The organism is Planococcus sp. BI3 (assembly GCF_056680115.1).
This window is the reverse complement of sequence record NZ_CM155266.1, coordinates 3,481,254-3,538,924: the sequence shown is the minus strand read 5'-3', so window position 1 is coordinate 3,538,924 and position 57,671 is coordinate 3,481,254. Positions and strand designations below refer to the sequence as shown.

The 57,671-nt window shown below is 48.7% G+C and carries 31 protein-coding genes (2 of these 31 cut by a window edge); 4 read left to right on the top strand and 27 right to left on the bottom strand.

Annotated features, from left to right (window positions below; genetic code table 11):
• Nucleotides 1–709, bottom strand: the 5' portion of a protein-coding gene (locus AC1MEO_RS17580) for a patatin-like phospholipase family protein (protein WP_480332896.1). It extends 254 nt beyond the left edge of the window; the window shows 709 of its 963 coding nt (coding positions 1–709); its start codon is at nucleotides 707–709; its stop codon lies beyond the left edge, outside the window.
• Between the two features lie 527 nt (nucleotides 710–1,236).
• Between AC1MEO_RS17580 and AC1MEO_RS17575 the strand changes: the two genes are divergently transcribed.
• Nucleotides 1,237–1,980 (top strand): C40 family peptidase, encoded by a 744-nt coding sequence (locus AC1MEO_RS17575; RefSeq protein ID WP_480332894.1) that lies wholly within the window; start codon nucleotides 1,237–1,239, stop codon nucleotides 1,978–1,980.
• Nucleotides 1,981–3,736: 1,756 nt separating this feature from the next.
• Here the strand turns inward: AC1MEO_RS17575 and AC1MEO_RS17570 are convergent.
• The 7 genes from AC1MEO_RS17570 to AC1MEO_RS17540 all read right to left on the bottom strand — a co-directional run bounded on the left by AC1MEO_RS17570 (nucleotide 3,737) and on the right by AC1MEO_RS17540 (nucleotide 24,356).
• The gene (locus AC1MEO_RS17570; RefSeq protein WP_480332892.1) at nucleotides 3,737–4,900 is read right to left on the bottom strand and encodes a S1C family serine protease; all 1,164 of its coding nucleotides are present in this window, start codon (nucleotides 4,898–4,900) and stop codon (nucleotides 3,737–3,739) included.
• A gap of 85 nt (nucleotides 4,901–4,985) precedes the next feature.
• Entirely contained in the window at nucleotides 4,986–6,011 is a 1,026-nt protein-coding gene (locus AC1MEO_RS17565; protein ID WP_480332890.1) for a hypothetical protein, read from the bottom strand.
• A 57-nt stretch (nucleotides 6,012–6,068) separates the two neighbouring features.
• On the bottom strand, nucleotides 6,069–7,151 hold the full coding sequence (locus AC1MEO_RS17560) for a hypothetical protein (protein ID WP_480332888.1): 1,083 nt from the start codon (nucleotides 7,149–7,151) through the stop codon (nucleotides 6,069–6,071).
• 71 nt (nucleotides 7,152–7,222) lie between these two features.
• Nucleotides 7,223–10,870: a S8 family serine peptidase gene (locus tag AC1MEO_RS17555; protein WP_480332886.1), complete on the bottom strand. Its 3,648-nt coding sequence runs from the start codon at nucleotides 10,868–10,870 to the stop codon at nucleotides 7,223–7,225.
• A 1,516-nt stretch (nucleotides 10,871–12,386) separates the two neighbouring features.
• Entirely contained in the window at nucleotides 12,387–16,649 is a 4,263-nt protein-coding gene (locus tag AC1MEO_RS17550) for a S8 family serine peptidase (RefSeq protein ID WP_480332884.1), read from the bottom strand.
• A 1,788-nt stretch (nucleotides 16,650–18,437) separates the two neighbouring features.
• Nucleotides 18,438–21,989, bottom strand: coding sequence for a DUF6359 domain-containing protein (locus AC1MEO_RS17545; protein WP_480332882.1), 3,552 nt, complete (start codon nucleotides 21,987–21,989; stop codon nucleotides 18,438–18,440).
• 195 nt (nucleotides 21,990–22,184) lie between these two features.
• Nucleotides 22,185–24,356, bottom strand: a complete 2,172-nt coding sequence (locus AC1MEO_RS17540; RefSeq protein WP_480332880.1) for a 5'-nucleotidase C-terminal domain-containing protein — start codon at nucleotides 24,354–24,356, stop codon at nucleotides 22,185–22,187.
• Between the two features lie 318 nt (nucleotides 24,357–24,674).
• Between AC1MEO_RS17540 and AC1MEO_RS17535 the strand changes: the two genes are divergently transcribed.
• The gene (locus AC1MEO_RS17535) at nucleotides 24,675–25,829 is read left to right on the top strand and encodes an acyltransferase (RefSeq protein ID WP_480332877.1); all 1,155 of its coding nucleotides are present in this window, start codon (nucleotides 24,675–24,677) and stop codon (nucleotides 25,827–25,829) included.
• A gap of 1,251 nt (nucleotides 25,830–27,080) precedes the next feature.
• Here AC1MEO_RS17535 and csaB read toward each other — a convergent pair.
• From csaB to AC1MEO_RS17510, 5 genes are all read right to left on the bottom strand, one after another.
• Nucleotides 27,081–28,208 carry a polysaccharide pyruvyl transferase CsaB gene (csaB, locus tag AC1MEO_RS17530; protein WP_480332875.1) on the bottom strand — a complete coding sequence of 376 codons (1,128 nt, stop codon included), beginning with the start codon at nucleotides 28,206–28,208 and terminating at the stop codon, nucleotides 27,081–27,083.
• Nucleotides 28,205–30,073 carry a DUF5693 family protein gene (locus AC1MEO_RS17525; RefSeq protein WP_480332873.1) on the bottom strand — a complete coding sequence of 623 codons (1,869 nt, stop codon included), beginning with the start codon at nucleotides 30,071–30,073 and terminating at the stop codon, nucleotides 28,205–28,207. Before AC1MEO_RS17525 ends, csaB begins: the two co-directional genes overlap by 4 nt.
• 48 nt (nucleotides 30,074–30,121) lie before the next feature.
• Entirely contained in the window at nucleotides 30,122–31,681 is a 1,560-nt protein-coding gene (locus AC1MEO_RS17520) for a putative polysaccharide biosynthesis protein (RefSeq protein WP_480332871.1), read from the bottom strand.
• On the bottom strand, nucleotides 31,681–32,415 hold the full coding sequence (locus AC1MEO_RS17515; RefSeq protein WP_480332869.1) for a WecB/TagA/CpsF family glycosyltransferase: 735 nt from the start codon (nucleotides 32,413–32,415) through the stop codon (nucleotides 31,681–31,683). The genes AC1MEO_RS17520 and AC1MEO_RS17515 overlap by 1 nt, the downstream gene beginning before the upstream one ends.
• Before the next feature lie 117 nt (nucleotides 32,416–32,532).
• Nucleotides 32,533–34,500, bottom strand: coding sequence for an S-layer homology domain-containing protein (locus AC1MEO_RS17510; protein ID WP_480332867.1), 1,968 nt, complete (start codon nucleotides 34,498–34,500; stop codon nucleotides 32,533–32,535).
• A gap of 427 nt (nucleotides 34,501–34,927) precedes the next feature.
• Here AC1MEO_RS17510 and AC1MEO_RS17505 point away from each other — a divergent pair, with 427 nt between their 5' ends.
• Both AC1MEO_RS17505 and AC1MEO_RS17500 read left to right on the top strand, forming a co-directional pair.
• On the top strand, nucleotides 34,928–36,322 hold the full coding sequence (locus tag AC1MEO_RS17505; protein WP_480332865.1) for an N-acetylmuramoyl-L-alanine amidase: 1,395 nt from the start codon (nucleotides 34,928–34,930) through the stop codon (nucleotides 36,320–36,322).
• A 77-nt stretch (nucleotides 36,323–36,399) separates the two neighbouring features.
• On the top strand, nucleotides 36,400–38,052 hold the full coding sequence (locus AC1MEO_RS17500; RefSeq protein WP_480332863.1) for a S8 family peptidase: 1,653 nt from the start codon (nucleotides 36,400–36,402) through the stop codon (nucleotides 38,050–38,052).
• A 921-nt stretch (nucleotides 38,053–38,973) separates the two neighbouring features.
• On the opposite strand, the gene AC1MEO_RS17495 is transcribed toward AC1MEO_RS17500, so the two are convergent.
• From AC1MEO_RS17495 to AC1MEO_RS17430, 14 genes are all read right to left on the bottom strand, one after another.
• Nucleotides 38,974–39,996 carry a C40 family peptidase gene (locus AC1MEO_RS17495; protein ID WP_480332861.1) on the bottom strand — a complete coding sequence of 341 codons (1,023 nt, stop codon included), beginning with the start codon at nucleotides 39,994–39,996 and terminating at the stop codon, nucleotides 38,974–38,976.
• Between the two features lie 340 nt (nucleotides 39,997–40,336).
• Complete coding sequence (locus tag AC1MEO_RS17490; protein ID WP_480332859.1) at nucleotides 40,337–41,749, bottom strand: alanine/glycine:cation symporter family protein; 1,413 nt, start codon at nucleotides 41,747–41,749, stop codon at nucleotides 40,337–40,339.
• Between the two features lie 337 nt (nucleotides 41,750–42,086).
• Nucleotides 42,087–43,178 (bottom strand): amidohydrolase, encoded by a 1,092-nt coding sequence (locus AC1MEO_RS17485; RefSeq protein ID WP_480332857.1) that lies wholly within the window; start codon nucleotides 43,176–43,178, stop codon nucleotides 42,087–42,089.
• 835 nt (nucleotides 43,179–44,013) lie between these two features.
• Nucleotides 44,014–44,970: a nuclease-related domain-containing protein gene (locus AC1MEO_RS17480; protein ID WP_480332855.1), complete on the bottom strand. Its 957-nt coding sequence runs from the start codon at nucleotides 44,968–44,970 to the stop codon at nucleotides 44,014–44,016.
• Nucleotides 44,971–45,731: 761 nt separating this feature from the next.
• The gene (locus AC1MEO_RS17475; RefSeq protein ID WP_480332853.1) at nucleotides 45,732–47,345 is read right to left on the bottom strand and encodes a M20/M25/M40 family metallo-hydrolase; all 1,614 of its coding nucleotides are present in this window, start codon (nucleotides 47,343–47,345) and stop codon (nucleotides 45,732–45,734) included.
• A 146-nt stretch (nucleotides 47,346–47,491) separates the two neighbouring features.
• Nucleotides 47,492–48,406, bottom strand: coding sequence for a DMT family transporter (locus tag AC1MEO_RS17470; protein ID WP_480332851.1), 915 nt, complete (start codon nucleotides 48,404–48,406; stop codon nucleotides 47,492–47,494).
• 413 nt (nucleotides 48,407–48,819) lie between these two features.
• A complete protein-coding gene (panF, locus tag AC1MEO_RS17465; RefSeq protein ID WP_480332849.1) occupies nucleotides 48,820–50,271 on the bottom strand; it encodes a sodium/pantothenate symporter in 1,452 nt (483 codons plus the stop codon).
• The gene (locus tag AC1MEO_RS17460; RefSeq protein WP_480332847.1) at nucleotides 50,268–50,537 is read right to left on the bottom strand and encodes a YhdT family protein; all 270 of its coding nucleotides are present in this window, start codon (nucleotides 50,535–50,537) and stop codon (nucleotides 50,268–50,270) included. The genes panF and AC1MEO_RS17460 overlap by 4 nt, the downstream gene beginning before the upstream one ends.
• 179 nt (nucleotides 50,538–50,716) lie before the next feature.
• Nucleotides 50,717–52,015: an efflux RND transporter periplasmic adaptor subunit gene (locus AC1MEO_RS17455; protein ID WP_480332845.1), complete on the bottom strand. Its 1,299-nt coding sequence runs from the start codon at nucleotides 52,013–52,015 to the stop codon at nucleotides 50,717–50,719.
• Nucleotides 52,008–52,700, bottom strand: coding sequence for a hypothetical protein (locus tag AC1MEO_RS17450; protein ID WP_480332843.1), 693 nt, complete (start codon nucleotides 52,698–52,700; stop codon nucleotides 52,008–52,010). The genes AC1MEO_RS17455 and AC1MEO_RS17450 overlap by 8 nt, the downstream gene beginning before the upstream one ends.
• A gap of 1,630 nt (nucleotides 52,701–54,330) precedes the next feature.
• A complete protein-coding gene (locus tag AC1MEO_RS17445; RefSeq protein WP_223634790.1) occupies nucleotides 54,331–54,561 on the bottom strand; it encodes a DUF2187 family protein in 231 nt (76 codons plus the stop codon).
• 254 nt (nucleotides 54,562–54,815) lie between these two features.
• Complete coding sequence (locus AC1MEO_RS17440) at nucleotides 54,816–55,739, bottom strand: S66 peptidase family protein (RefSeq protein WP_480332840.1); 924 nt, start codon at nucleotides 55,737–55,739, stop codon at nucleotides 54,816–54,818.
• Nucleotides 55,740–56,534: 795 nt separating this feature from the next.
• Nucleotides 56,535–57,005 (bottom strand): transcriptional regulator, encoded by a 471-nt coding sequence (locus AC1MEO_RS17435; protein ID WP_480332838.1) that lies wholly within the window; start codon nucleotides 57,003–57,005, stop codon nucleotides 56,535–56,537.
• A gap of 341 nt (nucleotides 57,006–57,346) precedes the next feature.
• A protein-coding gene (locus AC1MEO_RS17430; RefSeq protein WP_480332836.1) for a hypothetical protein crosses the window boundary here: on the bottom strand, nucleotides 57,347–57,671 show its 3' portion. It continues 50 nt past the right edge of the window; 325 of the gene's 375 nt are visible here — the last part of the coding sequence; the start codon falls outside the window, past its right edge — the gene reads right to left on this strand; its stop codon occupies nucleotides 57,347–57,349.

The window sequence follows — 57,671 nt, the reverse complement described above, 5'->3', positions numbered from 1 at the left end:
AACCGAGCAAGCCCCATTTTCTGACGTCGCCGAATTCGATGGTCAGCTGTGGGTTTCCGGTGCCGAGCGATACGACCAGCAGATCTTCGTCATCCGGAAAAATCTCTTTTGCTTCGGCATAGGCGCACATGGCCGGGTTGTTGGCGAAGACGCCGCCGTCGATAAACGTCGCATCCGGATAGGCTTGGATCTTTTTCGGTATAAAATACGTTGGTGCTGCCGAGCCTGCGCGGGCGACATCGCTCATTAATACATCCTTTTCGATCCTCTTGATGGTCACGTCCCGGCTTTTGAAAAAGGCCGTAAAGCGCCCATGAATTTCATAGCTGGGCACCACGACATTCGTCAGGGCTTCAGAAAGCATCGTCTGGCCGAAATATTTCTGCAAGGATTTTTCAAGTGTCCGGGCATGGTAACGCCGCGCGAAAAGGCCTCGCGTTATTTTGAAAAACAGCGATTTGTCGAAAATTTCATGGGATTCCTCTAAATAAAACCCAAGAAATTGTTGGGCTGCATAGCGCGGCTCTGTGGCCGCTTGCCTGTCCGGCGCAACCAGTCCGAGCGCCAGAATCCCCCCAGTCGATGCCCCGACCACCAGATCAAACAGCTCGGAAATCGGCTTTCCAGTCTGCGCTTCGATTTCTGCAAGGACCATTGCCGGGATGATGCCGCGTACGCCTCCGCCATCGATAGACAGAATCTTCTTCATCCTTCCACCTCTTTTCTGAACTTTCCGATTTATTTTATTGTAAGAAGTTAATGGTTTTCTGTCAAAATTGGTGAGTAAATGTTATTGCAATCTAAGTATTCTTATTATTGAGATAGTATATTATTTTTTTAATAAAAAATTGAGCACCCAGCATCTTATACCCGATATAAAAATGGAGTCTACCATTAATTTGTCATTTCCATCTTTTGTACAGCTAAAATAAAGCTGGCAGGATTTTTAAATTTGTATTTATTAGGAGATTAACTAGAACAAACAAACTATTTTGGATGAAAAAAACCTACTTTTCACAGAAATAAACCTTTTTCTCATATTTTATCGGCCGCTAAAAGCCTTGTTACCAAAGGGTTTTGGAGCTCGTTTTTTCTTTGTTATACAACTGTAATATAACTGCAATTGAATTGACGTTGTTTTTAATCTGTTCTCTCTATATAGTAAATGGCAGAGCAAAATATTATTAATTCATATACTTGGATAATAAAAAAACTTACTTGGAGGAACCAACAACAATGAAAAAACTAGTCTTTACTTTACTTGCAGCCGGATCATTGCTATTTGCTAACTCAACCACGGACGTACAAGCAGCACAACCTACTCAAAACAACGTATCTTCATCATATGAAACTTCCGAATCTACTGTGGAGCAAGTTGCCGCAAGCAAAGCAACTGCGAAATCAGGTACCTTCAAAATGAAATACAACACAAATGTCCGCGCAGATGCCGGCACAAAATACAAAGTTGTGACAATGGCTAAAAAAGGTTCAATCGCAACAGCAACCCACCAAAAGAAAGTCGGCAAATCGACTTGGTACAAAGTGAAAGTCAACGGCAAATCAGGATGGGTATTAAGCACATTGCTTTCTACTGCAACTGTTAAGAAAGCTTCTGTTAAAACTGCATCATCTTCATCAGTCGTTTCAGCAGCATTAGCACTTAAAGGCATCCCGTACAAATTTGGCGGCACGACTCCTTCTGGATTCGACTGCAGCGGATTTGTTCAATACGCTTTCAAAAAAGCAGGCAAAAATGTTTCACGCACAACTGCTTCACAATTCGCTGAAACATACACGGTCAGCAGCCCACAGCCAGGCGACTTGGTCTTCTTCGCCAACACGTACAAGCCTGGAATCTCACACGTTGGGATTTACATCGGCAACAATCAGTTCGTCCATTCTGGCGGAGCGAAAGCTGAAGTCAAGAGCATGAACGATCCATACTGGGGCAAGAAATTCCACAGCTTCAAGCGCTTCTAATCAAATAGGTATTTCCAAAGGGTGACCCGAAGTCCTGCTAATAGCAGCCCTTCGCTGGTCCCCTTTTTTATTTGGAGAATTTTGAGGTAACTTTTAGTGGGGGAAAGAATTCGCTCCAGGTGGACGCTTTCGGGCCCGCAGGATGCGGGTCATGCAGCTGGCCCGACAGGACGTCGCGGTGCCAGCTGCCGGGGGTGAAGCCAGCGAAGCGGGTCAGGACAGGAGCGGTGCAGTGGTTTCAGGGAAAAGAATTCGCTCCAGGTGGACGCTTTCCAGGGGGCTTGCGCCGAACTAACTCGGGCTTGGCGCCCGAGTGGATTTCGGCACTTCGCTGATCCCCAAGGAGTCGCCACCTTCCGCTCATTCTTTAGGTTTCTTCTTATTTATATAGAGTGTGTGGGAGTGAAAGCGTCGCTGTTGTATGGAAGCGAGAAGATAATAAGAAAGCGAGTGGTACTTAGTGCTTTTCGCAGGCGAAAAGCGGGCATCTTGGAGGAGCGAAGCGGATCGCTCTTTGGTTTTGGGTTTGTGGGTGCGAGTGAGCGAGAGGGGGATTGCTTTTACACGAACGTTTCGTGGTTCTAGCTTGATGAAATGGGTTTCTACATGAACTCTTCGAACGGCTACTTGAACGTTCCAGATCTATAGCTGAACCTCTCGCTCCTTTACATGAACCTCTTCCACTTCTACCCCAATCCCAGCTGTTTCACCAAAATTCAAGCCCCGAATGGAAGCTGTTCGCGCGGCGAACAGCCAAGAATAGGGAGCGGCACTTTCTGATCAGGCCTCCCGCACACACAAGCTGTGATTTTTTTCTCTGGAATTCGTGTAAGGAGTCGAAACTTTCATGTAGAAAAGCGCAGCAGTGAGGTAGCCTCGTCAACTTCTATGGTAGAAACCTCGACGGGTCTTGTAGAACCCCGAAAAGATGATTCTTCAATCCTCCTCTCCAAGCGAAGGCGCGTGCACCACCGCTGCCGAGCGTCTCCAGAACCACCCGCTCCCTTCTCCCCACACAAAAAAAGTTTTTTGCTGCATATCCCCCAACGCCCAGCGGCAGGCGCGTCCCCGGAGTGGGTGGAGCAAGAAGACGAGCAGCGCACTCCAGCTGCCTGGCTTCTTGTGGGAACCCACTCCACAGCGCCAAAGCGACTTATAGAATCAGACAAAAACTATTCCCGCATCTTACCCAGCGAAGGCGCGTGCACCACCGCTGCCGAGCGTTTCCAGAACCACTCACTCCCTTCTCCCCACACAAAAAAAATTTCGCAGCGTATCCCCCAACACCCAGCGGCAGGCGCCCCCCAGGAGTGGGTGGAGCCAAGAAGACTGGCAGCGTTCTCCAGCTGCCTGGCTTCTTGTGGGAACCCACTCCAAAGCGCCGAAGCGAACTATAGAACCACACAAAAACTATTCCCGCATCTCACCCAGCGAAGGCGCGTGCACCACCGCTGCCGAGCGTCTCCAGAACCACACGCTCCCTTTCCCCCACACAAAAAAAGTTTTTTGCTGCATATCCCCCAACACCCAGCGGCAGGCGCGTCCCGGAGTGGGTGGAGCAAGAAGACGGGTAGCGTTCTCCAGCTGCCTGGCTTCTTGTGGGAACCCACTCCACAGCGCCGAAGCGAACTATAGAACCCCGTAAAAACTACTGCTTCATCTCTTTATTCCCAGTGAACCCACTCCAAAGCGCCAGAGCGAACTATAGAACCCACTAAAACACATAAAAAAGCAGGCTCACATGGGAGCCTGCTCTTTATTCATTCACAATATCCTCGATCTGGTAATCGCCGTACTCATCAATAACCACCGTATAGACGCCTTCGTGGGACACCGTTGACGCTTCTCCACCCGCGCTTTCACGGTAGATAAAATCGGCTTCAGCCTCGACGATTGCGCTGTCTTCATTGATGTCGATGCTCATGATGGTCGGCTGGACCGTGTCATAGACGCGGCCAGGTGCTGCGAACTCTTCAACCAGCTCCGTTGCTTCCTGCTCCGCTTCGCTGCCTGGCAGGATATAGGACAGGTAGTAGGCGGATTCGGCGTCGTTCAGCGAATAAGGGATTAATTCGTAATAGGCTTCGATAAAGTCTTCCAGCAGGTCATCGGCAAAATAGGCGTCTTTGACATCCTGCAGCACGACTTCTTCCTCTTCGGTGACGATTGGGTTTTCGATCCATTCGGCCAGCTGGTCCCAGACGGTGTAGATGGGGATGGTGTAGCCGGAGCCTGGTTTTTCCTCTAGGATGATCGAGTTGATGCCGATGATCCTCCCGGTGTCGGCCGCGATGAGCGGTCCGCCGCTGGAGCCCTGGGCGATTTCTGCGTTCATTTCGTAAAGGCCTGTGTATTCATATTGGTCCATAAAGTCGAGGCCAGTTGAGGTGATTTCACCGGTTGTCGCCGTATTGCTTTGGTCGCCCGGGCTGCCGATGGCGACGACGGGTGTGCCGATAGCGACAGGCTCCATTTCAATGTCCAGCGGCTCTTTGCCAGCCAGCTCGTCGACGCGGACGATGGCCAGGTCCTGGGTTTCGGACATGCCGATGATGTTGCCGTTGAATTCCTGGCCGTCGCTGTTTTTGACGGTGATGTAGGACGCGTCCAAAACGACATGGGCATTGGTCAGGATGTCGCCTTGCGTGTTGATCAGAAAGCCTGAACCTTGCTCGAGGTCGGTGTACAGCGTGTAGACATGGGTTTTGGCGTTGGCGATCATGGAGGACAGTTCGGTTTCGGCCGCCCCCTCACTTGTCCCAACCGCTGTGGTCGGCTGTGCCGGTTGCGTTTCGGGTATCGGCTCTTCTGAACCCAGCAGCCAATAGGCGCCAAAGCCGATCACCAACAGCAATAGGATCGACAGTGCGGCTATGATTTTATTGGTATTTTTTATTTTCGATGATGATTTTCGGTTCATTGCAATCAACTCACTTTTCGGGTCTGGTTTCCATTATAGACGGAGAACTCGGCCAATAGTTTCACCCGTTGCCGGCTGGCTCCTGTTAATCTTTCACCAGGTCATCGATCAATTGCTCAGTCGAAGCGTAGTTTTTGCGTTCCCTTAAAAAGAAACGAACCGGGTTTCCTTCACGTTCAGGGTCGACCATGACCAGATCGACGGCGATCAGTTTGGGCTCGATGCTGTCAAAGAAATTAAAGATGGCGTCCAGGTCTTCTTCAAGATGAGGATTCTGCTGGCTAAGCTCCCCGGCTTCAAAGGTGACGCTGGCCAACAGGTTGATGCAATCGCCTTGGTCATTGACTTGTTGGCAGCTGATCCACTGGTCAACCCATTTGTCGTAAAAACGGAAGCGTTCTGTTTCGGCTTGCGTAGCGGCATCCTGCCATTTGGCTTGCATCCGTTCGCCTGCCAGCCTGAGGTCACCCCCGACAACATGCGCTTCCAATTCTTCGACGCTATGAACCTCGCCCATTTCACGCAGATCCAATGTAATCATATGCACTCCCTGTTTATTGCCGATATTTATTTTTTGGATATCCACGCCGTGTTCCCGCTGCAAATCCAACAGGTTTTTCATCTCCTGGATTTCTTCCCTTTCAATGGTGGTGTAGTTGCTGCTGGTCGTCAGTTCTATCCAGTGGACCGCTTCACCCGTTCTCATATCCTTCACGATATGCTGGACCAGCTCTCCGTCCGAAGGTGCACTAAATCCGATCGCTTCAACTTCTGGCATCAGCTGTTCCATTTGTTGCTCGAGCCTGTCCTGCTTCCGCACTGCCTCATAATCGTCGCGATAGATGGTGGAATAATTCTCCACATCAACGGTGACGGTGAACACCACGTCCTCCTGTTCGGCAAAAGCCATTTGATAGCTATGTCCATCTACAAAATTCGCATTGGTTTCGTCGACGATTTTGGCGTCCATTCCGTATTTTTCTTCGATAAATTCTCTCGCTTTTCGGTCTTCAATCTGTGAATTGATCAAATGATTGACGAGCAGCCAAGTAATGGCGACGGTAATGAGCACAATAAATACAGCCATAGTCCACAGGAAGATCTTTTTCATCAGCTTTACCCCTTTTTCTACTATTATATACATCGGCTGCCGGTGATCTGGCCCGTTTTATTCAAACATATCTGGGTGGTTTTCCAGCAGCGCATCAAACCATTGCTCAGTGGAGGCATAGTTTTCGCGTTCTTTTGACTGGAGGGTCATCTCATAATCAGCTTTTTCCGGATCGGCCAGCATGATTTCAACTACCGCCGGTTGCGGTTGGATGCTGTCAAAAAAGTCGAAAATCGCTGTCAAATCCGCTTCCAGGTGCGGGTTCTGCCGGCTCATTTCTCCTGCATTAAAGGTGATGCTCGCCCCCAGCTTGATGCAATCGCCAGTTTCATTGGCCTCATAGCAGTCAATCCATTGCTCGCTGCCTTTTTTATGAAAGCGGAAGCTCCCTGTTTCCGCTCCAGCGGCTGCCTCTTGCAAGTTGGCTTGCATCGTTTCAGCTGCCCGGTTGCGATCGCTGAGATTTCTGCGGGTGACGTAAGCATCCACTTCTTCGGCACTGTGGATCCTTTTCATTTGGAGCAAGTTCAGGTTCACACCATACGGTTCCCCTCTATTAGAAAGTCTGATCGTCTGGACATCCATGTTGTTTTCCCTCACGAGTTCCAGCAGCTTGGTGATGTCTTGTATGGCGGGCATTTCGACGGTCTTGTAACTGTCCTCGGTCTCCAACACCAGTTCACGGACCGTTTCGCCCGTTTTCACATCTTTTATGTTTTTCAATTTGTGCTTGATCGTTTTCCCGCTTGAAGGCTTGGTAAAACCAAGCTCCTCGATTTGCGGCATCAACTTTTCCACTTGCTGCTGGGCTTCGTAAGTCGCCAGCATCGACAGATAGTTGTCACGGTAAACGGTAGCATAGTTCTCTATATCGACTGTGACAATGAACACAACATCTTCCTGTTCTTCAAAAGCCATTTGGTAGCTATGCCCGTCCACAAAGTTGGCTTTAGTTTCACCGACGATGATGGCTTCCATGCCGTATTTTTCTCCGATATAGTCTGTCGCTTTCTGGTCTTCAGCTTGAGAAGCGTTGGAGTGATTGATGAACAGGGCAACCAGAACTCCGATAATTGTCAGAACACCCAGCGCCAGTGCCAGCACACATGCAGCTATGATCATCGGGAGATTTTTTTTCATCCGATTACCCCCCTTTTCTCCTATTATAACCAGAGGCGAAGAAAAAAGCCGAGAGATTTTCTCTCGGCTCCTTATTGTTTCGTGATGGTGAAGTTTTCTTCTGTGATATGGCCTGCGGCGTCGACGACTTTCAAGGTGAATTCATTGTCGCCTGGATTGGCGACAGGCACCGTGATGGTGATGTCTTCATCGAAATCATTTTCCCCGTATGGCTCGGTCATGTCTTGGCTGTATACTTCACTGTCGGTCAAGTAGACTTTGATGGCGTCCATATTGTCTGTGACATTGAACGTCACTTCGGCACTGTCCGCTTCCACGGTCTCGGGCACGTCCAGCAGTCCGAGCACTGCCGGCTGGGTGTCGACCAGCACCTGGCTGCGCACTTCGAGCTCGTTGCCCGGCTCGTCGATGGCTTTGGCGAAGATGTCGTGGCGGCCATCAGCCAATGTCAGCGTATGCTGGAAGTAGATGCCGTCAAAGCGGTCCGCTTTTTCGCCGTTGACCGTTACAGAGACGATGCGTGATTTGTCTTCCACACTGCCGAATACACCCACCCGCTTGGTGCCGAGTACTTCAAACAGCCCCGGTGCAATGATGGAGACTGCCGGTTTTTCCGTGTCGGCTACTGCACCGGTCAACGGAACTTCAGTTTTATTGCCGGCGGTGTCATGGAATACCGCTTTCAGCACATCGCCCGCTTTGATGTCGACCGGCACGACGTAGCTGGTGGTGCTCGGTGCCAGCGACTCGTCTTCAAAGGTTTCCAGATTTTCGGTCAGTTCCACACCATTCAGGAACACTTCCCAACGGTCCGGCCCGCCGCCTCCCGCGTTATCCGCAAAGTTCGCGACTGTCACCGTTTTGGTTTGCGCATCCAGTGCGGCGCTGGCCGTTGGTGACACAGTATCGACCAGAATTGGAATGGTCAGTGACTGCCATTCGGCATCCGGATAATCAATGACGGCGCGCATCTGAAGCTGGTACTGGCCGTCTTCAACCATTTTGCCGAGCACTTCCCCGTTCCATTCGTTGAGCGGGTTGTAATAATAAGAAAACGTACTGGAGAAATTCTTCACCAGATTTTTTGCGGTCTGCAGGGTCCGCAGTTTATTGCCAGCTGCATCCAGCACATTGACTTCCAGCCCTTTGGCGTTCCGCAGCAGCGAAAACACCGGAACGACCGATTCCCGTGTGCCATCGCCGTTCGGTGAAAAGGCGAAACGTTCAGGAGCAAAGCCCTGCTGGTGGCTGCCCCCTTTGATGATTATCCCGAAGTCATCGGCCAGGAAAGTCGAAGCGAAAACCGTGCCCGGATCCCAAGCCACATCATCAAAAATCGGTGCATCATCCCATTCGCCGTTAAAGCCGAAATAGGGAACGGCGAGCGGCGTGTTGCCGGACACTTCTTGATTGCTATCGGTCAGTGTAATAAACCCGTCAAGAAAGTAGCCGTTGGTGAACGCCGCAAATTCCGGGCGTCCCTGCAAAGCCGTGGCATCAATCGTCACCTGGATTTCTGCCGTTCCGTTTGCCGGCACCGTCACCGTGTCGGGTGCGGTGATGTTGACGAGGTCTGTCACGACATTGGCTCCGGCCCGGTTCGGATCCGTGATGTCGATCTGCCGCTCCGGATGCTTGGTAACATAATCGGTTTGGGCATTGACCGCCACTGTGTATGTTGCGGCTTGATCTGAGAAGTTCTCAGCCTGCAGCGTCATGGTCATCTGGTTGTTGTCGATTTCCTTCAAAGCCACTTTGGCATCGCCGCTGGCCTGATCGGTCAGCATGACATCCGTCGACAGCGCATCATGCAATTTCATCAGCCCAGCCCCTTGCCGGCGCGGAGAAACATACTGGCCCGCCACCAACTCGACTGGATTGGCGGTGTTCATCAGCAGGTTTTTTGCGAATTCCACGCGGTCACGGCCGTTGAGCCCCAACTCTTCAATGCGCTGGAACATCAAGGCTGTTCCACCCGCAACATGCGGTGCCGCCATCGATGTTCCGCTCATCAGGCCGTATTCATTGTCATTTAATGTCGAGAAGATATTGCCGCCAGGAGCCGTGATTTCAGGCTTGAAGTCCAGGTTCGGCGTTGGCCCCCAGGAAGTGAAATCGCTCATCTTGCCGGCATTCGGGTTCGGCGTCTCCAGCTTTTGTCCGTCAAAGACGACCGTCACGGCTTTGCCGGCATCCAGCGCCGCTTTCATTGCCAGTCCATCCGCCTGTAATGTCGACATGAACGGAATGGTGATAGACGGATCGGATTCCATATTGATCGGCCCTGTGGTGTTGTTGTAGATGATGACGCCAGCCGCACCCGCACTCTGTGCCGCAAACGCTTTTTCCGTGAACGGAATCGTGCCGCGCGCAATCAAGGCGAATTTGCCGGTAACGTCTTTTCCTACAAAATCCGCCGGCTGCCCGAGCCCAACTTCCACTACTCCATAGGAATCGGCAGGCAAGTTCTCCGGTTCTACTTCATTCGCCAACAGGTACAGCGCACGCCCCGCCTGCGCGCCGTCTATCTGATAGAGGAAACTGTCGGTCGTGATGATGGTGTTTTCAAAAGACGCTACGCCCAGTGAATCAACCGCCAGACCCGGCGAGCCGATCAGCCCGTAATCCTGGTTTTCTGCAAACGGCGCCAGGAAGCCGGAACCGCGCAGGTCTGAGTTGCCCGCTGAAATGGCCACTAAAATGCCGTTGTTCGTCGCGCGTTCCACCGCCTGCTGCTCCGGGCTCGAGGTGTCCACAAAGCCGGCCGTTGCCCCAAGCGACATATTGATGACGTCCGCACCCAATTTGATAGAGTCGTCAATTGCCTTGATATAGATATCCCCGAAAGTCGACGCATAATTGGCATCGTTGCCGAAGACCTTCAGCGCCAACAATTGCGTTTCCGGAGCGACGCCTTTGATGCCGCCGTTTTCTTCATTGCCATTGGCGCCGACCGTTCCCGCAACATGCATGCCGTGCATCGAAGCACTCGGCGCGATATCACGGATTTCCGTATTGGCATCCATGTAGTTATAGCCGAACGGCACTTTCGGTGTGAAAAACTTCCCTTCTTCAATTTCACTGTTTGAAACGAACGCCTCGACTTCCGCCTGCGTCAGCGCAGCCGTCGTATTATTCGTCAGCACCATATCCTGATGAGTCGGGTCGATGCCCGTATCGATGACGCCGACAATCATGCCTTCGCCTTTAAAGCCGTAATCGGTCCAGGCCTGCTGCGCCTGGACGAGCTCTTTGGAGTATTTCATGGTTGGCTCGATATCCGGCCGTTTGTATTCGGTCGCTTCGTAGACCGCCTTGACGGTCGGCAGCTCAGCGATTTTCGCTACTTGCCCCGCCTCGACTTCTGCCGAGAAGCCATTAAAGACGGTCGTGAAGGTTTGCAGGTAAGCGATTTCCGGCGCCACACCGGTGATCGCGGTTTGCACCGTTTCCTGCTTCGCTATCGCTGCCGTTTCAATCTTCTCTTTCTGGCTGTCTGGCAACTCTTTATAAAGAACGCCTTTTGCTGTCGCCGCTTCGATGGTCGGCTCTTCCAACAGTTCGATAATGACCCGCACTTTTTCTTTCGGCGATTCGGGCTTGAGCAGCGTCTGCGCCAGCTTGAACTCCGGATCAGCCGCAGCCTGTGCGTTGTTGAATACACCCAGGCTGCTCACTGCCAATAATAGTATTGCCAGGATTGCTAATAGTTTCTTCATGCTTTTTCCCCCTATTTCTAAAATCCTTATTTTAATTATCAAATTATTAAGTCAACTTCATTTTTCCAGTTAAGCGATCAAAAGTCTATGGTTCCAAAGCTATCTTATTTGTTAGTTTTCTTCGAATTATTTAGGTATTTCGGATTTTGAGGGCTCTTCTTTTTTCCTTTTTTTAGGGTTGGTGGATAATGGTTTTTTATAGATTGTGCTTGTTCTATAAGTCGCTCGGCAGCGGTGGTGCACGCGCCTTCGCTTGGAGAGTGAAGCTGTTAGTGAAGGTTCTCTAAGTAGCTTCGGCGCTTTGGAGTGGGTTCCCACAAGAAGCCAGGCAGCTGGAGTGCGCTGCCAGTCTTCTTGCTCCACCCACTCCGGGGACGCGCCTGCCGCTGGGGGTTGGGGGATATGCGGCGAACTTTTTTTGTGTGAGGAATATAGTAAGCTTGTGGTTTTGGAGACGCTCGGCAGCGGTGGTGCACGCGCCTTCGCTGGGTGAGGAGAAAAGGATTGGAGAGTCATCTTTTCGGGGGTTCTACAAGACCCGTCGAGGTTTCTACCTCACCACTCGGCTGCTCTACATGAAAGTTTCGACTCCTTACACGAATTCCATGAGAAAAATCACAGCTTGTGTGTGAGCGAGGCCTGATCAGAAAGTGCCGCTCCCTATCCTTGGCTGTTCGCCGCGCGAACAGCTTCCATTCCCGGGCTTGAACTTATGGTGAAACAGGTGGGATTCAGGTAGAAGTGGAAGAGGTTCAGGTAAAGGAGCGAGAGGTTCAGCTATAGATCTGGAGCGTTCACGTAGCCGCTCGAAGAGTTCAGGTAGAGCCACGAAACGTTCAGGTAAGAGCATTCCACCTCTCGCTCACTCGCTCCCACAAACCAAAACCAACAGCGATCCGCTTCGCTCCTCCAATTTCCGGCTGTTCGCCGCGCGAACAGCTTCCATTCGGGGGCTTGAATTATCGTGAAACAGCTGGGATTCAGGTAGAAGTGGAAGAGGTTCAGGTAAAGGAGCGAGAGGTTCAGCTATAGATCTGGAGCGTTCACGTAGCCGCTCGAAGAGTTCAGGTAGAGCCACGAAACGTTCAGGTAAGAGCATTCCACCTCTCGCTCACTCGCTCCCACAAACCAAAACCAACAGCGATCCGCTTCGCTCCTCCAAGATGCCCGCTTTTCGCCTGCGAAAAGCATTAAGTGCCACTCGCCTCCATCTAGCAGCGGCATTTTCACTCTTACCCTCTATTAATAAGAAGAAACCTAGCAGAATGAGCGGAAGGTGGCGACTCCTTGGGGATCAGCGAAGTGCCGAAATCCACTCGGGCGCCAAGCCCGAGTTAGTTCGGGGCAAGCCCCCTGGAAAGCGTCCACCTGGAGCGAATTCTTCACCCCTCCCTCCCCCGCTGGGCCCCCTGCAGCGATTTCTCCACCCCACACTATTTTTCCATACCAGTTTTTAATTCAAAAAAAAGCAAGCAATCAACGTTCTGATTGCTTGCTTGTTTGTTTGGCTAGTTGGTTAGTCCAGCAGCTCCATCTTTTCGAGAGCGCGGTATAGGACCGCCGCTGTTTCTGCTCGGTTGATTTTTGCCTGTGGGTCGAAGACGTTGCCGTCGCGGCCAGTGATTAGGCCGAGTCCATAGGCTTGTGACACGGATTTATTTGCGTATTTCGAGATTTTGGCTTTGTCTTCAAATTTGTGAGTGGTATCCAGGCCTTCTAGTAATGAGGCTTCCTGGTATTCGACTGCACGCATGATCATGACCGCTGTGTCCTGACGGGAGATGGGCGCTTTCGGATCGAAACGGCTGTTCGGCAATCCGAGAACGATGCCAGCACGGGCAGCTGCTTCAATTTCTTTTGCAGCCCATGTTTTGCTTGGGCCCGCATCTTTGAATGTGCCTTGGTAATCTTTCAAAGGCAATTCGAGTGTGCGGACCAGCAAGGCTGCGAATTCAGCGCGTGTCAAATCGGCTGTTGGAGCATACAAGGCATCAGTTTTTCCTTTGATGATGCCTTGTGAAGCCAATGCTTCGATTTGAGTTTTTGCCCAATGTTTCTGGATGTCGGTAAATGTTACGTTTGATGCTTTGGTGATGGTGAATGTTTTTTTCGTGATATGGCCTGCTGCATCCACAACTGACACTGTGTATTTATTTGCGCCGATTCGTTTGACCGGCACTTTGGTTTTGATGTTTTGGTTAAAGCTTGCTTTGCCGTATGGCTCGGACTTGTCTTTTCTAAAGACTTCGCTGCCGTTTACGGAAGCATAGATTTCGTCCATATTGTCTTTGACATTGAATGTCACTTCGACTTCAGTCGTGTTGGCGCCTACCGTTTTCGGTACATTCACTACTGTAATGACCGCCGGCTTGGTATCGACCAGGATCTGGCGGCGAAGCTGCATTTCATTGCCGAACTCATCTACCGCTTTGACGGTCACGTGCTGAGAGCCGTCTTTCAATGTTAGCGTATGCTCAAAGCTTTCTCCGTCAAATTCATCCGCTTCGACACCGTTCACCGTCAAGGAAACGACGTTGGAATCGTCTTCTACATTGCCGTAAACTTCGATTTCTTTTTCACCATAAACTTCCAGTGTTTCCGGTGATGCGATGTAGATGACCGGTGGGGTTGTTTCATTTTTTGATGAAGCGGCAAGGTTTACTTCTGTCGTGTTGCCAGCGATATCATAGAAGACCGCGATCACTTCGTCACCGGTTTTCACGGGTGTCTCCACTTTATAGGCAGTGGTTGTTGGTGCAAGGGATTCGTCTTCTTCGTCAGTCTTTTCGTCTTCTGTCACTTCTTCGCCGTTGACGAATACTTCCCAACGGTCTGCGCCAACGCCTGATGCGTTATCCGCAAATTTCGTAACGTTGACTGTTTTCGTTGCAGCGTCATAGCTGGCTGCGGCTTTTGGAGCCACCGTATCAATGATGACCGGGAAATTGATCGACTGCCATTGTGCATTCGGGTAATCAATGACTGCGCGAAGCTGGATCTGGTAGCTTCCGTCTTTCGCCGGTTTGCCATCAATCAACCCATCCCAGCCGTTAAGCGGGTTGAAAGTGATCGGATCAGTTGACGTGTAATGCTTTGTCAGATCTGAAGCTGTACGGATCGTGCGCAGTTTTTTGCCTGCAATATCCAGCACATTGACTTCAAATGCCTTGGCGTTTCTCATCAATGTATAGACCGGCACGGCCATGTCCTGCAAGTCGTCGCCATTTGGTGAAAAGGCAAAGCGTTCAGGAATGAATTTACCGGCATGCGTGCCGCCAGTGATTTCGATTTCATCATCATCCGTCAGTTTTGTCTCTCCATAATAAGTGTCTGCATCCCAGGCAAAATCGTCGAAGATGCTGGCATCGTCCCATCCGCCGTTAAAGCCGAAATAAGGAACGACTACTTGCGTGTTGCCTGTCACGTCTTCATTCGCGTCGGTCAATGTAACAAAACCGTCAACGAAAAAGCCGTTTGTGAAGGCTGCGTATTCCGGCATGCCTTTAAGCGCCGATACGTCGACTGTGACCTTGATTTCTTTTATTCCATTTGCTGGAACGGTGATGGTTTCAGGTGCAGTGACTGCCACCTTGTCCGTTACAACCGATGCTCCTGTAATATTTGGTGCTGTAATATCAGGTCCTGCCACTTCTGTTGCAATGTCCGTTTGGACGTTTACATCCACTTCGTAGCTTGCTTCTTTTTCTGAGAAGTTTTGGGCTTCTAATGTGAAGGTGAATTTGCCTTTTGCAATTTCCTTCACGGCGACTTTTGCATCGCCTGTTGCTTTATTCGTCAACATCAGGTCTGTGGAAAGGGCGTCATGCAATTGCATCAAGCCTGCACCTTGACGGCGTGGCGAGACGTATTCGCCTTTCGCGAATTCAACAGGATCTGCTGTGTTCATCATCAGGTTTTTCGCGAATTGAACGCGCTCGCGGCCTTTGAGGCCAAGCTCTTCAATGCGCTGGAACATCAAGGCCGTTCCGCCTGAGACGTGCGGAGCCGCCATGGACGTTCCGCTCATCAAGCCGTACCCGTTTTCGTTCAAAGTCGAGAAGATGTTGCCGCCTGGAGCCGTGATTTCCGGTTTGAAATCAAGGTTCGGTGTCGGCCCCCAAGAAGTAAAGTCACTCATTTGGCCTTTGCTCGGGTTTTGGATCTCCAGGAATTCGCCGTCAAAAGAAACCGACACTTTTTTGCCTGCATCCAGCTGTGCTTTCATTGCCAGGCCGTCCTCTTGCAAAGCCGACAGATAAGGAATTTCGATAAATGGATCTGATGCCATGCTGATGGTGCCTGTTGTGTTGTTGTAGATGATGACGCCAATTGCGCCAGCTTCTTGTGCAGCCAGTCCTTTTGCAACAAAGTCGATTTCGCCGCGTGATACCAATGCAAATTTGCCAGCCATTTTTTTGTCTTTAAAATCTGCTGGTTTCCCAAGGCCTACATCAACTACTTCGTAGCTTGCATTCGGCAAATCTTGCGGATCTGCATCACTGGCCAGCATGTATATGCCACTCCCAGTTTGGGTTCCATCCACCTGGTAATTAAAACTTTTCGCTGTAATGATATCATTTTCAAATGATGCTACGCCAAATGAATCGATGGCGGTGCTTGGCGAGCCTGTCAGTCCGTAATCCTGATTTTCAGCATATGGATAATAATAATCCGAACCGAACAAATCAGAGTTTCCTGCCGAGATGGATACCAGGATGCCGTTATTTGTCGCTCGTTCCACTGCTTTTTGTTCCGGATTTGAAGAATCCACAAACCCTGCAGTCGATCCCAGGGACATATTGATGACATCTGCACCCAATTTGATCGAATCATCGATTGCCTTGATGTAGATGTCGCCATAAGTTGACGGATAAAGTGGGTCATTGCCAAATACTTTCAGCGCCAGCAATTGCGCTTCCGGTGCAACCCCTTTGATGCCGCCATTTTTTTCATTGCCATTGGCTCCTACTGTTCCGGCCACGTGCATGCCATGCATGGAAGCTTCCGGCCCAAGATCCAAAATTTCGTTGTTGCCGTCCATGTAGTTATAGCCGAATGGCACTTTTGCAGTGAAGAATTTGCCATTTTCGATGGATTTATCAGCCACTAACGCTGCTACATCCGATTTTGTGATGTCGCCCGTCGTGTTGTTTGTCAAGACCATGTCTTTATGGCTCGGGTCAATTCCGGTATCGATGACGCCGACAACCATGCCCTCACCTTTGAACTTATAATCTTTCCATGCATCTTGCGCCTGGACCAATTCTTTTGAATATTTCATTTCCGGCTGAGCTTCAGGACGCTGATACTCAGTCGATTCGTAGACCGCTTTGACGCCGCTCAAGTTGGCGATGTCTTCAACTTGCCCCGCTTCGACTTGTGCGGAGAATCCGTTGAATACGGTGGTGAAATTTTCAAGGTATGTAATATCGGGGACAATGGTATCGATGGAGACTTGCACGGATTCCTGCCCCGTAACAACTGCCGCTTCCAATGTCTCTTTTTGGTTTTCCGGAAGATTTTTATAAAGAATGCCTTTTTTCGTAGCATTTTCAATCGCCGGTGCTCCTTCAAGCTCGATGATCACCCGCACCTGTTTTTTCGGGTCTTCCGGGTCTACGAGAGTTTTAGAAAGGTTTACTTCCCCTTTTTCCAACTTTAGGCTTGGCACGGCTGATGAGTTCACGGCCGCCGAGACTCCGGTCAAGCCGAAGGCAGCTGAACTGAATGTCATCATGAATACCATCGCCACCAATAAAAATGGTTTTAACTTCGTCAATTTGTTTCCCCCTATGTTCTGATTCGCAATTCCAATGAATGTTTATAATTGCACAACGATTTAAATTTACCATATTTTTTCAATCTTGCAAATAATAATTGGATTAAATTTCATGTGGTTGGATGGGTTTTAGTGAAGAAGATTTTTGATGAGGGAAAGAAATCGCTCCAGGTGGACGCTTTCGGGCCCGCAGGACGCGGGTCATGCAGCTGGCGCGACAGGACGTCGCGGTGCCAGCTGCCGGGGGTGATGCCAGCGAAGCGGGTCAAGGGGGAAGAAATCGCTGCAAACGGACGCTTTCCGCGGGCACGGCCTCTGCCTCTTCCCTCGCTTTGCTCAGTCCAGTGGCTCCGGCTCGCGCTGTTCCCGCAGGAGTCGCCGTTTTCCGCTCTTTCTTCTAGGTTTCTTCTTATTTATAAAGGGTGTGTGGGAGTGAAAGCGTCGCTGTTGTATGGAAGCGAGAAGATAATAAGAAAGCGAGTGGCACTTAGTGCTTTTCGCAGGCGAAAAGCGGGCATCCTGGAGGAGCGAAGCGGATCGCTGTTGGTTTTGGGTTGTGCGAGCGAGTGAGCGAGAGGTGGATTGCTCTTACATGAACGTTTCGTGGCTCTAGCTTGATGTTTTGGGTTTCTACCTGAACTCGTGGAGCGGCTACATGAACGTTCCAGATCTATAGCAGAACCTTTTGCTCCTTTACATGAACCTTTTCCACTTCTACCGCAATGCCACCAGGTTCACCAAAGTTCAAGCCCATGAATGGAAGCTGTTCGCGCGGCGAACAGCCGGAAATTGTAGGAGCGAAGCGGATCGCTCTTTGGTTTTGGGTTGTGGGAGCGAGTGAGCGAGAGGGGGATTGCTCTTACCTGAACGTTTCGTGGCTCTAGCTGAACTCTTCGAGCGGCTACATGAACGCTCCAGAGCTATAGCTGAACCTCTCGCTCCTTTACATGAATCTCTTCCACTTCTACCTGAATCCCAGCTGTTTCACCATAATTCAAGCCCGGGAATGGAAGCTGTTCGCGCGGCGAACAAGCCAAGGATAGGGAGCGGCGCTTTCTGATCAGGCCTCACTCACAGACAAGCTGTGATTTTTCTCATGGAATTCGTGTAAGGAGTCGAGACTTTCATGTAGAAAAGCGCAGCGGTGAGGTAGCCTCATCACCTTCTATGGTAGAAACATGAAACGGTGAGGTAGAAACCGCGACGAGTCTTGTAGAACGCACGAAAAGAGGATTCTCCAATCCTTTTCTCCTCACCCAGCGAAGGCGCGTGCACGTGCGCTGCCGAGCGTTTCCAGAACCACTCGCTCCCATTCCCCCCACACACAAAAAAGGTTTGCTGCGTACCCCAACACTCCCAGCGGCAGGTGCGTCCCCGGAGTGGGTGGAGCGAGAAGCCAGGCAGCGCACTCCAGCTGCCTGGCTTCTTGTGGGAACCCACTCCAAAGCGCCGAAGCTACTTAGAGAACCTTCACTAACAGCTTCACTCTCCAAGCGAAGGCGCGTGCACCACCGCTGCCGAGCGATTCCAGAACCACTCGCTCACTATATCCTCCACACAAAAAAAGTTCGCAGCGTATCCCAACACCCCCAGCGGCAGGCGCGTCCCCGGAGTGGGTGGAGCAAGAAGACGGGCAGCGCACTCCAGCTGCCTGGCTTCTTGTGGGAACCCACTCCACAGCGCCGAAGCGACTTCTAGAACCACACAAAACATACAAAACACAAAAAACACAAAAAACATAAAAAAAGCCCGATCAGAAAACCTGATCGGGCTTTTAGAAAATATGGTTTATTTCGCTACGAATGGACGGAACAGCGAGAAGATTTTGGCTGTTTCTTCGCGTGTTGTGTATTTGGCTGGCATGTACTTGCCGTTGTAGCCTTCCACAACTTCCAAATCGTAAAGCATCGTGATGGCTCTTTTCGTTTCATTGTTGAATTTGCCGTAATCGCTGAATGGTGCGTAATTGTCGACTTTGTACTCATCGTTTTTCAACTCGTATACACGATTCAGCATCAATGCGAACTGGGCACGGGTAATGAATTCTCTCGGCTTGAATGTTGTTGCCGTGAATCCATTAATGATGCCGGACTGGTAGGCTGCATTGATTTCATTGCGGTAAATTTCTGGAATGTCCGAGATGTCCTTAAATGGCGATTTCTCAGTTCCTTTGATTTCAAGTTTCATGATGCGAGCTAGGATGGTTACGGCCTGCATACGCGTCAAGTTGTCTTTTGGTGCATAGATGGTGTCAGACTTCCCTTTGATCAACTCTCTATTAAATAAATCGTTAATGTATGGGTACGACCAAGCTTTTTTACTGACATCCGTGAATGGGAAATCTTTTTCTGGAACTTCTGGAACTTCTTCTTTTTCAAATGCGATCTGTGCCAGCAACGGATCGTGATCCGATGCGCGGCCATGCTGTTCCATGAACATCGAATTGATGTGGACCATGTCCAAGTCGGTGCGGTCTGCTAAATTGTTCGTCACCAACAAGTGATCCAGAACCTGTGAATTGCCCTGGTAATAATAAGAGTAGCGGTCTTCAAGCGGCACATCTTCGACTTTATTCGTTAGAATATCGCCTTTTAATGCATCCAGTGCCGGTGTGAATTCGAAATCGTTCATGTCGCCTGCAACGATGACGTTCAGATCCGGATCCTGTTTAAGGCCTTCTTCAATAAAGCCATTGATGGCTGTTGCCAGTTCGATGCGTTCTTCTACAGAGCCAAGGAATGGTGGCTGCTTCTGGCCAAATAGTGGCTGGTCTCCGCCTTTTGAGTTCAAGTGGGCGCCGATGACGACAACTTGCTCACCTTGGAATTCAAATTGTGCAGCGATTGGTTTACGTGTGTTCGGCATAGCGATTGGCTGGACACGTCCCGGGTTCAAGGCAAGTTCGCCGTCGACCCATGAGTTGTCTTCCGTTGCTGAGCCTTTTATTCCTTCGGACAGGGTTACGCGTTCAGGGTTGTACAGATAGCCGACGCGGATGTTTCCGCCTGGCTCTCCGCCGTCCTTGTTGTATTCAGGTGCGATGTCGGTCCACGCATACGTTGGGCCGCCCGCTGTTTTGATGCCTTCGATCAAACGTTTGTAGCTTGCAGATGCGTCGCTGTTGTTTGATGCGATTGGGCCGTCGTTGTCCTGCACTTCAACCATAACGATGACGTCCGGCGAATTCAGGTCCTTAACGAATGATTCTGCAATGCGCTGTGCTTTAGCGTCTGACGTATGGCTTGGGTCTGCAGAAAAGTTCTCTACATTATAAGCGGCTACAGTCAGTTCGTCTTCTTCTTTAGCGATCCAAGTTTGTTCCGGCTTGGTTCCGCCGTCTACAAGCTCCGTAAGATCGCTTTCTTCAGCCCAGATTTTGTAGTTTCCGAAGCCGAAGCCAAGGACGCCTACAGGAGTTCCGGCAAATGAATCACCGGACTTAGCGATGTAGTTTTCATTGTCAATATCGAAAGCGATGCGCTCCGGGTTGTAATCGTCTTCTGCAAGCAACACGCCGCCTTGTTTATGGAAGTCGTTGTTGGTCGCGTTTTTGGAAACGACGATCACTTCGCCGTAGCTTTGCGGTCCGACGATTTGTGCGTCAGCGACACCGACACGCATAAGCTCGAGCGATTCCCAGAAATCAATTCCGTCTTCTTCCGGATCAAATGACGTCAATCCATCATTGTCGATAACCTTGGTGGGCGGGAATACATCTTTTCCGATGACAATCGGTTCAGGAAGTGGAGCCGTCCCTGTTTTCACTGCGTCCGTTGCACGGATGCGCGTAATCGGCAGGTCGTTGTCTTTTGCATCAGAATAGCCTTCCTGGAAATGTTCTTCTACGGTGCCGGCAACAGTGACAAGGTCACCGACTTGCAAGCCGTTTGATGCTTTGTTGACGATCAATGCTTCTGAAGTCGTCACGTCATCATCCGGATTTGTATCCTGAATGACAAAGTTTGCCGTGTTGTAAAGATGCGTCACGACACCAACGATTTCATTGACGGCTACGCCCTGGTAATCCGAGTAATGGCCATCGCCTTGGATGTCACGGATTTTCAGGTCTGCTGTTTTCAAGACCGTGTAATCGAATGTGAATACCTCTGACGTTTCGTCAGTGATTGCAATGGCTTTGATCGCTGCATCTTCTGTCAAGACGATGGGTGCAGTGTATTCAGTGCTTTGGGCAGTTGGTGCTGAGCCGTCAAGCGTGTAATAAATTGTGGCGTTTTCCCATCCTGATGCCAATGTGATTTTCGTGTCTTCTGAAACGACACCTGGGAAAATATCAGCGTAGACCGCTGGTTTATTGACTAAATCAAAGCTTTCAAAGCCAAGTGTCTTCACTTGGTAAGAACTATTGAATTTCGAAGCGATTCCAGTGACATGGATCACATCGCCTTCTTTGTATTGTTTCGTAAATTGCTCAAGCGTCAGTCCGTTGCGGTTATCGTTGCGGATGGTGACCGCTTCGCCATTTTCAGCAAGGGCCGAAAACTCGAACGTACCGTAATCGTTTACGGATTTGAGGTCTGTGATGGTGACGTTCTCCAGCTTGATCTGCTCGCTTTGCGTAGCTTCATTGACACCAGCTGGCGTAATGGTCTGCACGGCCGGCAGTTCGTTGCCGGAAGAAAGAACTTCCACCGCACTCGGCTGCAGCTGCAGTTCGCCGCCGTATTCAGAAACAGTTCCTGTCAACCGGACAATGTCTCCCGGTGCAACGGCTGCATTCGACGTGTAGACGTAAAGTCCAGCCAAATCGTCCTGGACGTAAAACGCATTGCCGCCCCAGAAACCTGTTCCGGTTGTGACAGTCGCCTCCACCTGGATCAGTTTGCCAGGCATGGTGCGGGCTTCTGCCAATGAATCTACGACAGTTGCTTCAGGAGGTGCAGGTGGTGCTTCGCCTTCAGAAATGATGGTGAAGGCTGATGCTCCGCGAAGGCCGGGCACTGTGAAGTAAGCGCCTAAAGTTCCTGTGATGGTGACTTCCGCTTTAAAATTGGCCGGATTGTCGACCAGGTTCAAGCCTGTACGTGTAGCTCCTGTCGGCAATTGCACCGGAAGGATTTTTGTTGGATCCGTTTCATCCGGAGAATCGGCAAGCCCTAAATTTGAAGCGAGTGTAAAAGGTGCTTCTTGGTCATAATTGGTACCGCTCGTAGCAGTACCTACGATAAAGCCTTTTACAGTGGCTGTGCCTGAATTTGTTGCTATCGCGTCAGCGACTGTGATCGGTTCTGCGGCGTTTGCTGTAACCGCCATATAGGGCAGCATGGCTGATAAAGCCAAAACAAGGCTAAGAAGAATTTTACTGAATGCGTGTTTGGACAAGTTCTTCACTCCTGATTCTTATTTGTTGATACGATTTTATTATACCCGAAATTTGGAAGCGCTTTATATATTTTTTGTAAATTTTCTATCAATTTCCTTTTATTTGTTAAAATAATGTATTTTTTTACTGATATACAAATGAAAGAAAAAACCCCTTACCAGACACCTCCGTCTGGTAAAGGGTTCAAAAGGTGCTTACTTCGTTGAATGCGGTGCAACCAATGAAATCATTTTCGCTGTTTCTTCACGTGATGTGAACTTAGATGGATTGAATTTGCCGTTAAAGCCTTCGACAATTCCAAGCTCATCCAACATCGTGATGGCTTCTTTTGTTTCAGCCGTGTGCTTGCCATAATCCGTATATGAAGCATACTCGTCAACTGGGTAGTCGCCGTTTACTTTTTCATAGACGCGGTTCAGCATCAAAGCGAAATGCGCACGGGAGATTTTTTCTCTCGGGTTGAATTTCGTTGCCGTTTTGCCTGTTACATAGCCTTCAGCAAATACAGCATTGATTTCAGCCTGACGCTCTTTCGGCAGATCCGAGATGTCCGTGAATGGTGATGCTGGCGCTTTTGCTGGATCCAGTTTCATCATGCGCGAGATGATGGTTGCTGCTTCCCAGCGCGTCAATTCACGTTTTGGTGAGAAAGTTGTTTCAGCCGTACCGTTTATCAGACCTCTATGGAAAGCATCTTTGACGTATGGATATGACCAGCGTTCCATCGCTACATCTTTAAATGGAACAGTTGGGTTGATGCGGTTTTCAAGTTTTGGTTCAACAGTTTTCAAACCAGCAATATAGTCGATGAACATTTCATAGTCGATGTTTCCTGGCTCGCTGACGCGGCCGTCTTTATAGGCTACATCGAATGATGTGAAACCATCGCCGCCTTTAGCTGTGAACGTGTTGGTCGCTACTTTGTAGAATTTGTTGTCATCAAGCGGTGTGCGGACATCACCGTTTACAACATTAACAGTCGTTACGCGTGATCCTGCAGCTTTTGCCTGGTCGAATGAAAATTCGAGTCCTGCCACATGGAGGAATCCACCATTTTCAGCTGGGAATAAACGGACACTGTGCTCAAGCGCTGTTTTCAATTCTGAACCTTTTAAGTTCATAATCGCCAAAGCATTGCCGAATGGCATTGTTGTCAATACTTCTCCGACTGTGATATCGCCTACATCGATGGATGCGCGGATACCGCCGCCGTTTTGGACCGCGATAACTGTATCCGGATCAATTTTCTTCGCTGTAGCGAGCATGCCGTCTGTGATCAAGTTGCCGAGATTGGTTTCAGAAGCACGGACACCGCCTTCGTTGCGTCCCCCGTTAAGGAAGACTTCAGCTGTGGCACCTGTTGACTCATTTTTCACTTCTTCAACTTCTGCTGCAAATGGTGCAAGAAGTTCAGCTGCTTCTGCGTCTGGCGTGATTCCTGCAGCAGCGACGTCATGCAATTTGCCGGTCTGCGTTGTAACCACACCTTCTGCATTAAACGTTACATCCAATTGGCCAAGGAATTTATTGTATTCATTCGCTTGAACAATTACGGTAGGATCTGTGTTTCCTTCAAAGACAACCGGCTCATCAAGTTTTTTATGTGTGTGGCCGCCGACGATGACATCGATGCCTTCAACCGCTTCGGCCAGCAATTGGTCGTTATCGAATTCAGCCGAATCGTCAAAGCCGATATGCGTCAAAGCGATGATTTTATTGACGCCTTCTGCTTCAAATGCATCAACCGCTTCTTGAGCTGCTTCGATGTAATTGGAGAACGTGATGTCTCCAGGGCTTGAAATGGAAGCTGTTTCTTCCGTAGTCAAACCGAAAACCCCGACTTGTTCACCATCAATTTCCTTGATGATGCCGTTGTAGATTTCACCGTTTCCGGCTTCAGCTGTATATACTTTATTTTGATATCCAGACATAATGTCATCGCCTGAAAAGTCTACGTTTGCGGCAACGAATGGAAAATCAGCCCCTCCAACAAATTCGCCGAGCGCTTTATGTCCTTCTTCGCCTGAACCCAAATCAAATTCATGGTTGCCGAATGTCATGGCATCGTATTTCATCAAATTCATGAACGGTAAATCCGCTTGCCCTTCAAAGGTGTTGAAGTATAATGTTCCAGAAAAAACGTCCCCTGCATCCAGCAATAGATTATTCGGTTTTTCTTCACGAATCTGGTTCACCAATGTGACACGGTTCGCCACTTTGTCCAAGTTCGCGTGCGTATCGTTCGTGTGCATGATCGTCAGTTCGAAATCCCCTACCGCCGCTTGTGCTGTTCCAGGTGACTGAACCCCAACTACACTTGCCGTCAACGCCACTGCAATTGCTGATTTAAACATTTTCCCCTTCATTTGACACCATCCTTTAATTTTTTTGAAGCGTCGCGCCCTGGCTATACATGAATATTATGGCCTAAGCCAAATTGAATGTAATGACCAGGGGAAAAATTCCATTTATTGTGCGACTTTATTCATTTTCAGTGTAGCATGACAGAATTTTTTCAACAATAGCATAATTATAACTAATTCAAATCTATTACAGTACCTTTACAAACTTCACGAAAAAATAATGTCTGCACGCTTGCAGCATATAGTATGGTGAAACATGGTAACATGAAAGTGATGTTTTCTTGAAACAAGATATACTCTATGCAGAAAGAACGGTGAAATATGAAACCACTAGCCAGAAAGCATCTGGACGAGGTCCAATATGCGCGGGTTCTTGCCCTATTCGGGGTATTCGCAGTTCATTCGTCGTCTACCGGCGTTGTCGGAACCAATCCGGAATCGTTTACCTTCATGATCTATAATTTCTTTAATATTGCTGGAAAAATCGGAACACCGGTTTTTATTTTCCTGAGCAGCTTTGTGCTTTTCTATACCTATTACCACCGGGAATTGACTGCCAGCCTGTTCCAGAAATTCTATAAGAAACGCTTATTGTATATCCTGGTCCCATATGTGGTCTTCTCGGCCTTCTACTTTCTGTTCAAGGCTTACCTGAACAAGAATTTCACAGATATTCCCGTGATGCTCGAGGAGTTCCTACGGGCTTTGGCAACAGGCAAAGCGCATAACCATCTGTATTTTGTGTTCGTCAGTGTCCAGTTTTACTTGATGTTCCCAATCCTGCTTTACCTGTTCAAGAAGTCTGCTTTTATCCGGAAATATGCGATTCCCATCGGCTTTATCATCCAGTGGGTGTGGGTCCTGCTGAATTCGGCTTATTTCCAGGTGCCGGCGAAAGGGTCAATCGCGCTGACGTATTTCATGTTCTATTTCTTCGGGGCTTTCCTCGGCGTCTATTATGAAAAAGTTGCGGCGTGGATCGGCAATTGGCGCAAGGTCTGGCCGGCCATCGCCTTGATCGCGGCAGGCTATCTCTTCATGATTTATTTCTATGTCAGCATCTATTATGATATCCGGACCGGCCAATGGAGCGGCAACAGCAAATGGATCGAGTTCGGTTGGAGCATGCATGCCATGTTTGCGGCGACAGTGATTTTCATTTTCGTCCATTTCCTCGAGACTTGGAATTTGCCGCGGGTCAAGAAGTTCATGATTGAAATCGGCGTCGTGTCGTTCGGCATGTACTTGATCCATCCGTTTTTCTTGATGATCCTGAGAATGTACGTCTCCGGCGGTGATCCGCTTGTTTTCCATTCTTGGCAGCTGATCACGCTGCTAGTGACGTTCTTCAGCAGTTGGCTGATCGTCCGCCTGTTTTATGAGTTTGTGCCATACAGCTGGGTGTTCTTCGGCAAAGGCAACCGCGTGTTGAATAAACGCAAAAAAGCGAAGGGTACGAAAGAGGCAAAAGTATAAAGTGTTGAGGCATTCCTTTTTCAGGGGATGTCTTTTTTTAGTTTTAGTGGGTTCTACAAGTCGCTTTGGTGCTTTGGAGTAAGATGCGGGAATAGTTTTAGTGTGGTTCTATAAGTCGCTTCGGCGCTGTGGAGTGGGTTCCCACAAGAAGCCAGGCAGCTGGGAGAGTGGTGGGTGGGAGTAAATAAAGGTTCTATAGGTCGCTTCGGTGCTCTGGAATGGACTCCCGCAATAAGCCAAGTAGCTGAAGTACGCTACTCGTCTTATCGCTCCGTCCACTCCTGGACGCACCTGCCGCTGGGGGTGTTGGGATACGCAGCAAAAAACTTTTTTTGTGTGGAAAGGGTGCGAGTGGTTCTGGAAACGCTCGGCAGCGGTGGTGCACGCGCCTTCGCTGGGGGAGGAGAAAAGAAAGGAATTGGAGAATCATCTTTTCGGGGTTCTACAAGACTCGTCGCGGTTTCTACCTCACCATTTCACGTTTCTACCATAGAAGGTGAGGAGGCTACCTCACCACAATGCTGCTCTACATGAAAGTTTCGACTTCCTACACGAATTCCATGAGAAAAATCACAGCTTGTGTGTGCGGGAGGACTGATCAGAAAGCGCCGCTCCCTATTTCCGGCTGCTCGCCGCGCGAACAGCTTCCATTCGGGGGCTTGAACTATAGGTGAAACAGCTCGGATTCAGGTAAAAGTGGAGAACATTCATGTAGAGGTTTGAATGGTTCATGTAGCCGCTCCACGAGTTCATGTAGAAACCCAAGACATCAAGCTAGAACCACGAAACGTTCATGTAAGAGCAATCCACCTCTCGCTCACTCGCTCCCACAACCCAAAACCAAACAGCGATCCGCTTCGCTCCTCTAAGATGCCCGCTTTTCGCCTGCGAAAAGCACTAAGTGCCACTCGCTTTCTTATTATCTTCTCGCTTCCATACAACAGCGACGCTTTCACTCCCACACACCCTTTATAAATAGGAAGGAACCTAGAAGAATGAGCGGAAGACGGCGACTCCTGCGGGAACAGCGCGAGCCGGAGCCACTGGACTGAGCAAAGCGAGGGAAGCGGCAGAGGCCGTGCCCGCGGAAAGCGTCCGTTTGCAGCGATTTCTTCCCCCTTGACCCGCTTCGCTGGCTTCACCCCCGGCAGCTGGCACCTGGAGCGAATTCTCCACCTCACGCAATAATTTTACTCCACCAAAAAACAGGCTATCTAAAAGGCGTGCAACCCTTTAGATAGCCTGTTCTAGTTAGCCGTTTCCACTTTTCTTTGAGTATGCCAGTGGTGCGGCGTTGGTGACTGGTGCCTCGATGGCATCGAGGACTGTGCGTGCTGTTTCATTGGCACTCCTTTGCAGCGGTATGGCTGCTTGGGTGATTTTCGCCAGCTCGTCCGGGTAGTTCGAGAAGATGAGCTCGATTGCGTGCACCAGGTCAGTGTGGTTCCAATCCTTTTTCTCGACATGGCCGAGTACAGGCTGGCCTACGATTTCGGCGAATGAGTCGATTTTTGGATCGTACGATAAGGCCACGAAAGGTGTATAGCTGACAGCTGCAAAAATTAAAGCGTGCAGGCGCATGCCGAACAATACATCCGATTCTTTGATGATGGCCATTTTCTCTTGGATCGTGCTGTCGTGAGGTGAAATATGCGCCTTGGTTTTCATCAGGCTTGCAACGTGCTGGGAGGTTTTGGAATCGTGTTTTCCGTGCATGGGGATAAAGACGATTTCATAGCCCTTATTCACCAATTGGTCGAGTCCCGTTGCGATTTCCTGGAAGGCATAGGCGTCATCTGCCCAGTCACGAACCGAGACGGCGATGACTTTATTGTGGAAATTCTGCTGTTCGAGCCAGCTGCTGCGAAATTTGCTTGCATCGATGGCCATGACCGGATCCGGCACCAGTTGAATGGGTGAAGAAACCCCTATTTTTTCCAGCAATTGCTTGGACTGCTGGTCTCGGACTGTCAGCAGCTTCACTGAATTCAGGACGTATTTGACGATCAGTTGATTGACTTTGCTGTTGATGGGACCCATTCCCTGCGCATAAACGAATACCGGTTTTTTCAGCTGCTGGGCAATCTTCATGACGCCCGCGTAATACGGGATGCTTTTGCGTCCGGTTTCGTCTTGAAGCAGGCTGCCCCCACCGCTGATCAGTCCATCGGAGGACTTGATGGCTGCGCGGACTTCCTTCAGGCTCCACCTGTTGACAGCTTTGACACGATAGGTTTCAGCCGTTTTTTCCGGCTTGTTCGACAGGATGATAATGTCGATTTCTTGATGGTACTCCCGCAATGAATGGACAATGGCATAGAGAATAGCTTCATCTCCAACGTTATCAAAACCATAATATCCAGATAAAACTACTCTCACGCCTGCCACCTCATTTTTATCATAGTAATCATTCGTTTCCATACAGTTTCATATAGCCAGATTAGGATAAGTCCTATTATAAACCCGAAAACGATGCTATAACCACTTCTAAGCAATGAAATCAGCAAAGGAATGTGAAGATGAGTAAATGTATTCACTAGTGACAGGAACCCGATGACTCCGATGACCAGCAGGAAATAATAGGCTTTCGGAAAGCTTTTCGCCATATGGAGCGCCAGGATGAAGAACGGGAAGCCGATCAGGAATTCTTTTGTCCGTGGTCTGACGTAAAGGATCTGCTCCATCAGCAAACGTGCCTGAAGTTCAATGGCAGATACCTGACCTGCATTGCCAGTCCGACTTATATAATACAAAGCAATACCAGCGGCGATGGCAATGATCACCACATGCCAATAGACAACTTTCATATTCAAAAGGTTTCGGATGTTCCCCCACACTGCATAAATGGCAATAAAGGCAATCGGCACAATATAGATCAGCGAGACGCCTCTGAACAGGTCAATTCCCAACAGGTATTGATTGCCGCTCAGCAGGACGACGATCAGCCAGATACCGATGGCTGAAATGGCGAGTGCCTGAACGTAAGATCGGAGCAAATACCATTTTTTCTCTGGTTCTTTTTTCAATAGGACTGCCCAGATCGGCGCTGTGATGGCAACCGCTAAGGCGAATGCCTTCAGGATCATACTTTGCCCAATTACCAGGTAGATAAGGGCAACCAGCGTTGAACCGACTAAAGCAAGCCCTGTCAGCCGGGTGTTCTTGAAGACCGATTGCGTTGCCAATGTCAGGAACGCGATTGCCCCGAGCAAAGCCATAATGGTTTGCCATAAGGGCACGCTATAGGTTTCAAAAGAGCGTGATTCGCCCATCACGAAGCTGTTCGGCAAGGCTTCCGTTACGTCAGCCTGAAGTTCTTGCAATGCGGGCAATGCCTTACCATACTCTTGCTGTGTCAGGTTCAGGAAAAATGCCCGGATATTGCGTTCTTTTGCACCACGAACAATTTTTTCGGCACTTTCGGCAATATTATCGTCCGTGACAGCCAAGCTGTGGAGCCGTACCAGATTCAAATCATTGACGTATGCCAACTGATTCAAGCCCTCTTGGTCAGCAAATTCGATGCTCATCAAACCATAGCCGGCTGTTTTCAGCTGCTCGCCGAACTCATTCAAACGGACAGGATCTGTAAAGGCAGTTACTTCTGTTCCGTTGAACAGCACTTTATTGATGCCAGGCTGTTTAATGGAAAGAAGCGCATCGATCATCTTTTCGAGTTGGGCTTCGTCCGCATAATTGCTTATCCGCGGCACCACTTGGAGGCCGGCATCCAAAATGGAAGCAATGACTTCTGGATCGTAGCCAATCGGCGCCGACTGGATGGTGGCCGCATCTCCCGGAATATAGACATACTCTACATTGTTTACAGTAACCGGGTAGGTATCCTCGAAAAGGCCTGCTGCAAGCTCCTCAAAATCAAAAGAGCCGTTCGAGTGGACGAATAATCCAGGCTTGCTGAATTCTTTTTCCAAAGGCTCCTGCTGTGTCAGCACGAGGTTTTCTTGTATTCGGGAAGTGCTGACAGCGGTAATCAGCCCTTTTCTTTCCAGCGTACTGACGCTATCCGGTTCCAGGCTGACGCTTTGGACGCCGCTGGTCTTAAAATCCGATAATATCTTTTGGGGTGTCAGTTCTGGATCTTCCACCAGCCACTGTGTGGTCAATTTGTAAGGAACGATGCTTTCGATCTTCTTATTCGATTCTTCTATTTGTATGCGCTGAAATACTGAAGGAATGGTCAGCAGCAGTGCAGCAACAAGGATTCCGATTAAAACTTTCTTCACGTAAGTACACACCCTTAACTTTTCTTGGTTTTGCCCGGACTGCAGGCGTTATTTCTTGGCGATGAATTTATTTATGACAGGAATGCGCTGCAATACGCTTTGATCCACGGCTTTTGTTGCCAACAACAGGACAAAGTAGATGATGCCGCCGCCGGCTGCTGCCGCTCCCACATACAATAAAGCTGCAAGTCTTGACAGCTCTTCAAAATCCAATAGGTAACTTGGCAACCAGATGGCTGCCCCCATGACAAGTGAAGCGACAATGATAGAGCCGGTCTTTTTCGGGAAATAACCGAATCCCGTATATTTGCGGATGGCTGCGGCATTGAGCAGAAACAGGATCACGTAGATGGCTGCGGTCGAAACGGCCGCGCCTTCCAATCCGTAAAGATTGACCAGCACCAGGTTCAGCACCAGTTTGATGAGTACGCCGAGGACGATGATCCAGGCACCGAGCCGCGCTTTATTGATCCCCTGCAGGACACCGGTTCCAAGTACCGTCAGCGATGTGAACAGCGAACTGAACGACACGATGGCCAGCACCGTGCTGCCCTGCAGATCCGTAAACAGGCCGAGGTTGATCGGCAAAGTCAGGACGACCAATCCGACAGCGGCTGGGACGGATAATAGAAAAGTCAGGAAAAAAGTATTTTCGATCAATTTAGCCGAGCCGACTCGGTCGTTATTCGCCAATTTTGCAGAAATGGAAGGAATCAGGGGCAGAATGACTGAAGCGGCAAAAACCGTGACAATCTGCACCAGCGCCAATCCTCTTCCATAAATGCCATAAAGTGAATTGATGTCTTCAGTGGCTTCCCCGTGCATTTTCAATGCAGTCGGGATGGTGATGGAATCGACCAGGTTCAACAGGGCCATCGTGATGGCGCCGATGCAGATCGGAAGGGAAATCTTCAGGATGGTTTTGGCGGTCGCTTTGAAATTCGCCAATTTATACGGCAAGCCTTTGGCTATTTTGACTGACGAACGATTGTACAGGATCCGCAGATAAACGAATGAGCCGATCGCTCCGATGATGGAACCGATCATGATGCCCCCTGCAATCTGCTCGTCGCTGTAGAGATGGTCCACCATGAAGATGGCCACCAGCAGAATCAGGCCGACGCGGATGAATTGCTCGATGACCTGCGACACCGCGGTTGGCGTCATGTCCTGATGCCCTTGGAAATAGCCGCGGTAAACCGCCATATACGGTGCCACAAGCAAAGTGCAGGAAACGACGATCAAGGCAAGGCGTGTCGTTCCGCCACCAAGGACAGCGGCAATCTGATGGGAAAAGCCGTAGATGACCAGGAAACTCGCAATCCCGAAAATCAGCGCCAGAATACCGGATGTGAAGAAGATATTCTTGACCTGCTGCTCGTCATCTTTTGTACGGGCTTCTGAAATCAGCTTGGAAATAGCGATTGGAATGCCGGCAACAGAAAGCGTCAAGGCGACCATATACACCGGATATACGAGGGTGAAGATTCCCAGTACTTCATCTCCCGCGATATTTTGCAGCGGGATCCGGAACAGGCTGCCGAGTATTTTAGATAGTAATGCTGCAATAGATAAAATTAAGGTGCTTTTGATCAAGGTGTTCTTCATTATTTACGTAAAGCCTTTCGTCCAATCACAGTCGCTGCAAATTTCGGCAGTACGAGCATGCGTTTCCAACGGGATGGCTGCTTGACCAGACGGTAGAACCATTCCAGGTTCATCTTCTGCCACAGCTCCGGTGCGCGTTTGACCGTTCCGGAAAAGACATCAAAACTGCCGCCGATGCCGATGAAGATCCCTTTATCGAATTCCTCGATATGGGCGCCGATCCATTGCTCCTGTCTTGGAAAACCGAGCGCCACAAAGACGATGTCCGGGGCTGCATTTTTGATCTGCTGCGGCAGGAGGGGGTCGTTCCAGTCGAAAAAGCCGTTGTGGCTGCCGGCAATTTGGATGCCCGGATAATGCTGTTTGGCTTTCTTGACAGTTGCCTGCAATACTTCTTCAGCCGCTCCAAGGAAAAAGATGCTGGAGTGGTTTTTGTCTGCCGATTCGAGCAGGTCGAGCATCAAATCATAGCCGCTGACGCGTTCCGGCAGCGGTTCACCGATAATCGCGGCAGCTTTGACGATGCCGATGCCGTCGGCTGTTATGTACTGGGCTTTTGCCAGCGTCCCTTTGTATTGCTGGTCTTCCAGGGAATGCATGACGATTTCAGGATTGGCGGTCACGACGAAGGTCTTTTCCTGTCTTTCAATATGGCCTTGCAAGGTGTTGATAAACGATTTCCGGGATGTGTTGATGAATGGCACTCCCAGTATATGGACGAATTTCGAAGTCATGGTTAATCTCCTTTTAGGGCAAAATATCTTAGGCAAGTATAACATAAAGAGGAACCCTGTGTTCAAGCTATGACCGCTTGAACACAGGGTTCCTCCATTAAGATTGTGTAAAGATTATTACTGCGCAAGCGGCAGCATTTTGATATAGGCGCCGTGCACATAAGCCTTCGTATAGGCTTTATCTTCCGAGGCCACTTCATACCAAAGCGCTCCACTAGATGCTTTTGTTTCGTTATTGATGATGACCGGCACCGCTGCTGTTTTCAGTGAGTAGATGGAAGCAAAGTTTGTGCTTGCATCTTTTCTGAAGTTCAGTGGCTCGGTCGTCGTGTAGCCAAGTTCGTGCTTGTTCAAATCTTTGTTTCCAAGGTGAGCATCGGCGCGGTACATATGTCCCGCAATCTTCTCTCCCCAGAATGCATCAGATGCATAGCGGACGTTCATGCCGATGCCTTTATTGCCAAGGATCGATCCGTTGTAGTAGCTGCCAAGCGGCGTTTGGTAGCCTTTGTTGATGCGCAATGCCGCGTCTTCGATCGACTCTCTGAATGTAGCGTAGGAATAGGCACGGTTATAAGCATCACCGTCCACCGCTCCGTAGCCAAAGAGATTGTATTTGTCCTGAGCAATCTTACTGATTCCCCAACCGCTTTCATGGATTGCATGGGACATCAGGTAAAGCGCATTGATCTTATGGGTCTTTTCCATTTCTTTAAAGAACTTGCCGGTGCCGACAAGCGGACTGGCTGTCCATTTTTTGCCATTGAGTGTCTGGTTATAGTACGGGAACTTGTCCTTCAGGTATTTATCGAGTTCTGCAGCTGTGTAGCTGGTTGTCGACTGCAACGGCAGCATATTGAAATACTGGTGGCTTTCAACTACTTTGGCACCTGATGCGTTCGTGAATGTTGCCCCGTCCCAGCTGTAATATTTCATGCCGCTGACAAATTCTTTGGGCGCCTTGCCGATGATGCCGGCTGATGCGTAGTTGCCGGTCGCATGGTTGAAGATTTTATGGACCATGTTCAGGCCGGACGCTTCATAATAAGACTGTCCTTTTTTCATCGGTTCCGGAATGAGCCGGACCACTTTCGAACTGACATAGCCGACTTTTCCGGCCAGTTCCACTTTGACAGTTGTCGCTGTAGCGTCCAAAAATTTCAATTCTGTGTTGGCTGGTACATAAGGACGGAAAGTTCCACTGCCCGCTTTCAGGCTTTCAGATGGATAAATTTCCGTATATGCATTTGTTGTGGCAATTCCCTGCTTCATCCAAAGGATTTGGTTGCTGCGTTCGACTGCCTGAACTTTTGCGTTCTTTTGAACGTATTCCTTTGCCTGGGCGAATGTATCGAAATGCTTCACAACAGTCGTCTTATCTGCAGCAACTGCTGATGCCTGGAATTCCAGATTTTGGGGCGGGAATACTTCATCTCTTGCTCTCAGCATGACCAAAGCCACCATCCATCTTTTTGAATTGTCCTGCGGCTTGAAGGTATTGTCTTCATTGCCATTAAGGATGCCCAGATGGGAAAGGATTCGGACGTCGTCTTTGTGGTCGTCTCTAATAGTAGAAGAATCTGTAAAACTCAAAGCTTTTGTCTCTGAAACGTTTATGATGATGCCTTTTGCTTTTAAGGCACGCGACACCATAGTCGCCATTTGTTCCCGGTTGATCAACTCATTCGGTTTGAATATGTTGTTGGGATAACCTTTGATGATTCCAGCATCCACAGCCGCAGCTATCGGATTGTAATACCACTCGCCGGGAAGAACATCCTTAAAATTCAAAGTGGCTGCAGTTGCCGCCGCGCTGAATCCGGCATTTTCAACCGAAGCGCTGTCCACTGGCGTTCCGAGTTCGAACGATTGAACGACCATTTTGGCGAATTCTGCACGTGTCACTTCTTTATTGGGGCGGATCGTTCCGTCATCATATCCGTTGATGATCCCCAGTTCCATTAATTTCCTCATTTCAGCTTCATAAGCATGGCCTGCCAAATCATCCGCTGCTTTTGCAGTCTGTGGTGACAGGGCCGAAAGTACGACAAGAATCGCGATAAAACCAATCAAAAATTTCCTCATTACTACTAGTCCCCCTTTTATAATTAAGGCAATAATTTACTATTCATTAATAAATCAAACTGCACTTACAAATCTACCCCCTACTTTATAGCATTTGAACCAGGCTAACTATAATGCTAAATATCTATATTTATCCAATTAAATGAATGGAAAAATTTATAACAGGTTCAATTATACCACTAGTTGTTCTTCAGAGAAAAAGTTAGATTTTTATTATTTCCGTTTCATTCGAAAAAAATTCAGAATATTAGATAATTTTTTCTATTTATATAGGCATTTTGTATTGGTCATAAATACATATTTTAAAAATATAACTTTTAAACCATACTATTTTCTTATTTATTAAAAAAACCCATTATTTTCAATAACTATCTGCTAATATAACTAACAAAGAGAAACAACAAACATAGGAGGAAATGAAAATTAAATGAATAATCTTTTATCAAAAATTACACTGTTTCTAGTCGCCTTTGTTTTAGTGATTTCGAGTCTAGGTATAAATGCCGCATCCGCTTCGACAAACCCTTTTAAAGATGTTTCGTCAACAGACAAGGAAATTCTTTACTTACTGAATAAGGGACTTATAAATGGAATCTCAAAAACATCGTTCGGCCCAGATCAAGCTGTCACCCGTGAACAAGCTGCTACATTGATCGGCCGTGCATTGAATTTGAATGGCACGCCCCGCAAAACAAAGTTTGCGGATGTCAGACCAGATTGGTACAGTTCAGGCTACATACAATCTGCAGTTGAAAAAGGAATCATTACTGGAGATTCAGATGGCACTTTCCGTCCTCGGGATACAATGACACGCGGAGAAATGGCCTACCTATTAAGCCGCGCATTCAATTACACGAAGACAGGCCATGTTTTCTTTAAAGACATCACGACCAATTCAAGTTCAACCAGCCTTTACACAGCAGTCAATAAAATTGCCACTGCAGGCGTTTCGAATGGCACTGGAAAAGGCACTTATACACCAAACAGCAAGCTCATCCGTGGGGAGTTCGCCATCTTCCTTGCCCGTGCACTCAACTCCGATTTTAGAGTCACTTATCAAAATGTAGCGTTCGCCGACTTAAACGTGACCGTCGACAACTTGAATGTCCGTAAGTCAGCAAGCGCCAGTTCTACAGCCATCGGCAAACTGAACACCGGTGCACCATTCCGTGTCTATGGCTATAACGGATCATGGGCTTACGGCAAGAGCGGCACCCTGACTGGCTATGTTCATACCGCTTACTTGGGCAAAGCAGTCCCTGTCGTCGCCAACAACCGGTTCATCACCCTTGATCCTGGGCACGGCGGCAGCGATCCTGGCGCAGTAGCCAATGGATTGCGTGAAAAAGACATCAATCTTGATGTTTCAAAACGTGTCGAATCAAAACTGAAAGCTAAAGGCATCAAAGTTTATATGACGCGTACAACAGATGTGTTCCACACTTTGGACGCCCGCGTTGATAAAGGAGTCGCTAGTGGTTCTAACGCATTTGTCAGCATCCACACAAACGCAGCAACTGCTACTTCAGCAAGCGGTTCTGAAACTTTCTATTCTGCTTCGATCGGCAACGACAGCAAGCAGTTGGCTACATTTATCCAGAACCGCCTGTACAAAGCGATGGCCCATCCGAACCGCGGCGTTAAAAACTACGGTTTCCAGGTTATCCGCACCAACCCGCTTCCAGCTGCTCTAGTGGAACTAGGATTTGTCACCAATCAGTACGATGCCGCCAAATTAGCATCCGGAACTTATAAAGATCGCGCCGCTACAGCAATCGCTGATGGAATCGTAGATTATTACAACTGGAAAGCAAAAAATTAATTTTCTGAAACGGACTTAAAAGTCCGTTTTTTTGTTGTATACTACAGGAAGATGCAATGTACAGAGGAGGGATTCTATTGAAAAAAATAAGCTATTTGGTAATTTCCGCAATACTTCTCAGCGGATTGCCTGTCCATGCAGCTCATGCAGCTGATAACCAGAGCGAATCAGAGCGTGTGATCATCTCGTTTAAAGAAGAAATCGATTATGGACTGCTCAAAGAAATGGGCGCTGAAATCCACGAAGAATTCGATGCCATTTCTGCAGTATCTGTCACCTTGCCTGAAGAAGGCGTAATCCAGTCTGCCAGCAGCGAATCTTCCATTGAATACATAGAAGAGAATTCGGAAGTCCGAGCCGCAGCCCAGACCACGACCTGGGGCTACCGGACAATCAAAGCAAACACTGCTTCAAGCCTTGGCTATACTGGCAAAGGCGTGAAAATCGCCATCATCGATACCGGCATCAACGCCAAACACCCTGATCTGAAAGTAGCTGGCGGCATCTCCAAAGTTAAAGATTCACGCCACGACACAGACGCCAATGGCCATGGCACCCATGTCGCGGGGGTCATCGGATCTTTGAATAATTCAATCGGTACAGTCGGCGTTGCGCCGGACGCTCAGCTCTACTCAGTCAAAGTCCTGTCAGCCGACGGCATCGGTACGCTTGAAGGGGTCGTTTCAGGCATCCAATGGGCCATCGATCAGAAAGTGGACATCATCAACATGAGCCTGACCACCATCAACAATAACCAAACCTTGCTCGACATTACGAAAAAAGCATATGATGCGGGCATCCTCATCGTGGCCGCTTCCGGAAACGAACGGGAAAATCCCGTCTACAAGGATGTCCTGTTCCCAGCACGCTTCCCTTCCGTCATTGCAGTCGGATCGGTTTCCAAACTCAATAAACTGTCTTATTTCTCGAATTACGGAGCATCCCAAGAACTGGTGGCACCTGGAGAAAACATCTTAAGCAGTTTCGCCAATTCCAAAACCACTACTCAGGACGATTATGCCATCTTGGAAGGGACGTCCGTTGCCTCTCCTTTTGTCGCCGGCACATTCGCTCAATATATGGAAGCCTATCCGCATCTTTCGAACAATCAATTGCGGGAAACCGTTAAACGTTCTGCAATAGACCTGGGCACAAAAGGCCGCGACAATACGTACGGGAACGGCCTCGTCCAATCTCTGCAGACCAAAGCCGCGCTGTTCCCGGATCTGAAGAATGACGTGTGGTACTCAGTCCCAATCAAAAATATCTTTGACCGCGGCATCATCACCGGCTTCCCGGATGGCACATACCGCCCAGCGGCCACCATCACACGAGCTGAGGCTGTAACGATGCTTGGCCGTGCATTAAAGCTCGATAAGGCAAATAAAAACTATCGCTTCAGCGACGTCCCAAAAGATTCGTTTGCAGCTGGCTATATCAACAGCGCCTATGAACTTGGTTATATCAAAGGTGTGGGCGACAATAAGTTCCAGCCCAATGATCCCATCAAACGCGGAGATATGGCACTCATGATGCAAGCTGCATTTAAACTGGCCGGCACCCAGCAAACCAGCTTCTCAGATGTTCCAAAATCCATGTATTATTACGACGCCATCCAGGCAGCCTACTCCAGCAACGTGGTCACGGGCTACAATGACAAAACATTCCGCCCAACAAAACCCATCACCCGCGCAGAAAACGCTGAATTTATGAGCAACGCGCTAAAATGATGAAGTTGTAAAATAATGAAGCCAAACCGGTTTGCCGGTTTGGCTTTTTTTGATTTTGATGATTTTTTGAGTAGAATTCCTTTGCAGCTATAGCTTTTTTGATGCTTACCTCCAAGTTGCCGGCGGCTATATGAATCTTCCGGGCCGCTAAATGAACGGTGGCCGTCTTTACCTGAACAGCCTCACTTTCTACCGAAACGCCGAACGCTTACCTCCAACCCGCCGCTGGCTACATGAATCTTCGGGGTGGCTACATGAACGGCGGACGCCTTTACCTGAACAGCCTCACTTTCTACCGGAACGGCGCTCGCTTACCTCCAACCCGCCACTTGCTACATGAAGCTTCCGGGCCGCTACATGAATGGCGGTCGCTTCTATATGAACAGTCTGGCTTTCTACCGGAACGGCGCTCGCTTACCTCCAACCCGCCTGCTACATGAAGCTTCCGGGCCGCTACATGAACGGCGGACGCCTTTACATGAACAGCCTCACTTTCTACCGAAACGCCGCTCGTTTACCTTCAACCCGCCGCTGGCTACATGAATCTTCGAGGCCGCTACATGAACGGCAGCCGCCTTTACATGAACAGCCTCACTTTCTACCGGAACGCCGAACGCTTACCTCCAACCCGCCACTTGCTACATGAAGCTTCCGGGCCGCTACATGAACGGCGGCCGCTTCTACCTGAACAGTTTCGCTTTCTACCGAAACGCCGCTCGCTTACCTCAACCCCGCCGCCTGCTACATGAAGCTTCCCGGCCGCTACATGAACGGCGGACGCCTTTACCTCAACAATCGACGTCTTTATATGCCGCTTCGCTCATCCTCACACGCATACCCAATTTTCCACACAAAAAAATGCAGGTCCGCTCGACAATATCGAGTGGGCCTGCAGCCTGGACGTTCTCCTATAGGGAGTTCTTAGTTGTTTTCAATCGCACGATAAACAAATGCTGTGTATTCTGATCGCTTGGCATTAGCGTTCGGCTGGAACGATCCATCGTTATGGCCAGTCGCCACTTTATTAGCTGCCAATGTAACGATGGAATTTTCGGCCCAATGGCCTTTGATATCCGTGAAAGAAGTGGATGAAGCTGAAGCTGAGTTCACCAATCCAAATGCCTCCGTCAGCAATTTGCTGATTTCTCCGCGCGTAATATATTCATTTGGCGCAAAGTAGCCAGCTGATCGCCCATTGACGATTCCTGCTTTCATGACAGCGTTGATATTGCCGGCTGCCCAATGCGAGGCGGGTACATCTTTAAAGGCTGAACTTTTAACCGGTGCCAACTTCAATGCTCTGGCGATGATTGTCGCTGCTTCTGCTCTTGACACATTATCGTTCGGCTTGAAGATGCCGCTGCCGTTTCCTGTGAGGATGCCTTTTGTAGTCAGGACTTTGATTTCATTAACTGCCCAAAAACCTTTTGGCACATCATGGTACTGCCCAAGCGGTAGAGTCGGCTTTACTACAGGTGTTGCTACGTTTTTGATTTCGCTCAAACGGCGGGCGCCCGTGTACTTAGGAGCCCAATAAGAATTGGTGTTCAAGTTGGCAACCGTAACACCGCTGCTCGTGGCAGAAATGAAATTGCCGTTGCCGACGTAGATGCCGGCGTGTGAAATCCCTGCTTTATATGTACCTGAAAAGAAAACCATATCGCCTTCTTTAAGATTGCCTTTGCTGACGCCTGTTCCTATTTTGTACTGCTCTGCAGCAGTTCGCGGAAGTGAAATATCGAAATTGTTGAAGACATAACGCAAATATCCTGAGCAATCAAAGCCGGATGGCGTTGTCCCCCCAAATTTATAAGGTGTTCCTTTAAACTTCTCTGCATATGAGGTTAATTCGTTTGGTGTCGCTGCACTGGCTTCGGTGGCATTGAATGGATTGGCTGATACTAATAAAACTGCAATTATCATGAGCATTAGACGTTTCTTCACTTGGCACCTCTTCAATTTTATTTCGGAATGCTGATCAGGCATCAACCGCTTTTTCCATCTTTAGTATATTTTTGATTGTATCAGTAAAAACTCCCATTTAATGTTACAGTTACGTTACAAATATGTAACATTACCTATTTGAATGTTTATATTTAGGAAAAAAAGGAATACTAATGTTTATCCTTTTCCAACACGAAAGGACTAACAGCTTTCTGAGCTGTTAGTCCTTTTGCTCTTTCGTTAATTGAATACAAATGGATATCTGTGGATTTTGTTATCAATTGGAGCAATAAAAAAACCCTTTTGCCAAGTAGGCAAAAGGGTTTTGGATTTATTATTCTTAGCGTTTTTCTTCTTCGCCCCAGCATTCGGTATTTTTCAGGCCAGGGATGTTCTTCGCAAAGAACTCCGGATTTTTTCCGGCTTTGCGCTGGCTTGTGTAATCGTCCAGCACCTTGAAGGCAATTTTGCCGAGCAAGGCGATGACTACCAGATTGAGTACAGCCATGAAGCCCATGAACAGATCGGCCATGTTCCAGACCAATTGAACCTGTGCCACTGCACCGAACATCACCATCGCCAATACGCCGAACCGGTAAGCTGTCAGCCAGCCGCTGTGGGCATTGATGAATTCGATATTTGTTTCACCATAATAATAGTTTCCGATAATTGAACTGAAAGCAAAGAACAAGATGGCAATTGCCAGGAAGTATGGCGCCCAGCTGCCTAGGTGTACGTTTAATGAAGCCTGTGTCAGCAGGATCCCTTCCTGTTCGCCGTTCGAATACAGGTCTGCCAGGATAATGATGAAGGCAGTTGCCGAACAGATGACGATGGTATCGAAGAAAACGCCCAAACTTTGCACAAGCCCCTGCTTCGCTGGATGCGAAACGTTGGCAGATGCTGCCGCGTTCGGCACAGAACCCATACCTGCTTCGTTCGAGAACAATCCTCGGCGGACCCCCTGCATGATGGCCGCACCGATACCGCCGCCGACCGCTTCCTCTAAACCGAAAGCGCTTTGCAGGATCAGGCTGAACACCGCTGGAATTTCAGTGAAATTCATGATGACAATAAACAATGCCACAAATATGTAAATCGTTGCCATGACCGGCACCACTACTTGCGTGACGCTGGCAATCCGCTTAACGCCACCGAAAATGACAATAGCCGTCAAAACTACAAGCGCGACTCCGATTGTCCAATCCGGAATATTAAAGACATCTTCGAATGATTGCGCAATGGTATTTGACTGGACAGAGTTGAAGATAAAGCCGAAAGCCAATGTCAAAAGGATGGCGAAAACAATCCCAAGTTTGCGGTTGCCGAGCGCTTTTTCCATGTAATAAGCTGGACCGCCGCGGAATTGGTCGCCGTCACGGACTTTATAGACTTGCGCCAAGGTGCTTTCGATGAAAGCTGTCGCCATTCCGATGATGGCCACCATCCACATCCAAAAAACCGCTCCCGGGCCGCCAATGGCAATCGCCAATGCGACACCGGTGATGTTGCCGGTTCCTACTCGTGATGCCGTTGAAATCGTGAAGGCCTGGAAAGCGGATATACCGCTGTCGCCATCCTTTTTCTCCGTGATCACGCGGAACATTTCGCCGAACAGGCGAACCTGGACAAATTTAGTACGAATTGTAAAATACAGGCCAAGGCCCATGAGAAGTGCAATTAATATGTAAGTCCAGAGCAAAGTATTGACGTTATCTACGAACCATGTGATCGCATCAAAAAAAGCATCCATCTAAATTCTCCCCTTTTTAATAAACTTATTAACAATACCCTGTTTCCATTAGAAAGAAACGTTCTTTGCCGCGGGATATAACGAGAACCTTCACTCAGCGGGGAGTTCCGTTCCGGAAAACCAAATCATAGGCGAAGAGCGCTCCTGTAACCGCCGACCTGCAGGCAGTTGATTTCTTATTTGGATAAACGAAAATTTTACTGCCCATTAAAGTGAAATAAAAATGAGACCCTCTAGTAAAAGAGGGTCTCGGATATCGGCTCACATTCATGATAACATGTGTTTGGACCGAAGAAGAGTTGTTAGTATTTTAAGTTATTTCCCGGGAAATACTTTCTTAGGTGGCTTTTATCGTATTTGCCAAAACACGTGCACCAATTGCCAGGGCTTTATGGTTGAAACTCATATCGGGATGGTGAAGACCAGGCGTGAGATCCGCTCCAATACCGATCATGGCTGCATGCAGTTCCGGCTTTTTGATGGTATAGAAATGAAAATCGTCCGCGCCTGTTGTATGGACCGGCGGCGCAGTCGCGTCATCCCCCAAGGTTTCCCGAATGGCGGTGTCTGCAATCTGCATCGCCGTTTCCGACACTTCTGCCGCAGGCGTGTAATCGGTCCATTCAAAAGCGATCTCGATATCGTGCAGCTTGGCGATTGCATCCAAGCCGTCCGCGATTTTTTGCTGAAGCTCTTTCATGAGCCCGTTCGACTGCGAACGGACATCCATAGAAAACTTCGCGCTCCCCGGGATGATGTTCAGGCTGTCTCCGCCTGTCTGGATATGCGTCAATTTTGCCGAATACGATTCAAACGGCGAGAAATAAATCGTTTTTACGAATTGGTGGATCGCTGCAATCACATCGATGGCATTTTTCCCTTGATGCGGACGGGCTCCGTGTGCATCCACGCCGGTGATTTTCCCTCTCAGGAAGATGCCGGATCCGTGATGGAGCGCAGGCGTTACCTGGCTAAAGGGCAATTCCTCGATTGGGCGCAGATGCACGCCGTATAAATGCGATACCCCGTCGACGGCTCCCCGTTCGATCATTGACAGCGAGCCATTGCCCAGCTCTTCGGCCGGCTGAAAAATAAAACGCACACGTTTGGTCAGGGTTTCATCCTTCAGATGCAGAAGTGCTCCGAGCACCATCGCCATATTGGCATCGTGGCCGCAGGAATGATTGGCCTGCAGCTTGCCGTCCACTTCTTGCCAAAGCGCGTCGATATCGGCGCGAATCGCCACCACTTCCGGTCCATTGCCGATTTCCGCAATCAACCCGGTGACATCAGGGAATGTATGATAGTCGACGCCGAGCTCAGTCATGATCGCTGCCAATTTTTTGGTGGTCTCCACCTCTTTCCAGCTGACTTCCGGATGCGTGTGGAAATGGTTGAAGTATTCGAGTATTTGCTGGTCGATATTCATGTAATTGTCTCCTTTGTCTGAGAAATTCACTGTAATAGTTTGATTGTACACGAGGAGAAGGGAGAATTGTGAAGAATTGGTTGAGGCAGTGTTTTTTTTGGTCGGCTACATGAACGGCTGCGGGTTCTACATGAAGCTTGCGGGTTTCTAAGTGACGCGCGGCCGGTTTTCTACATGACTTCTCGACTCCTACGCGAAGCTTTTGGTCGGCTACATGAACCGCTGCGGGTTCTACATGAAGCTTTCGGATTTCTAAGTGACGCGACCGCTTCTCTTCATGACTCCTCTATTCCTACGCGATGCTTTTGGTCGGCTACATGAACCGCTGCGGGTTCTACATGAAGCTTGCGGGTTTCTAAGTGACGCGGCCGGTTTTCTACATGACTCCACGATTCCTACGCGATGCTTTTGATCGGCTACATGAACCGCTGCGGGTTCTACATGAAGCTTTCGGGTTTCTAAGTGACGCGGCTGTTTCTCTTCATGACTCCACGATTCCTACGCGAAGCTTTTGGTCGGCTACATGAACCGCTGCGGGTTCTACATGAAGCTATCGGCTTGCTAAGTGAGGCGCCCGCTTCTCTTCATGACTCCTCGATTCCTACGCGAAGCTTTTGGTCGGCTACATGAACGGGTTCGATTTCTACATGAAGCTTGCGGGTTGCTAAGTGACGCGGCCGCTTCTCTTCATGACTCCACGACTCCTACGCGAAGCTTTTGATCGGCTACATGAACGGCTGCGGGTTCTACATGAAGCTTGCGGGTTTCTAAGTGACGCGGCCGGTTTTCTACATGACTCTCCAAGAATCCTACTGTATTCCCGCTAAAAGTATGTTTATTTTTTCTGTGGCTGGCGGATATATTGGCGATATCGCCGCCCACCCACGGGATGGCAACCGTTTCGGACCAAGAAACGCTTAGCAGCATCGAGTTTTTCCAGACCGAGAAAATCGCGGCATTCAGCTGTATTGATTGTGGGTTTTATAAGCATGAACCAGTCCTCCAACGCATCAGAATCGGCATCTTGGCTGATAAACCGGCACGTTTCACATTCCCATACAAGTGTTTTCCGCTGCATCTTTCCAAGTACGCACCGTGGACAAAAGACTCCGGGTTCGATTTCAGACGGTTCGATTTGAAATTTGGGCGCTAAGGGGAACGGCTGATAATTCCTATGAACAGCCAGTATACTTTGCCCAAGCTGATGAAGTTCTTCTATAGAAAGAAGCGGTTTTGGCAGTTTCATTTTCGATAAGTGAAAATTGACTTCGCCCGCAGCTAAAATAAGGGCATCCGTCGGTGCATCTTCAACAATTTGGGAAGGATGCGCAATGACGATAATAGTCGCCACTGGCAGTGGACAAGCGAGGGTTTTCAAAAATTTGTTCATGCGTATAGCGGTTTCATTCATTTGCGTGATGGGGCTCTTATAACTTTTAATCTCACCATTTGTCAATATCGAATGGAGCGCACTCGGATTTTGCTTAAATTGAAGCTTTCCAGCAATGTTTTTTATTTCCAGCAAGAATACACAGCCCTGAGTGAGTATCACAGTATCGACTTGAATTTTAAACGCCTCTCCCAATGAAAAATCCTGGATGATCCGGTGAGGATAAGGCGGGTCAAAAAATTCCAATGCTTCATCCAAGCGCTCTTCTCCCCCGTAGCCGGCGTTAGCATTATTGAGACTATTTTTCACAGCCGTCCGTTTTGGATGAGTAGGTGGCAGCCTTTTTAATAAAGCTTCGTACCCAGCAATTTTTATCGGCTTTTCCCGATGTTTAATGATCATAAAATCTCTCCTTTTTCTCATTAGTTTAGCAGATAAAATAGCATATTACCATTTATATCCAAATCCGATTTTTGAACCTCTTATAGCTGCCAAAAATGAGATTTGAGAAGATGTTTATGTAAAGATTCGCGTTGCTTACATGAAAGTTTCAGCTTTCTACATGACACTCTTTCCGCTCTACATGAATTGTTGATTTCTATCTCACCTATTTGGATTTTTATAAGAACCTTTCATCTCCATACCTCACTCCTCCACACTCCTACCTGAAAGTTTCACATTTCTACACGAATCAAGGTTCGCCACCTCACACCTCCCTCCTCCTACATGAAACCTCCATCCCTCTACATCAACCATTTCCCATCCTACCTGCAAATTCCGCACCTCTACACGAATCCTCCACATCCCCAAAACCTCTCCACCAAAACACTCAGATGCCCAGCCCCAAACACGCTTTTCGCGCGCGAAAAGCCACAAAACCGATCTTGAACGGAAGCAACTACAGCATCCTGTTCGCTGCCTTATACTTTTACGCCCTTATGTGAATCTTTGGCCGCTATACATCACATTTTCGCCTTCTTAGATGAACAGCTGCCTTGTTAGCAGGAATTGCACCCTCCTACCTTATGCTTTATCGTTTTTACATGAACCTTTTATCGTTCTACGTTAATTTTCCATACTTCTACAGGAAAATCGTACATTTCTATATGAATCTTCTTCACGCTCAGCCAGATGCCCAGCCACAAACTAAAAAAAAAGCCACCTCAATGGCGGCTTTTCACAGGAATTGACAAGATCATTTCTTCCAATAGGATAGGCATTTCTTCGAATGTGTTTTTGATGTGCAGGCGCTCGGTGCGTTTATGGGCGTCTTTGCCGTAAGGGCCGACGTTCAGGACCGGCGCGGTCAGCTGTTTCATTGCCTGGAACGGGATGCTGTAGGGATCGCCGTAGACGGGCGTGTTGTTTTCATAGGTGATCCAGCCGCCGTTTTGGTCGGTATAGTTGACGTAGCTCAGGTCAGAGATGCCGTTGAAATAATGGACTTGTTCGATGTCCAGACTGAACTTTTCTTTGGCGTTGGCAGTTACTTGTTCAACGCATAGCTTGACCAGCTCGTTTTCCGATGAGTTGACGGGCGGGTAATACGGCGGCGCGTACATCAGCACCATGGCCGGCGTCAGCTCCTGGCAATTGATGAGCAGGATGTCTGTGACATGCATGGATTTTTCGCGGACGTCCCATTCCGGGTGCATCAGCGTGTCGCGCAGCAGATCGGTGATGTAGTCATGGCCGAATTTATTGAGTGCATATTCCATCAACTTTTCGTAGCGCATGACGTTGATGCTGCCGACCGGCTGGATATTTTCGCGTTCGCACATGGCATGGTAATCGCGTTCGCAATGGGCTGCTGCCTCTTTCGCGACATTTTCGAAAATCTGGAAGACTTCCTCGGCGTTGCGCTCCATCATGAAGACATTGTACATGGCGGAAGAACGATAGGGAGTCTGTGCTGAATAAGACAATTTCATATCACGCTGCATCAAAGTTACCGGCAGCGGCGTCGTTTCACCATAGACAACTTCCTTGAAGCTCGGATTCCATTCCATGCGATGCGTCAGATACGTCGCGATATAGCTTGATGTGATGCCTGACAGCGGCTCGCCGACATGGGTTTCTTTGCCGTAAAACAGCGCAGATGGCATGATTTTGCCGATTGATCCCGTATAGAGATAATGTTTCGTGTCGCCGGGTTTCATTGCAAAAACAGGTTCGCCGTTGAGGAACAACAGGTATTCCAAGCCATGCTCACGCTCGAGGTCAAGCAGTTTGGAAACGCCGTAACGCATGCCTGCTGAGTTGACTTCCTCATCTGGAACCGTCATCAGCAAGAGGTTGATCGGCCATTCTTCAATTGAAGCTTTTTCAATCAAGGCCATATGTAGGGCAAGTCCAGCTTTCATGTCCATGGTGCCGCGTCCGAAGAGGTATTCACCGGAATCGAGGTCGCTTAACGTGTCCGCGTCGAGTTCATCGCGGATCAGCTTGAAGGCCTCCGCCAATTTGTAGGGACTGCACGCCAAAGGTTCCAGATCTCCATATTCTCCTGTGTGCACCGTGTCGAAATGGCTGAGCAGAACAATGGTGTCGACCGCTTCCGGATGTTTATAGAGAGCCGTTACGTTTTGCCGCTCCCAATTCACTTCACCCAATCCGATATACTCCGGATGTTCCTGGAAATAGGGAAGCTCCATGAGTTTGTCTTTCAACTTAAAAGCAAACTCCACCTCTCCATCGGTCAATGTCAGGCTTTTCCAATTGACAAGTTCACACAATAATTCCTGTAATTTCTCCGGCGTTCCCCATAATGTGGCCACGGCTTTTCACTCCTCTGATTGTTCTTGGATGTCTGACTTTCTTCTATTATAATGAACTTCCCTAGAAATAAAAAGAGGGCTCAAAAATATACGCAAATGCTATTGTTGATTGCCTCATCTATGGATTTAGTCTACATAAAAACGGCTCAATTCGAGAGCCGCTTTCTGCGTTTTTTCAAAAGATCTTCCGCTGCTCCAGAACCGAACAGCACCCCGATGACAATCAATACGAGTCCATAAATATGGCCCACGCTAATCTTTTCATTCAAAATCACGCTGGCCCCCACCAAGGAAAACAAGGTGTTCAAGTTCATGAAGATGGCGGCTTTTGTCGGACCTGCCTGCCCGATCGAATAATTATAAAGCATATGGCCCACTGCCGTTCCGAGCATCGCCGAGAACCCGAAAGCCACCCAGAACGACGTCGGCACAAGCGCGAACGCCCGGATTTCACCCGGCTCCTGAATGAGCGCGATGACGAACAAAACAACCGCGCCCACGACGAACATATAACCTGTCAGCAAGCGCGGATCCAAGGAGCGCGCTGCTTTGGCGATGACAATATAGCTCAGCACCTGCGCCAGAATCGAAATGAAGACGAAAACGTCGCCGATGTTCAAGCCTGTCGCAGCACCGTTGCCGACCAATACGGTAGCCGCCACTCCTGCAAAACCGACCACTACGCCGAGCCATTGCAGTTTCGACGGGTAGTTGCGCATAATCAGCGATACCAATACCGCGGTCAGCATCGGCCCTGTGCCAAGGATCAGTCCGGCATTCGAGCCGGTAGTCAGAGACAGCCCGTTCGACAGGAAGTAATGGTGGCCGACGACATTGAGCAAGGACCCGAGAAAGATGAACTTCCAGTCGCTTTTGGCCGGCCACCGCAGCATTTTAAAGCCTGCGAGAATCCCCATGACCGACAATCCCGCCAATAAAATACGGAACGCCGTCAACGTCACCGGATCCACAAATTCCACCATGTATTTAACAGAGGCTAAGTTAAAGCCCCAGACAATCATCACTGCTGTCAGGATGCCGTAAATTTTCCACTGAGTCAATTGCTAAGACCTTCTTTCGCCTATTCGAATATAAGCACTTATTTTACGCCTGTTTTCAGTTTATGTAAACGTCCAAAAATTCACTTGTGGGTTGGATTGTTGTAATCAACTAAATGGAATTATATAAGATGAACTATATTTTTTAGTCGATATTCCGCAAAACAGCTTGCTTTCGGGCCCGCAGGATGCGGGTCATGCAGGTAGCGCGACAGGACGTCGCGGTGCCAACTGCCAAGGGCTCGCGCTGAGCTTGCTCCCCTGGGCGTCTGCGCTGTTTTGCTCCATATCTTTGAGAGCTCTCCAGCCCCGGTGCGGCTCAGGACGAGAAGGAGCGATAAGACGGGTATTCTTTTCCAGCTTATGGCATGGGCCTTGTCCAAAGCGACCAAAGCCACTTCCTCCCCCCTATTCCATCAACGCACATTATAATTATACGCCTTCCTGCCGATCAATAAACTAAACACAATAAAAGCGGCGAGCGACAACAGCACCGGCAGCGTCACGGTATGGACGCCGAACAGGTTGCCGTTTTCCAGGTTGTAGAAATGCAGCCCGATATAGCTGGTGATGCCGGTTGCCATCGAGGCGATTGCCCCGTATTTATTGCCCCATTTCCAATACAAGCCCAGAACAATCGGCCAAATAAAGGCCGCTTCCAAGCCACCGAAGGCGAAGAGGTTCAGGAAAATCAGCAGGTCAGGCGGATCCAAGGCCAGCAAAAAGACGATTACGCCTAGGATGCCGGTCACACCGAACGACACCCGCTTTATGGTTTTAATGGTGGCGTCGGGTTTTATGTAATTCAAGTAAACGTCTTTGACGATCGACGAGCTGACCAGCAGCAACAAGGAATCGACGGTCGACATGATGGCCGCCATCGGAGCGGCCAGCACAATGCCGGCTACCCACGGCGGCAAAGTTTCCAGCGCAATCAGCGGAATGACTTTGTCGCCGATTTCGATTCCCGGAAGGATAGGGCGCGCAAAAACGCCGATCAAATGCATATTGAGCATGATAAATCCAGTGACCACCGTCCCGATAATCAAAGCTCTATGCATCGAACGTGAATTCTTGTAGGACATCGCCCGTACGGCAATTTGCGGCAAGCCGACGACGCCGACACCGACCAGGATCCAGAATGACGATACGTAAGCTGCACTCAAATCACCGTTAGCTCCATATGGCGTGACCAGGTTCGGGTTTTCATTGATGAGATCATTGACGATGTTGGGAATGCCTCCACCCGCGACGATGACCGCAATCAGTAGGACCAATGTCCCAACCAACATGACGGCCCCCTGTACAGCATCCGTCAATGCAACCGCACGGAAACCGCCGATGGTGACGTATACGAGGACACTGACGGCAAATAAAAATAAGGCCGAATTATACGATAAGCCTGTCAGTGATTCCACGAGGCGTGCGCCGCCGATCCATTGCGCCGCCATCGCGGAGAAAAGGAAAATGATGATGCTGAGCGCAGACAGCAGCACGACGGCTGTACTGTCATAGCGCGATTTCAGGAAATCGATCATGGTGACCGCTTTGTAGCGGCGGGCCATGATGGCGTATTTCTTGCCGAGGATCATCAGCACGAAATAGCCGGTGACCACCTGCGACATCGCCAGCAGCACCCAGCCGAAGCCCATCGTATAGGCCGTTCCAGGGCCGCCCAAAAAACTGGACGCACTGCCGTAGGTCGCCACCATCGTCATGGCCAGCACAAAGCCGCCAAGTTCACGGCCGCCCAGGAAATAATCACTGATAAAATTAGAAGATGTCGACAATTTCCGGCTTGCCCAATAGCCGATAAAAAAGATGATCAGCAAAAAAACGATCATCGGTACTAATACAGCGTAGTTCATTGCAGATCCTCCTCTTCCTCAAATGGCACTTCAACAAAGAAGAATTTCACGATGACGATGACCAGTACCGCAATCAGCAAAAACCCGACGACGCAGCTGTAGAAAAACCAATCCGGCAACCCGAAGACATAGCTGTATTCTTCTACTGGCCGCGAACCCATGCCGTACGCAAATCCAAACCACCATACAAAATTGAACAGCGCCAAACCGACGCCGATCTTCGCTTCCCGGTGGGCTATTTTAAACCGCCAATCCGTTTCTTCCATGTCTGCACGCTCCGTTCATTCATCTTTTTATTCTTTTTCAGCATCGGGCCGACCCCGGCTGAGTAGACTTTTTCTTTACCTCAATCTATCGTACACTATTGCCGCCTGCAGATTAACCCCATTAATCCGAACAATCAAAAACCCGAAAGCTGTTGCTTCCGGGTTGAGCTGTTGAATGGTTAACGGGCCAGCAAGTATTCGACATAAGCCCGCCAATAGGTATTTTTAGCATATTCGAAATCAGGCTGGTAGCTTGGAAACGGCATGAACACTTTTGGAGGCGAAACGAAATCTTCCAGTTTGTCTTCATTGATGATAACCGTTCCGGCTTCTGGGCCTTCAGACAAGACAGCTTTCGTACCGTCTTCAAAATCGGTGGCCACTGCCAAGGTTTTCGGCCGTCCGTTGATGTTCAAGGTATGGGTTTCCCCTTCCGTACCGTCATAGTTGAAAAGCCAGTCAGTCGGGAGTGCTACCGCATCCTCCGCGGTTTCCAGAGTGATCGCTGTATTAACGTTGCTGCCATAAGGCATCGCATTTTCAACCGGCGTATCAGGAATAATCCGCACTTCATAATAGGCCAGCGGGTTGTTCTGTTCTTTCGGATCTAGTTGGTGGTAGGCATCCAGCCATTTGGATTCTTCAGCCGGCATTTCGGAAACGCTTTGAACCGTTCCGGTCGCAATGCCGTCTATGCCTTCCCCTTCAATGTTGACCAAATCCGCCACTTCAACCAGCGGCCATTCGTCCTCCAGCACATAGCTGAGGAATACTTTTTCATTGGAATAAAGTTCAATGCTCAAGGGTTCTGTATCCCGGTTGATCTTGGCTACCGTTCCGTCCACGGGGCTGATGACTGACGGAGTCGACAGACTTTGCGATAATTGCGCCTCGAGTACGGCCAATTGCGACTCAATGGAAGCCAGCTGCTGTTCGGCCTGAGCGATTCCGGCGGCGTAAGAGCCGTCCTGTGGAACTGCTACACCGACCGAAACATTGACATCAAATTTGATGGTTTCATCGTCGTCATTGGTGAGCTCGGAATTATCGGTTGCGTCCTGCGACACCGGTCCGCCTTGAGCCGCTCTTGCCTGCTGAAGCGTGGCCAGAGAACTTTTCACTTCAGTCCGCTGCCCTTCCAAAGCGGTTTTCTGCGTTTCCCAAACTGCACGCTGGTCTTCGGTTTCCGCTTCATTTAAGCTGGCAAGTTCAGATCCTGCAGTGACGCTGTCTCCTTCATTCACCATCCATTGCTGGAGCGCCTCATGGTCCTGTACATAAATTTTCACAGTTCCTTGAGGTGCCGTTAATGCTTCTTTAAATAAATGTGTCTCGTATGTACGCGCATAGGCCTGTTCGTAGTCGCTGACGTAAACGCTTTTCGAAAGGATGCTCTTTTCTCCGAACATCAAAAGGGTGTTGGCCGTCAGAAAGGCGATGACCGCAACAGATAAGCCCACAAAAAAGAATCTATTCAAACGGATTCCCTCCTTCCATGAAACCGCTCAGCATATCGTCCACCGGAATCAGGCTGAATGATGCCACAATCAAGGCGACGAAAATATGGAGCATGATCAAGCCGAATAAAATCAGCGCCGGGTTGATTTTTGTAAAGCTGCGGATAAATCGGTATTGCACCGCAATGATCAAAGAAGTGAATAACGTCAGTTGATTAAAGAAATAAATCAGGAAGTTATTGTCCAGGAATGTTGCGGCAATCGGTCCGAACGAGAACATCGATACGGACATCGTAAAGCCGGTCAAGGCAAATAATACGAAGATCAAGCCTTTTTCGATGACCAATAAAGCCGTGACGTAAGTTTGCATGATGATGGCTGACCGCCATGGCATTCTGAGAATCCGGCTGTATAAAAATGCGGCGCCGTAAAGATGGAAAGCCAAATAAAAGCCTGCCCATAGCAGGGTTCCCGCAAGCGACGTCCAGCGCGCCAATGTATAAGCATCCCACATGCCGGCTGCTAAAAGCGGCGTCAGCGAATCGGTGTTCATGCCCCAAATTTCACTGATGGCAAAAACCAGCAAGCCGATAGCAATGATGCAGGCGATGCGTTTATTGACGTTGCGCATTTCAGTATTTTGTATATTATGTATGAGTTGTCCTTGTCTTGAGAAAAAATGCCAGAATCTGAAGTCTGATATCATGCGCGTATGTCCTTTCAAGGCAATTGACGTTCTGCTTCACTTTACTTTACCAAAAAAGCGTCCCCTTTGGAACGCATTAGCTGGTACATTTTACAATATTTAAAAGGTTTGAGCCAAAAGGCATAGGAGAATGGTTGAAGAGGGATAGAGAATGTGATGGCGGGCTATAGAAGTTGAGGACAGTTCAGTAAAATAAAAATTTAGTAGGGTGAAGCATGCGCTCCAGGCGGACAAGGCATTGACCGAATTCCCTTCGGCCAATGCCTTTGCGACGAAGCTAGCGGAGCGATGCAGGAGCACATCTTTGCCCTTCGCCTCCTTCCGCTCTTTCTTCTAGGTGTCGTCTAATTAATAGAGAGTGAGGTGGTGAATATCTCTGTTATCTTCATTTGAAGAGAGAAAAGAAGTGATTTGTCCTTATGCTTTTCGCTTGCGAAAAGCGGGCATGTTGGAGGAGCGAAGCGGATCGCTTTTGGTTTTAGGTTTGTGGGTGGTCGTGAGCGACGGGTTGAACGGTTCTACATGAACATTTCGTGGTTCTACATGATTTTTTTGAGCGGCTACATGAACCTTTCCACTCTATACCTGAACCAGCTGCTCCTTTACCTGCACGCTTCACATCCTTACACAAATTCCATCTATTCCAACAAGTTCAAGCCCTTAAATGGAAGCTGTTCGCGCGGCAAACAGCCCTTCATAGGAAGCGGCGCTTTCTCCCCTACCTTAACTCACACACAGTGATGGATTCCCCCACTCAACACATGATTTGTAAGCATATTTCCACGGAATTCATGTAGGAAGCCAGCAGCTTCATGTATGGAAGCAAAAAGATGAGATAGCGAGGCCACTTGTCCTGGTAGAAGCGTGAAACTCTCAGCTAGCCACTTGAAACTTTCATGTAGGACTTGTTATCCGCTACACAACACTCATGCGAAGGCGCGTGCACTACCGCTGCCTAGCGTTTCCAGAGCTCCATACCATCTACCATCCACAAAAAAAGAAGTTGGCTGCCTACAAAAACAACACCCAGCTGAGGCGCGTCCCAGGAGTGGACGGAGCAATAAGACTGGCAGCGTCTTCCAGCTGCTTGGCTTATTGTGGGAACCCACTCCAAAGCGACCGAAGCGACTTGTAGAAACCAACAAAAAAATACTCTTCACCCTCTTTCTTTCTAGCTGCTTGTAGGATCGCAGCTTGGGAGGACGTCCCTGTGTCGGCCACAAATCGGGGAACATTTGTGACTCACCCCAGCAACTGTAAACCTTTTCTTCTCTCCAAGCGAAGGCGTGTGCACCATCACGCCGAGCGTTTTTAGAACCACTCATTCCTTTTCCCCACCCCACACACCACAAGGTCGCTGCGTATTCCCACCACACCAAGCGGCAGGTGCGTCCAGGAGTGGACGGAGCAATAAGACTGGCAGCGTTCTAGCTGCCCGGCTTATTGCGGGAGTCCATTCTAGAGCACCAAAGCGACCTATAGAACATTCAATAACAGCCATCACTCTCCAAAGCGCCGAAGCGGCTTGCAGAACCCAGCTCAAACTACTACCACTAACCAAGAAACTTCTTATAAAACAGCTCAAAAAAAGAAGGCTGTCCTTGGCAGACAGCCTTCTTTTCTAATGGATTTATGCTTCAACGATACGGTATTTCTTATGTGAAATTACGGTCATGTTGGATGGTGCACCGATTTCTTTTGCGTCTTCAGGTGAAATCTCAACAATTACCGAGTTGTCCATAATTTTAAAGATGGTGCCGTTCACATCGACGCCGTTGCGAGTGAAAGAAATCCATTCGCCGATGTAGCGGGCTGCTACGAATTCTGATACTTCTTTTTCATGGGGTTGGAATGCCATCATTACCACGCCTCTCTTTTTAAACACTATCTGCTTATTATAACACATTTCGCCTTCGACTTCATCTCTAAGCTGGAACTGCAGCCAAATGAATTTATTCACAAAGCTGGTGACAGCGGGCTTTTGGAAAATAAAGAGAGGAAGATTCTTCTTTAGCCTTACTCTTCCTTTTCTGAGAATCGGCTGCCCATGGATAACTCGTTTCCGTATTGTGGATCGGCTTGCTCACTGATTCCTACTACTTTTTGGGGGGGAATTTATTCAACTCCTGGAAGAATAGTCAAAGTTTTGGCGTCGCCATCCAGCCGTGCAAGTGCCCCAAGCGGTACGGAAAAATTCGGTTCGCAATGGCCGATTTTGAATCCTTTGACGACTGGAATCTTCAAGCCGCTGAAGTAATCATGGAATACCTGATCGAGTGTCAGCGATGGCTTGTGCTTTTTCGGAGCGGCATTTTTAAAGTCCCCGATAACAATGCCTGCCGCTTCATCGAATTTCCGTGCCATGCGCAATTGGTTAAGGATTTCGTCCACTTCGTAAGGCTCTTCATCCGTATCTTCAATCAATAAAATCTTGCCTTTGACATCCAAGTCGAACTTGGTGCCGATTGCGCTGCGGATCAGCGACAGATTGCCGCCGACCAGTTCGCCCTGCGCGACTCCTCCGACCAGTGTTTCGAGTGGTGCCACCTCTTCCGTGTAATGCAGCTCAAATGGCTCGAATAATTGCCCGAACATGCGGCCGCTGCGTTCATGGAATTCCGGTTTGCCGACATCAGATGCCAGCATCGGACCGTGGAATGTCACCATCTTGGCGTACTCCCCGATGGCCGTATGTAAATAGGTGATGTCTGAATAGCCCCAGAATATTTTCGGATTTTCCATGATCATGGCGTAATCAATGCGGTCTGCGTAGCGTGCCGCACCGTATCCGCCGCCTGCGCAAATGATGCCCGACACTTCCGGATCTTCGAACATGGCATGCAGATCGGCCAGGCGCTCATCATCCGTTCCCGCCAAATAACCGTGGGCAGCATCCACCGATTTGCCCAGTTTGATTTTCAAGCCGAGCTCTTCCAGAAACGGCAACGCTTTTTGCAAGTTTTCTTGATTGGGTGGACTGGAAGGCGCGATGATGCCGACCGTATCCCCTTTTTTCAGTCGTTTTGGCAATTTCCGCAAAATAATCTACTCCTCTTTTTCTGTATTTCATGCTTTTCCCATTATAACCCGTAATGCGCTTCTGTTAACCAATCAACGATTCACCAGAGTTTGCTTGGATCCAGTTGAGGGCCGTGCCTCTTTTCAACTCAAGCCCAGCATCCGACCGCGTCTTTGTTGGCAATCTTTTTTCGACTCTGCAGACAAGCCATTCTCGCTGTTTGTGGCGTGGCCACACCCTCTATGACTCAATGTACCAATACCTCTTCCATAGTTCAATTCAGCTCCTGGCAATCTCCACTGTAAAATCAGGACAATTAAATTATTTTTTTAGAATTTTTAGTTAATTTGTACGATGTTTATTAAGAATCATTTATTTATACTAAAAACAAGTTATCCAACACGGTAGCTTACCTGTAAGATCTTTCTCCAACAACACCCAATCGAAAAGGAGCGGATTGTAATGAATTTCGACAAAGTACTTGAACTTGGCTGGGGAGATCTTGCAATCGGAGTGGCTGGCTCTACAGCAGTCATGTTATTTATCAACTTTTATACTTTGATGTAAGGGGTGACCTATGAATAGCGCAGAAACCTAAAAGCTCTTTTCCGATTCAAACGGAAAAGAGCTTTTGCTATGCTATTTTATCCCGCTTTAACGGGCCGACAGGATGCGGCAACGCCCATGTTCTGCTTTTCTTCAGTGGGGGATGAAGAAAACCCCCACTGATTGAAGTTTCTCTTTATTGCATTCAAAAACGCCTCCCACTGACGATCCGGAAAGGCGTTTTTTATCCATAGGCTGCTGGTTTCACTTTACAAACCTCCATGTAATTGTTGTGATTCGCGCTGTTGGCTCAATAATTCATCGAACATCTCGCGGTCCCCCGCACTTAATGCTTCATCGATCATTCGGCTGTAGTTTTCCTGTTCCAGAAAGTAAATGGCATCGGCCGCTTCTTTTCTGGACTGTTCGTTCACTTCGATCAACTCGGCTCTTTCTTCCTGCAGGATCGCTTGAAGATGTCTGTGAATATCGGACACGAGCAACAATTGGTAGAGAGGTAAGCGGATAAAGCGATTGCCTTTTTGGAAGACGAAGACTTCCGAAAGGTTTTCCACCTGGAACGTGTTGAGGTTGACGATAATCTCCTTGCCTTCCACTGGAATGAAATGGAACAGCTCATCGTCTTTCATGATAGAGAAGTATTGGTAAGCAAAAACGAATTTGACTAAATGCCCTTCTTTCTTTGTATAAAAAGGCTTCATGAGCTTCACATGTAACATCTGACTCACCCCCCGTTTTTTTAATATTCTGATTACACATATCATACCATAAAAACTGCTTTTCGAACATAGAACTGCATAAGAAGAGTCGTATATAATAGACGTTCCAGCCTATATTTCCGTTACATTTTTGACATAAAATTAATATTTTTAATAAATACGAGGCAAAAAAATTGCTTCTCATTTAAAACTTCACAAAATTTGGAATAAATCCGACTTAATACGTGGCCCCGGCCAAATCAGCCAAAGAGATCTATCGAACAGCATAAAAGTTATTTCAACACAAAAAGTCTGTACACCAACCTGAATTCAGGTTGGTGTACAGACTCAAACAAACAACTTTATTCTTTTTTGCTGCGCGTCCGCTGATGGCGATGGCGCGGAGGGCTGACCATGAAATGCATTTCGCCCGGATTAATGTAAATCGAGATTTTTTCCATAATATAGGTCACCAGACTGTGGAACTCCTCATCAGACATTTGCCGTTTATAAAAAATGATTTGGTTCATTTTGAAATCGACCTGTACCTGCTCCAGATAGTCCGGGAACAGTCGCGGGTTTAGGATACTGTAACAATCACCATCTGACGAAATTTTCCAGCTGATCTTACCGAATACCAATTCAGCCTTCGTATAGACTACTTCCCAAGCCACGACGTCCTTTGGT

Bases quoted from the DNA above. Each gene is read 5' to 3' on its own strand.
- AC1MEO_RS17460 (WP_480332847.1), bottom strand. From the start codon at position 50,537: ATGGAAGAAACGGATTGGCGGTTTAAAATAGCCCACCGGGAAGCGAAG.
- AC1MEO_RS17575 (WP_480332894.1), top strand. From the start codon at position 1,237: ATGAAAAAACTAGTCTTTACTTTACTTGCAGCCGGATCATTGCTATTT.
- AC1MEO_RS17505 (WP_480332865.1), top strand. From the start codon at position 34,928: ATGAATAATCTTTTATCAAAAATTACACTGTTTCTAGTCGCCTTTGTT.
- AC1MEO_RS17555 (WP_480332886.1), bottom strand. From the start codon at position 10,870: ATGAAGAAACTATTAGCAATCCTGGCAATACTATTATTGGCAGTGAGC.
- AC1MEO_RS17515 (WP_480332869.1), bottom strand. From the start codon at position 32,415: ATGACTTCGAAATTCGTCCATATACTGGGAGTGCCATTCATCAACACA.
- AC1MEO_RS17485 (WP_480332857.1), bottom strand. From the start codon at position 43,178: ATGAATATCGACCAGCAAATACTCGAATACTTCAACCATTTCCACACG.
- AC1MEO_RS17535 (WP_480332877.1), top strand. From the start codon at position 24,675: ATGAAACCACTAGCCAGAAAGCATCTGGACGAGGTCCAATATGCGCGG.
- panF (WP_480332849.1), bottom strand. From the start codon at position 50,271: ATGAACTACGCTGTATTAGTACCGATGATCGTTTTTTTGCTGATCATC.
- AC1MEO_RS17570 (WP_480332892.1), bottom strand. From the start codon at position 4,900: ATGAACCGAAAATCATCATCGAAAATAAAAAATACCAATAAAATCATA.
- AC1MEO_RS17510 (WP_480332867.1), bottom strand. From the start codon at position 34,500: ATGAGGAAATTTTTGATTGGTTTTATCGCGATTCTTGTCGTACTTTCG.
- AC1MEO_RS17520 (WP_480332871.1), bottom strand. From the start codon at position 31,681: ATGAAGAACACCTTGATCAAAAGCACCTTAATTTTATCTATTGCAGCA.
- AC1MEO_RS17490 (WP_480332859.1), bottom strand. From the start codon at position 41,749: ATGGATGCTTTTTTTGATGCGATCACATGGTTCGTAGATAACGTCAAT.
- AC1MEO_RS17480 (WP_480332855.1), bottom strand. From the start codon at position 44,970: ATGATCATTAAACATCGGGAAAAGCCGATAAAAATTGCTGGGTACGAA.
- AC1MEO_RS17435 (WP_480332838.1), bottom strand. From the start codon at position 57,005: ATGTTACATGTGAAGCTCATGAAGCCTTTTTATACAAAGAAAGAAGGG.
- AC1MEO_RS17450 (WP_480332843.1), bottom strand. From the start codon at position 52,700: ATGATATCAGACTTCAGATTCTGGCATTTTTTCTCAAGACAAGGACAA.
- AC1MEO_RS17445 (WP_223634790.1), bottom strand. From the start codon at position 54,561: ATGATGGCATTCCAACCCCATGAAAAAGAAGTATCAGAATTCGTAGCA.
- AC1MEO_RS17565 (WP_480332890.1), bottom strand. From the start codon at position 6,011: ATGAAAAAGATCTTCCTGTGGACTATGGCTGTATTTATTGTGCTCATT.
- AC1MEO_RS17540 (WP_480332880.1), bottom strand. From the start codon at position 24,356: ATGAAGGGGAAAATGTTTAAATCAGCAATTGCAGTGGCGTTGACGGCA.
- AC1MEO_RS17560 (WP_480332888.1), bottom strand. From the start codon at position 7,151: ATGAAAAAAAATCTCCCGATGATCATAGCTGCATGTGTGCTGGCACTG.